Annotated in this window: 55 protein-coding genes and 3 pseudogenes (1 of these 58 only partly in view); 25 read left to right on the top strand and 33 right to left on the bottom strand. The window is 60.9% G+C overall.

Annotated features, from left to right (window positions below; all coding sequences use genetic code 11):
* From E1J61_RS18350 to E1J61_RS18320, 7 genes are all read left to right on the top strand, one after another.
* Positions 1-512: the 3' portion of a nitronate monooxygenase family protein gene (locus E1J61_RS18350; protein ID WP_133095471.1), read on the top strand. 484 nt of this gene lie to the left of the window's left edge; only the last 512 of its 996 coding nucleotides appear in the window; its start codon lies beyond the left edge, outside the window; the stop codon is at positions 510-512.
* Between the two features lie 155 nt (positions 513-667).
* Positions 668-1,633: a tripartite tricarboxylate transporter substrate binding protein gene (locus tag E1J61_RS18345; protein WP_133095470.1), complete on the top strand. Its 966-nt coding sequence runs from the start codon at positions 668-670 to the stop codon at positions 1,631-1,633.
* 126 nt (positions 1,634-1,759) lie between these two features.
* A complete protein-coding gene (locus E1J61_RS18340) occupies positions 1,760-2,941 on the top strand; it encodes an acyl-CoA dehydrogenase family protein (protein WP_133095469.1) in 1,182 nt (393 codons plus the stop codon).
* A gap of 51 nt (positions 2,942-2,992) precedes the next feature.
* Complete coding sequence (locus E1J61_RS18335) at positions 2,993-5,122, top strand: 3-hydroxyacyl-CoA dehydrogenase NAD-binding domain-containing protein (protein ID WP_133095468.1); 2,130 nt, start codon at positions 2,993-2,995, stop codon at positions 5,120-5,122.
* A 73-nt stretch (positions 5,123-5,195) separates the two neighbouring features.
* Positions 5,196-6,377 carry an acetyl-CoA C-acyltransferase gene (locus E1J61_RS18330; RefSeq protein WP_133095467.1) on the top strand — a complete coding sequence of 394 codons (1,182 nt, stop codon included), beginning with the start codon at positions 5,196-5,198 and terminating at the stop codon, positions 6,375-6,377.
* Between the two features lie 130 nt (positions 6,378-6,507).
* Entirely contained in the window at positions 6,508-7,515 is a 1,008-nt protein-coding gene (locus E1J61_RS18325; protein ID WP_133095466.1) for a tripartite tricarboxylate transporter substrate binding protein, read from the top strand.
* 282 nt (positions 7,516-7,797) lie between these two features.
* Positions 7,798-8,763 carry a LysR family transcriptional regulator gene (locus E1J61_RS18320; RefSeq protein WP_133095465.1) on the top strand — a complete coding sequence of 322 codons (966 nt, stop codon included), beginning with the start codon at positions 7,798-7,800 and terminating at the stop codon, positions 8,761-8,763.
* Positions 8,764-8,939: 176 nt separating this feature from the next.
* On the opposite strand, the gene E1J61_RS18315 is transcribed toward E1J61_RS18320, so the two are convergent.
* From E1J61_RS18315 to E1J61_RS18270, 12 genes are all read right to left on the bottom strand, one after another.
* Complete coding sequence (locus tag E1J61_RS18315) at positions 8,940-9,407, bottom strand: tautomerase enzyme (RefSeq protein ID WP_133095464.1); 468 nt, start codon at positions 9,405-9,407, stop codon at positions 8,940-8,942.
* A 227-nt stretch (positions 9,408-9,634) separates the two neighbouring features.
* A complete protein-coding gene (locus tag E1J61_RS38650) occupies positions 9,635-10,273 on the bottom strand; it encodes a CaiB/BaiF CoA-transferase family protein (protein WP_256376137.1) in 639 nt (212 codons plus the stop codon).
* Between the two features lie 29 nt (positions 10,274-10,302).
* Complete coding sequence (locus E1J61_RS38645; protein WP_256376136.1) at positions 10,303-10,749, bottom strand: CoA transferase; 447 nt, start codon at positions 10,747-10,749, stop codon at positions 10,303-10,305.
* A complete protein-coding gene (locus E1J61_RS38860) occupies positions 10,658-10,924 on the bottom strand; it encodes a CoA transferase (RefSeq protein WP_371704375.1) in 267 nt (88 codons plus the stop codon). Before E1J61_RS38860 ends, E1J61_RS38645 begins: the two co-directional genes overlap by 92 nt.
* A 66-nt stretch (positions 10,925-10,990) precedes the next feature.
* Complete coding sequence (locus tag E1J61_RS18305) at positions 10,991-11,497, bottom strand: VOC family protein (RefSeq protein ID WP_133095463.1); 507 nt, start codon at positions 11,495-11,497, stop codon at positions 10,991-10,993.
* 42 nt (positions 11,498-11,539) lie between these two features.
* A complete protein-coding gene (locus tag E1J61_RS18300; RefSeq protein WP_133095462.1) occupies positions 11,540-12,328 on the bottom strand; it encodes a crotonase/enoyl-CoA hydratase family protein in 789 nt (262 codons plus the stop codon).
* 35 nt (positions 12,329-12,363) lie between these two features.
* The gene (locus tag E1J61_RS18295; protein ID WP_133095461.1) at positions 12,364-13,365 is read right to left on the bottom strand and encodes a tripartite tricarboxylate transporter substrate binding protein; all 1,002 of its coding nucleotides are present in this window, start codon (positions 13,363-13,365) and stop codon (positions 12,364-12,366) included.
* A 117-nt stretch (positions 13,366-13,482) separates the two neighbouring features.
* The gene (locus E1J61_RS18290) at positions 13,483-14,280 is read right to left on the bottom strand and encodes an oxepin-CoA hydrolase, alternative type (RefSeq protein ID WP_133095460.1); all 798 of its coding nucleotides are present in this window, start codon (positions 14,278-14,280) and stop codon (positions 13,483-13,485) included.
* A 3-nt stretch (positions 14,281-14,283) separates the two neighbouring features.
* On the bottom strand, positions 14,284-15,420 hold the full coding sequence (locus tag E1J61_RS18285) for an acyl-CoA dehydrogenase family protein (RefSeq protein ID WP_133095459.1): 1,137 nt from the start codon (positions 15,418-15,420) through the stop codon (positions 14,284-14,286).
* Between the two features lie 17 nt (positions 15,421-15,437).
* Positions 15,438-16,634 carry an acyl-CoA dehydrogenase family protein gene (locus E1J61_RS18280; RefSeq protein ID WP_133095458.1) on the bottom strand — a complete coding sequence of 399 codons (1,197 nt, stop codon included), beginning with the start codon at positions 16,632-16,634 and terminating at the stop codon, positions 15,438-15,440.
* 20 nt (positions 16,635-16,654) lie between these two features.
* A complete protein-coding gene (locus E1J61_RS18275) occupies positions 16,655-17,845 on the bottom strand; it encodes an acetyl-CoA C-acyltransferase (protein WP_133095457.1) in 1,191 nt (396 codons plus the stop codon).
* 50 nt (positions 17,846-17,895) lie between these two features.
* The gene (locus tag E1J61_RS18270; protein ID WP_133095456.1) at positions 17,896-20,028 is read right to left on the bottom strand and encodes an FAD-dependent oxidoreductase; all 2,133 of its coding nucleotides are present in this window, start codon (positions 20,026-20,028) and stop codon (positions 17,896-17,898) included.
* Between the two features lie 108 nt (positions 20,029-20,136).
* On the opposite strand from E1J61_RS18270, the gene E1J61_RS18265 reads away from it, so the two are divergent.
* Entirely contained in the window at positions 20,137-21,024 is an 888-nt protein-coding gene (locus E1J61_RS18265) for a LysR family transcriptional regulator (RefSeq protein ID WP_133095455.1), read from the top strand.
* A 75-nt stretch (positions 21,025-21,099) separates the two neighbouring features.
* Here the strand turns inward: E1J61_RS18265 and E1J61_RS37430 are convergent, their stop codons facing one another.
* Both E1J61_RS37430 and E1J61_RS38320 read right to left on the bottom strand, forming a co-directional pair.
* A complete protein-coding gene (locus tag E1J61_RS37430) occupies positions 21,100-21,420 on the bottom strand; it encodes a hypothetical protein (RefSeq protein WP_165971496.1) in 321 nt (106 codons plus the stop codon).
* Positions 21,417-21,782: a hypothetical protein gene (locus E1J61_RS38320; RefSeq protein WP_243736916.1), complete on the bottom strand. Its 366-nt coding sequence runs from the start codon at positions 21,780-21,782 to the stop codon at positions 21,417-21,419. The genes E1J61_RS37430 and E1J61_RS38320 overlap by 4 nt, the downstream gene beginning before the upstream one ends.
* Between E1J61_RS38320 and E1J61_RS18255 the strand changes: the two genes are divergently transcribed.
* Complete coding sequence (locus E1J61_RS18255) at positions 21,769-22,035, top strand: ANTAR domain-containing response regulator (protein WP_243736915.1); 267 nt, start codon at positions 21,769-21,771, stop codon at positions 22,033-22,035. The two genes, E1J61_RS38320 and E1J61_RS18255, sit on opposite strands and share 14 nt — an antisense overlap.
* 138 nt (positions 22,036-22,173) lie before the next feature.
* Here the strand turns inward: E1J61_RS18255 and E1J61_RS18250 are convergent, their stop codons facing one another.
* From E1J61_RS18250 to E1J61_RS18240, 3 genes are all read right to left on the bottom strand, one after another.
* Positions 22,174-22,407, bottom strand: a complete 234-nt coding sequence (locus E1J61_RS18250) for a hypothetical protein (protein WP_371704371.1) — start codon at positions 22,405-22,407, stop codon at positions 22,174-22,176.
* A 64-nt stretch (positions 22,408-22,471) separates the two neighbouring features.
* Complete coding sequence (locus E1J61_RS18245; RefSeq protein WP_133095452.1) at positions 22,472-22,939, bottom strand: hypothetical protein; 468 nt, start codon at positions 22,937-22,939, stop codon at positions 22,472-22,474.
* A gap of 104 nt (positions 22,940-23,043) precedes the next feature.
* A complete protein-coding gene (locus tag E1J61_RS18240; RefSeq protein WP_207951228.1) occupies positions 23,044-23,280 on the bottom strand; it encodes an alpha-hydroxy-acid oxidizing protein in 237 nt (78 codons plus the stop codon).
* Between the two features lie 61 nt (positions 23,281-23,341).
* On the opposite strand from E1J61_RS18240, the pseudogene E1J61_RS38855 reads away from it, so the two are divergent.
* A pseudogene (locus tag E1J61_RS38855) lies at positions 23,342-23,539 on the top strand (IS6 family transposase); the annotation flags it as partial.
* A gap of 2 nt (positions 23,540-23,541) precedes the next feature.
* On the opposite strand, the gene E1J61_RS18230 reads toward E1J61_RS38855, so the two are convergent.
* The 6 genes from E1J61_RS18230 to E1J61_RS18205 form a co-directional block, all read right to left on the bottom strand.
* Positions 23,542-24,177, bottom strand: coding sequence for a 3-oxoacid CoA-transferase subunit B (locus E1J61_RS18230; RefSeq protein WP_133095451.1), 636 nt, complete (start codon positions 24,175-24,177; stop codon positions 23,542-23,544).
* Positions 24,178-24,184: 7 nt separating this feature from the next.
* Positions 24,185-24,865 (bottom strand): 3-oxoacid CoA-transferase subunit A, encoded by a 681-nt coding sequence (locus E1J61_RS18225; protein ID WP_133095450.1) that lies wholly within the window; start codon positions 24,863-24,865, stop codon positions 24,185-24,187.
* A gap of 12 nt (positions 24,866-24,877) precedes the next feature.
* Positions 24,878-25,849 (bottom strand): tripartite tricarboxylate transporter substrate binding protein, encoded by a 972-nt coding sequence (locus tag E1J61_RS18220; RefSeq protein WP_243736914.1) that lies wholly within the window; start codon positions 25,847-25,849, stop codon positions 24,878-24,880.
* Positions 25,850-25,928: 79 nt separating this feature from the next.
* Positions 25,929-26,711, bottom strand: coding sequence for a glutathione S-transferase family protein (locus E1J61_RS18215; protein WP_133095449.1), 783 nt, complete (start codon positions 26,709-26,711; stop codon positions 25,929-25,931).
* A gap of 877 nt (positions 26,712-27,588) precedes the next feature.
* Positions 27,589-28,527: a glutathione S-transferase family protein gene (locus E1J61_RS18210; RefSeq protein ID WP_133095448.1), complete on the bottom strand. Its 939-nt coding sequence runs from the start codon at positions 28,525-28,527 to the stop codon at positions 27,589-27,591.
* Positions 28,528-29,732: 1,205 nt separating this feature from the next.
* Positions 29,733-30,635 (bottom strand): LysR family transcriptional regulator, encoded by a 903-nt coding sequence (locus tag E1J61_RS18205; protein ID WP_243736919.1) that lies wholly within the window; start codon positions 30,633-30,635, stop codon positions 29,733-29,735.
* A 353-nt stretch (positions 30,636-30,988) separates the two neighbouring features.
* Between E1J61_RS18205 and E1J61_RS18200 the strand changes: the two genes are divergently transcribed.
* The 6 genes from E1J61_RS18200 (at position 30,989) to E1J61_RS18175 (ending at position 38,644) form a co-directional block, all read left to right on the top strand.
* A complete protein-coding gene (locus tag E1J61_RS18200; protein ID WP_243736913.1) occupies positions 30,989-31,963 on the top strand; it encodes a tripartite tricarboxylate transporter substrate binding protein in 975 nt (324 codons plus the stop codon).
* A gap of 11 nt (positions 31,964-31,974) precedes the next feature.
* The gene (locus E1J61_RS18195) at positions 31,975-32,796 is read left to right on the top strand and encodes an acetoacetate decarboxylase family protein (protein WP_133095446.1); all 822 of its coding nucleotides are present in this window, start codon (positions 31,975-31,977) and stop codon (positions 32,794-32,796) included.
* Positions 32,797-33,040: 244 nt separating this feature from the next.
* Complete coding sequence (locus tag E1J61_RS18190) at positions 33,041-34,519, top strand: NAD-dependent succinate-semialdehyde dehydrogenase (protein WP_133095445.1); 1,479 nt, start codon at positions 33,041-33,043, stop codon at positions 34,517-34,519.
* A 159-nt stretch (positions 34,520-34,678) separates the two neighbouring features.
* Positions 34,679-35,971 carry a fumarylacetoacetase gene (gene fahA / locus E1J61_RS18185; protein WP_133095444.1) on the top strand — a complete coding sequence of 431 codons (1,293 nt, stop codon included), beginning with the start codon at positions 34,679-34,681 and terminating at the stop codon, positions 35,969-35,971.
* Between the two features lie 86 nt (positions 35,972-36,057).
* On the top strand, positions 36,058-37,077 hold the full coding sequence (locus E1J61_RS18180; protein WP_133095443.1) for an NADP-dependent oxidoreductase: 1,020 nt from the start codon (positions 36,058-36,060) through the stop codon (positions 37,075-37,077).
* A 397-nt stretch (positions 37,078-37,474) separates the two neighbouring features.
* Positions 37,475-38,644 carry an MFS transporter gene (locus E1J61_RS18175; RefSeq protein ID WP_371704384.1) on the top strand — a complete coding sequence of 390 codons (1,170 nt, stop codon included), beginning with the start codon at positions 37,475-37,477 and terminating at the stop codon, positions 38,642-38,644.
* A gap of 510 nt (positions 38,645-39,154) precedes the next feature.
* Here E1J61_RS18175 and E1J61_RS38315 read toward each other — a convergent pair.
* The 9 genes and pseudogenes from E1J61_RS38315 to E1J61_RS18135 all read right to left on the bottom strand — a co-directional run bounded on the left by E1J61_RS38315 (position 39,155) and on the right by E1J61_RS18135 (position 48,435).
* Positions 39,155-39,592: an IclR family transcriptional regulator C-terminal domain-containing protein gene (locus tag E1J61_RS38315; protein WP_243736912.1), complete on the bottom strand. Its 438-nt coding sequence runs from the start codon at positions 39,590-39,592 to the stop codon at positions 39,155-39,157.
* A gap of 171 nt (positions 39,593-39,763) precedes the next feature.
* Positions 39,764-39,913, bottom strand: a pseudogene (locus E1J61_RS38850) (helix-turn-helix domain-containing protein); the annotation flags it as partial.
* A 109-nt stretch (positions 39,914-40,022) separates the two neighbouring features.
* Complete coding sequence (locus E1J61_RS18165) at positions 40,023-41,000, bottom strand: tripartite tricarboxylate transporter substrate binding protein (protein ID WP_133095440.1); 978 nt, start codon at positions 40,998-41,000, stop codon at positions 40,023-40,025.
* A 44-nt stretch (positions 41,001-41,044) separates the two neighbouring features.
* Entirely contained in the window at positions 41,045-42,829 is a 1,785-nt protein-coding gene (locus tag E1J61_RS18160; RefSeq protein WP_133095439.1) for an acyl-CoA dehydrogenase family protein, read from the bottom strand.
* 673 nt (positions 42,830-43,502) lie between these two features.
* Positions 43,503-44,411 carry a LysR family transcriptional regulator gene (locus E1J61_RS18155; protein WP_133095438.1) on the bottom strand — a complete coding sequence of 303 codons (909 nt, stop codon included), beginning with the start codon at positions 44,409-44,411 and terminating at the stop codon, positions 43,503-43,505.
* A gap of 64 nt (positions 44,412-44,475) precedes the next feature.
* The gene (locus E1J61_RS18150) at positions 44,476-45,252 is read right to left on the bottom strand and encodes an enoyl-CoA hydratase (RefSeq protein WP_133095485.1); all 777 of its coding nucleotides are present in this window, start codon (positions 45,250-45,252) and stop codon (positions 44,476-44,478) included.
* Position 45,253: 1 nt separating this feature from the next.
* Complete coding sequence (locus E1J61_RS18145; protein WP_133095437.1) at positions 45,254-46,408, bottom strand: CaiB/BaiF CoA-transferase family protein; 1,155 nt, start codon at positions 46,406-46,408, stop codon at positions 45,254-45,256.
* Between the two features lie 20 nt (positions 46,409-46,428).
* Positions 46,429-47,382 (bottom strand): tripartite tricarboxylate transporter substrate binding protein, encoded by a 954-nt coding sequence (locus E1J61_RS18140; RefSeq protein ID WP_133095436.1) that lies wholly within the window; start codon positions 47,380-47,382, stop codon positions 46,429-46,431.
* Between the two features lie 150 nt (positions 47,383-47,532).
* The gene (locus E1J61_RS18135) at positions 47,533-48,435 is read right to left on the bottom strand and encodes a LysR family transcriptional regulator (protein ID WP_165971494.1); all 903 of its coding nucleotides are present in this window, start codon (positions 48,433-48,435) and stop codon (positions 47,533-47,535) included.
* 338 nt (positions 48,436-48,773) lie between these two features.
* Here E1J61_RS18135 and E1J61_RS18130 point away from each other — a divergent pair, with 338 nt between their 5' ends.
* From E1J61_RS18130 to E1J61_RS18090, 9 genes are read left to right on the top strand one after another with little or no spacing between them, the layout of a single operon-like run.
* A complete protein-coding gene (locus E1J61_RS18130) occupies positions 48,774-49,733 on the top strand; it encodes a tripartite tricarboxylate transporter substrate binding protein (protein WP_133095434.1) in 960 nt (319 codons plus the stop codon).
* Complete coding sequence (locus E1J61_RS18125; protein ID WP_133095433.1) at positions 49,726-50,124, top strand: Zn-ribbon domain-containing OB-fold protein; 399 nt, start codon at positions 49,726-49,728, stop codon at positions 50,122-50,124. The genes E1J61_RS18130 and E1J61_RS18125 overlap by 8 nt, the downstream gene beginning before the upstream one ends.
* Positions 50,121-51,290: a thiolase gene (locus E1J61_RS18120; RefSeq protein ID WP_133095432.1), complete on the top strand. Its 1,170-nt coding sequence runs from the start codon at positions 50,121-50,123 to the stop codon at positions 51,288-51,290. Before E1J61_RS18125 ends, E1J61_RS18120 begins: the two co-directional genes overlap by 4 nt.
* Positions 51,291-51,294: 4 nt before the next feature.
* Positions 51,295-52,200, top strand: coding sequence for an SDR family NAD(P)-dependent oxidoreductase (locus tag E1J61_RS18115; RefSeq protein ID WP_133095431.1), 906 nt, complete (start codon positions 51,295-51,297; stop codon positions 52,198-52,200).
* 9 nt (positions 52,201-52,209) lie between these two features.
* On the top strand, positions 52,210-53,109 hold the full coding sequence (locus E1J61_RS18110; RefSeq protein WP_133095430.1) for a MaoC/PaaZ C-terminal domain-containing protein: 900 nt from the start codon (positions 52,210-52,212) through the stop codon (positions 53,107-53,109).
* Positions 53,099-53,776 carry a 3-oxoacid CoA-transferase subunit A gene (locus E1J61_RS18105; RefSeq protein WP_133095429.1) on the top strand — a complete coding sequence of 226 codons (678 nt, stop codon included), beginning with the start codon at positions 53,099-53,101 and terminating at the stop codon, positions 53,774-53,776. The genes E1J61_RS18110 and E1J61_RS18105 overlap by 11 nt, the downstream gene beginning before the upstream one ends.
* Complete coding sequence (locus E1J61_RS18100) at positions 53,764-54,441, top strand: CoA-transferase (protein WP_133095428.1); 678 nt, start codon at positions 53,764-53,766, stop codon at positions 54,439-54,441. The genes E1J61_RS18105 and E1J61_RS18100 overlap by 13 nt, the downstream gene beginning before the upstream one ends.
* Before the next feature lie 40 nt (positions 54,442-54,481).
* Entirely contained in the window at positions 54,482-55,669 is a 1,188-nt protein-coding gene (locus E1J61_RS18095; RefSeq protein WP_133095427.1) for an acyl-CoA dehydrogenase family protein, read from the top strand.
* Entirely contained in the window at positions 55,659-56,675 is a 1,017-nt protein-coding gene (locus E1J61_RS18090) for an acyl-CoA dehydrogenase family protein (protein WP_133095426.1), read from the top strand. Before E1J61_RS18095 ends, E1J61_RS18090 begins: the two co-directional genes overlap by 11 nt.
* A gap of 56 nt (positions 56,676-56,731) precedes the next feature.
* On the opposite strand, the pseudogene E1J61_RS38845 reads toward E1J61_RS18090, so the two are convergent.
* Positions 56,732-56,844: pseudogene (locus E1J61_RS38845) on the bottom strand (IS5/IS1182 family transposase); the annotation flags it as partial.
* Between the last annotated feature and the right edge of the window lie 117 nt (positions 56,845-56,961).

Below are 56,961 nucleotides of genomic sequence, written 5' to 3'. Positions count from 1 at the left end.
TTGGCTCGTTTGTCAATGCCGCGTGGGCCGAGGGTCAACTGGCGGTGCCCTACCTCATCGGAGGTGGGATCGGGCATGGTTCTCAAATTGCAGCAGCCCTGGCCATGGGCGCGTCAGGCGTCGCAATTGGTACGCGCTTCCTTGTTGCCGACGAGATCTGGGCTCATCCGAACTACAAGCAACGTCTGATCGCCGCGCAACCGGTCGATACCGACCTGTGCATGCAGTCCGTGCGCAATACGGTGCGCGCCCTGCGCAACGACACCACCGCGGCAGTCAAGGCGATGGAGGCGGCGAACCCTCAGGTGTCGATCCAGGAGCTGATGCCCTTGGTGGCCGGTAAGATCGGGCGCAATGCCTATGTCACCGGGGACTGGAACAACGGCATCTTGTCCGCGGGACATTCGCTTGCCTTCGTTGACCGCCAGGAGCCGCTGGGTGCGATCATCCAGCGCCTGTCGGCCGAAATGGAGCAGGCAATCGCTCGCATTACGGACCCGGCTCTGCGCTGAGCGTACCTTCCGAGCGGGGAATCCTTGTCGAGATACCGAATCCTGACTGCGTTCCGGTAGCCACTCAATCGCTGCCCCGATTCCCAGGGCGCTCATCGCCCTTCTCTCCGCGCTTCCTGACATATCAATTCCCGCGTCTACCAAGGAGCAATCGTATGAAAAAGACAGCGTTGACTGCCGTCCTGCTGAGCGCCGTGACAGCCTGGGCCCAGCCCGATGAACTGCCGGCACGCCCCATCAATATCGTCGTTGGCTATGCCGCCGGCGGCTCGTCCGATACCGTAGCTCGCATTGTTGGCAAGGCGTTAGCCGAGCGCATTGGACGCCCCGTGGTCGTGACCAACAAGCCTGGCGCTTCCGGCACGACCGCCGCGGCAGAGGTAGGTCGAGCGAAGCCTGACAGCAACACCTTCCTGCTGTTCACCACTCCCATGCTGCTCGCCAAGCACGTCTACAAGGACATACGCCTTGACGTTATCACTGAGCTGACACCCGTTTCGATGATCTACGACCTGCCCAATGTACTGGCGGTCAGCAGCGTCCATTCACCCGGCATCAAGAATCTGCAGGACCTTATCGACCACGCCCGCAAGCGGCCAGGCGGACTGAACTTCGGCAGCGGCGGCACAGGCAGCATCGGCCAGCTGGCGATAGAAGATCTCAAGAGCAGGAAGAAATTCAACGCCCAGCATATCGGCTACAAGGGCGGGGCGCCGGCAGTCGTCGATCTTCTCGGCGGCCAGATCGACATGGTCAACGCCGATATGGTCGCAGTCTTGCCCCATATCCGCAGCGGGAAGCTGCATGCGGTCGCCATAGGTTCGGCACAGCGAGTCAGCATCCTGCCCAATACCCCCACGCTTGCCGAGCAAGGGGTGCCGGGCTTTACCAGCGTCGCATGGGGTGCGCTGTTGGCCCCCAAGGACACACCACCTCAAATCGTGGCGCGCCTGGACAAGGAACTCCGGGAGGTCCTGAAGAGCGACGCCATCAGGACTCAGCTACTCAATACAGGCGCAATCGTTGCCTATGGCGGACCTGCCGAGACGGCACGACGGCTGCGCGATGACGATCAGCGCTGGGGCAAGGTGGCCCGCACGGCAGGCGTTACAGCTGAATGATCCATTGCTTTGCAGGCAACGACGAATACGGCTGGCGGAGCCTCTTGGCGTGCGCGCTGGCCTCCGTTTACGCGCGTTATGGCGCGCGTAACACGATCAACAAACAAATAGGAAGCGGTGATAGCTATGTCTGACACAGGTGTGGATGCGGAATCGTTTGAACTTATTCTTGGCTCTGTACGCCGGTTCGTGCGTGAGCGGCTGATGCCGCTCGAGCGCCACGTAGAAGAGCACGACAGCGTGCCGCCAGAGCTGCTTCAGGAGATGAAAGACCTTGGACTGTTCGGGCTGTCCATTCCGGAGACATACGGCGGACTTGGTCTCACCATGGCACAGGAATGTCGCGTGGCCTACGAGATCGGCCAGACGTCCCTAGCGTTCCGCTCGGTATTTGGCACCAACATTGGCATCGGTTCGCAAGGCATCCTGATGGACGGCACCGAGGCGCAGAAGCAAAGCATTTTGCCGCGGGTGGCGAGCGGCGAATTGCTGATGGCATTTGCGCTGACCGAACCGGATGCCGGTACCGATGCCGCCGCACTGAAGACCCAGGCAGTGGCGGACGGCGACCACTATGTGCTGACCGGTACCAAACGCTTTATCTCCAACGCGCCGTTCGCAGGAGCCTTCACCCTGATGGCGCGCACGGGCGGTAGCGGCAGCGACGGCGTTACCGCGTTCATTGTGCCGGCTGACGCACCGGGCCTGTCGCTCGGCAAGCCTGACAAGAAGATGGGGCAGCGCGGTACCAAGACCTGCGATGTCATCCTGGAAGGCGTGCGGGTTCCGGCAGCCAATATCATCGGCGGCCAGCCCGGACGCGGCTTCAAGACTGCGATGAAGGTGCTCAACCGCGCGCGATTACATCTGGCTGCCGTTGGCTGTGGTATGGCCAAGCGTGCACTCGACGAGTCGCTGACTTATGCGCGAGAACGGAAGCAATTTGGCCAGCCAATCGGTGAGTTCCAATTGGTACAGGCCATGCTTGCAGACGGCCAGGCCGAGCTACTGGCGGCATGGGCGCTCGTCAAGGAATGTGCCGCACAGTTCGATGCACTGCCGCCTGGCAGTGCGGATCCTACCCTACGCGTGCTTACATCGAGCGCCAAGATGTTCGCGACGGAAATGGCCGGTCGGGTGGCAGACCGTGGCGTGCAAATCCACGGTGGCTCCGGCTACATCAATGAGTTTGCAATTGAGCGCCTCTATCGCGATGTTCGTCTGCTGCGCCTGTACGAAGGGACAACGCAAATCCAGCAGGTCATCATCGGCCGGACGCTGCTTAAGGAAATTGATGCCGTGGGCTAAACCAACGGCCTCGTCTCACTTCGACTACTGATTTCCCTGCCCCGGAACGCAATGACAACAACCTTACCTTGCCCGCCACTTCCCGTGGTTCACACCACGCGGCACGGCGCAATCCTCTGCATCACGGTAGACAACCCGCCAGTCAACGCGCTCTCTACCGCAGTACGGCGCGGCTTGTTCGAAGCCGTGCAAAGGGCCGACGCCGACGACCAGGTTGCCGCAGTTCTGATCGTAGGTGAGGGTGCAAACTTCATCGCTGGCGCGGATATCCGGGAGTTCGGGCAGGCACCGCAACTTCCGTCGCTGCCCGAAGTGTGCAACCGCATCGAAGACTGCGGCAAGCCCGTGGTCACCGTGCTGCGCGGCGCCGCGCTCGGCGGCGGCTTGGAAGTCGCGCTGGCTGCTCACTATCGCGTGGTCCTTAGGGACGCCAAACTGGGACTACCCGAGGTCAACCTCGGCCTGTTGCCCGGCGCCGGTGGCACACAGCGTGCGCCCAGAATCATGGGCGTGAAAGCTGCGGCGGAACTGATGCTAAGCGGCAAGCATCTCTCTTCGAAAGCCGCTCTGGCCGCAGGCCTTGTGGACCATCTGGCAGAAGGCGAGGATGCCGTTCAAGCCGGCCTCGCCTACGTCAATGCGTTGCTGAATACGAAGGCACACGTACGTCGCTCCCGCAAGCGCTCCATCGATGATCCCGCTGCAGCCCTCGCTGAACTCGACTTGCTGGCTGCCGAGACCGCCAGCAAGTCGCGTGGCCTGCTTTCCCCGCTCAAGATTGTTGAGTGCGTGCGCGCTGCTGTGGAATCGTCATTTGACGAGGGTCTGGCGAAAGAGCGGGCACTCTTCCTCGAGTGTCTGGATAGCCCTCAGCGTGCCGGTCTTGTTCATGCCTTCTTCGCTGAACGCGAGGTCACCAAAGTCCCCGAAGCCAATGCCTGCAGTCCGCGCCCTGTTGCCAAGCTCGCGGTCATCGGTGGCGGGACCATGGGTGCAGGGATCACTGTGGCAGCGCTGGAAGCAGGTCTGCCGGTCGTTATGGTCGAACGCGATCCTGAATCCATTGCTCGCGGCCAGGCGAATGTCGAAAAGGTCTTTAACGGCCAAATTGCAAAGGGCCGCCTGACAGAAGAGGGCAAGGCGAGCATCCTGGCACGCTATACGCCGAGCACCAGCTACGAGTCCATTGCGGACGCAGACCTTGTCATTGAGGCGGTATTTGAGGATATCGAGATCAAGAAAGCCGTATTCAAGAAGCTTGATCGCGTTTGCAAGCCAGGCGCGGTGTTGGCTACCAACACTTCGTATCTGGACATCGACGCCATTGCCGGGGCCATTGGTCGGCCACAGGACGTGGTCGGCCTGCACTTCTTTAGCCCTGCCAACATCATGAAGCTACTGGAGATCGTCGTGCCCGCCCAAGTGTCGGCGGATGTGGTCGCGACGGCATTCGCACTGGCCAGGAAGATGAAGAAGACGCCCGTACGCGCTGGTGTATGCGACGGCTTCATTGGAAATCGGATCCTTGCCGTATACCGCCAGGCCGCCGAGTACATGCTTGAAGACGGCGCATCGCCTTATGAGATCGATGAGGCCGTGCGCGGCTTTGGCTATCCCATGGGACCGTTCCAGATGTCGGACCTCGCAGGCGGCGATATCGGCTGGGCGACACGCAAGCGCCGCGCGGCCACCCGCGATCCGCGGGCGCGCTACGTACACGTGGCCGACCGCATCTGCGAGCGCGGCTGGTTCGGGCAGAAGACTGGTCGCGGATGGTATCTGTATCCGCAAGGCGCCCGCTCCGGACAGGCTGACCCCGAGGTGCTGGCCATCGTAGACGAAGAACGCAGGAAAGCAGGCGTCACGCCGCGGCCGTTCAACGCTGACGAAATCATGCGGCGCTACATGGCGGCAATGGTCAATGAGGGTGCCAAGGTTGTCGAGGAAGGCATCGCCTTGCGGCCCCTCGACGTGGATGTGACGTTCCTGTGTGGCTATGGCTTCCCGCGACATCGGGGTGGACCAATGAAGTATGCCGACACGGTGGGACTGCCAATTGTCCTTGCTGACATCCGCAATTTTGCAGAGGAAGACCCACTGTTCTGGAAGCCGGCCCCTCTGTTGGAAAAGCTGGTTGCCGAAGGCAAGGACTTCGCCAGCCTGAATCGTACCGGCGAATGAATATCGTCGATCTCGCGCCCTGCCCTTTCAAGGCGCGGCGCCACCCAATCTGTCTGTATCAAGGAGATACCCAATGCGCCAGGCCGTTATTGTTTCAACTGCTCGTACGCCGCTGACCAAGTCGCATCGCGGCGAATTTAACATCACCCCGGGCCCGACGCTGGCCGGCTACGCCGTGCGGGCCGCGGTCGAGCGCTCGGGCCTTGATCCCGCCCGCATCGAGGACGCCGTGCTCGGCTGCGGTTATCCCGAAGGTACCACCGGCCGGAATATCGCACGACAGTCCGTCATCAGGTCCCAGTTGCCGCTCTCCATTGGCGGCACCACGGTCAACCGCTTTTGCGCTTCCGGCCTACAAGCCGTCGCGATTGCTGCAGGGCGCATCGTTGTCGACGGGGCGCCGGCAATGATCGCAGGCGGTGTCGAGAGCATTTCCGGTATTCGCACACGGGACGACGGCAAGAGCGGTCTGGATCCGTGGATCGTTGAACACAAGCCTCAGCTGTACATGGAGATGATCGACACCGCCGACGTGGTGGCGCAGCGGTACGGGATCAGCCGGGAAGAACAGGACCGCTTTTCGGTCGACAGTCAACGCAAGACCGCCGAGGCGCAGAAGGCTGGCCGGTATGCAGAAGAAATTGTCTCCGTGACCACGACCATGTCTCTGACCGACAAGGAGAGCGGCCATGTCAGCCTGCGTGAGGTGACGGTCGACCATGACACCTGCAATCGTCCTGGCACCACGTACGAGTCGCTGGCCAAGCTGGCACCGGTGAAAGGAATGGAGAAGTTCGTCACCGCCGGCAATGCTTCGCAGCTTTCCGATGGTGCCAGCGCTTGCGTGCTGATGGAGGCGAAGGAAGCCGAACGCCTGGGCCTGCAGCCGCTCGGTGCCTTCCGTGGGCTGGCCGTGGCCGGCTGTGAGCCCGACGAGATGGGCATCGGCCCGGTCTTCGCGGTACCTAAGCTGCTAGAACGCTTTGGCCTCAAAGCCGAGGACATCGACCTGTGGGAACTTAACGAGGCCTTCGCGTCCCAGGCCGTCTACTGCCAGCAGAAGCTTGGCATTCCGACAGAGCGCCTGAACGTGAATGGTGGCGCCATTTCGATCGGACACCCATTTGGCATGACGGGTGCCCGTCTGGCAGGGCACATCCTGCTGGAGGGCCGCCGGCGCAAGGCCAAATGGGGCGTCGTGACCATGTGCATCGCCGGTGGCATGGGTGCGGCAGGCCTCTTTGAAATCTTCTGAAGGCCGCCCAGAAGCCTGACTTCAGCTCAGCCAAGCGCTGCCGCTAGCCAGAAGAGTTGCCGGGGGATCCCCGGCGGCTCCTGCATAAGCCTTGACCTTGGGCCTACCTGACATAACAACGGAGACACTCGTGAGCCCTTCCAAATCTGCGCGACGTGCCTGGCTTGCCCATATCGGCGCCATCAGTACCGCGTTGCTGCTTGCGCCGTGGACTCGCGCCCAGGCCAGCGGATCATGGCCTGACAAACCAATTCGATTCGTCGTACCCATTGCGGCCGGCGGCGCCACAGATAGTGTGGCCCGCCTGATCGGCGAGCAGCTAGGGGGCCGTCTCGGCCAACCTATAGTTGTGGAAAATCGCGCGAGCGCAGGCGGGATTGTCGGTACCGATATGGTGGCGAAAGCTACCCCGGACGGACAGACGATCCTGTTCTCGCTCAGTGCGCCGATACTGACCAACCAGTTCCTGTATCGGAACCTGCCCTACAGTACGCAGCGAGACCTGGTCCTGGTATCGCGCGTTGCAGACGCGCCGCTCGTACTTGTCGTGCATTCGAGCTTGCCTGTCAAGACAGTACCCGAGTTGCTTGCCTACATGAAGCAGAACAAGGGCAAACTGGCCTACGGCTCCTACGGCACTGGATCGGTCGCGCATCTCAGCGGCGCCTACCTCGACAAAAGCCAGAACGCGAACATGGTGCATGCCCCCTACAAAGGCGAGACGGCAATGCTCCAGGACCTCGTTGGTGGCCGCATCCAGCTCGCCTTCGCCAGTGCGCCGGGTGCCAAGCCATATGCCGATGGAGGCAGGCTACGTATCATTGCCGTCACCGGCGAACAACGCATGGACGTCCTGCCGTCTATTCCGACGATGGCCGAGCAAGGTCTTAAAGACGAGGCTTATCGCATTGTCGGCTTCATGGCCGTGGCGGTGCCGGCAAGGACGCCGGTTGCCGTCGTGGAGCGACTGGCCCAGGAGGTCATTAGCATCTGCCGCAAGCCCCAGATCCGTGAACGCATCGTCGCAATGGGATTCCGGCCGGTGGGCAACACGCCGGAAGCATTCGCTGCGTCTTACAAACGCGAACTCGCGACATGGGAGATGTTAGTAAAAGTCTCGGGCGCACAGGCTGAATGAGCCTGCGAGGTCCTTTCGGCAGCCCCTCTGACGTGCTGCATAGCGCACTTATATCGCGCAGCCAGACTCCAGCCCATATGGAGCCGCAATACCCGGTATAAAAAACTTGTCTTCGACAGCCCTCACCGGTTTGCTGGATAGTTCGGTCACCGTGCGCCCTTTTCCGCCAGTTGTCTGACCGTGTAGCGAGCCTCGACCTTTGCTTCGAGCCACTTACACCATAGACAACATAGCCAGCCAAACGCGCTGGAGCGCCCCACCACGCCGGAAGCCATACGTTAAATGAACCTGAACCTTATCGGATTGTTTGTGGAGATCGTCGAGTGCGGCAACCTCAGCGCGGCCGCACGCAAGCTCAATGTCACGCGATCCAATGTGAGCCATCAGCTTAAGGCACTGGAACAGGAAACGGGTGCCCTGCTGCTGCAGCGATCCCCTCGTGGGCTGGCGCTGACTGAAGCCGGACAGATGCTGTATCAATACGGGCAACGCATGCTTGGTGACTTGGGCACGACTCGCGCTTGCATCGACAGCCTGGGCCAGACGCTTAGGGGTCATATGCGCATCAGCGTTCCTACTGGGTTCGGACGATTCTTTGCCGCGCCACTCTTGATGGAGTTCGCGCGTGCACACCCAGGCATCACACTCTCGGTGACATTCGACAACGAGATTCAGGACCTGATCGCCGCCCAGATAGATGTGGCACTCCGCATAGCCAGGAACCCACCTCTGGACAACATCGCTAGGGAGGTCTTCTCCATTGATCTGATGCTGTTCGCCTCTGCCGATTACCTTGAGCGGCACGGCCCTGTCAACGACCCTAGCGAACTTGAAACGAGAACCCTGATTGCCAGGCCATATCCTGGCCGCCGAGTCCCGCTACGCCTGGTCCACCACAGCAAGCCGAAGGAAGACTACACCCTTACCCTGCAGCCCGCACTTGAGTCTGCCGACTTTCCGTTTCTTGCTGATGCGGTCTGCCAGGGATTGGGGATCGGACTGCTTCCCGCCTATGTATCTCACTGCCCCAGCTACCACGCTTTGCGGCCCATACTGCCGGACTATCGCATTCAGACCGATCCCCAATCGCTATACATCATGACGTTGCCTAGCCGCTACCCTTCCCCAGCGACACGAACACTGGTTGAGTTCCTGCGCGAGCGCATTGGCTTGCTGATCCGTGGGCCGCAAGATGCTGTGTCGACACGACACCACAATCGGCGTACCGAAGCAGACCGCCCGTCATAGGCTGAATGAGAACATCCACAAGGGACGCTGCGACACATGAAGATGCACGTCCCATCGCGATGAACTAGATGGCATATCACGGGATCGTTGAAGGGAAGCCCGGATCGGCACACCACCAGAGGGCACCATCTCATGCTCTCCAACGGGACAAGGCGGCGACCGTCTGCATTTGAGGATCACAGCAACGCCGCGCGAATCTCGGCGACGCGCTCCGGGGTGAAGACACTCGACTCGAGAAGGTCTGTGATGCGAAGGACGTTGCCGCGAGATCCCCAGCTACCGTCCTCGATGACCCGAAAGTTGACCCACCATGCCGGGGCAGGCACCGGCATGCCGCCTGCTGTGGCCAAGGCAGCAAGGATTCCTTCGATAACTCTCGTTCGGACAGGCTGGGGCCATGCTGCGTCCATGACGGCGACGTCTACTGTGAGGATGTCTTGCGGAGCTTCCGCCAGCAACCTGCCACCAATCGCCATACATCCGGCTTCCAGTTCAACAAAGTGCACCCGAAAGCCGACACGTGCCGCAGCGGCTGGTTGCCCGACCTCGGGAATGAGAACGGCATCCGTCAGCGTCTTAGCCAAGTGCTGGCGCTGCTCGAGGTCGAACCTGCCCCTCGGCGCAGTTACGCTGATGATTGTCATGCAAAGATCGTCCAGGTTATTCGAATCAGATGGTCAGTACCGCTACGGTAACGGGCATTGAATCGCCATCCGCGCTGACATGCCAGCTTATTGCTGCAGAATCATTGGAGTAGAGTGCTCCATGGCGGACTGGCATTGGAATCGAGTACATCACGGCGCAGAAATCGGAACCCTGGGCTGCAAGACTCAGACGGTCTCGGAAGCCGTGCCAAAAAGCGCAGTACATCCTATTGACCTGCTACCGCAATGGCCCCTTTCCGCAGCAATGCTTCGATCTGGGAGTCAGCCAATCCTGCCCATTCCCGCAGAACTTCGCGTGTATGCTGGGCCAACATCGGTGGCGCCCTGTACGTCACCTCGTAGCTGGACATGTTTAGAGCACTGCGCAGAATCGGTAACGTTCTCTCTTTACCCTGAGGCACTTCGATGACCATTTTTCGATGCCGGACCTGAGGATCCTCGAAGGTGGCCTGCATGTCATTAATCGATGTGCAGGGCACTCCCGCGCCCTGCAGACTTTCACGCCAATGCGCGCTGCTTTGCACGCGGAAAGCGGGCTCGATTAACGCATGCAGTTGGCTACGCTGCTTGACCCGCGCGGCATTGGTAGCGAACTCCGCCCGCTCGCGAAGCGGCCCGACACCCAGAACTGAGCATAGGCTGTCGAATTGGCGATCATTTCCGGCGGCGACGACCAGCCAGCCGTCGGAACTCTGAACGACACCCGAAGGGGCAGCGATGGGATTGTTGTTGCCGTTTCGCGTTGGCACTCCCAGCCCCATCAAGTACCCTTGCGCCAAATGGACATTGAAGGCCACGCTGGCGTCGAGCATGGCAGCGTCAATGAATTGACCTCTCCCGGTGATGCCTCGCTGAATGAGAGCGCCCAGAACCGCTACAGTCGCTTGATATCCGGTTTCAGATCTGTCACGGGAATCGCGGTGCGTATGGGCGTAGCCCCTGGCACTCCATCCGGCAAGCCACAGGTGCTCATCATCCCCGCCATTGCCTGCATGATGAAGTCATAGGCTGGCTGCGAAGCATAAGGGCCATCCTGACCGAAGCCAGTCACCGAACAATGGATCAGGCGAGGATTGCTCTCAGACAAGCGGCTCCATCCCAGTCCGAGACGCTCCATGCCACCCGCCTTGAAGTTCTCCACAAGCACGTCGCAGCTCCGCACTAGGTGAAGCACCAGTTCCTTGCCTTCCTTGTGCGCCAGATCCACTGCGATGGACCGTTTGTTGCGATTACAAGCCAAGTAGAAGTCTGAATTTCGACCCTGCGAGCCCGGTCGTGCCGTCGTCAGGGGCAACTCCCAGCTGACGCGCATCGTCACCATGGCCCAGGGCCTCGATCTTCACCACGTCAGCTCCCAGGTCCCCAATCATCTGCGCTGTCCAAGGACCGGCAAGTACCCGGCTCATGTCTAGCACTTTTACACCCTGCAGTGGCGCGGGTCCCCGCCCGCGTTCATCTGATGAACGCGAGGTGTCTGTCCATGCCGTGGTCTCCATATCGATTCTCCTGTTGGTGCTTCACGGACGTCAGGTGGAAGCGGATCCACCTTCCTCGAAATAAGGTCATTGGTCTGCCCGGTCCGCAAGCGCTTCCAATCCGTAGTAGCGCAACACCGTCGGATCACGTCCGATACCGGGTTCAAAAAGCTCCCACAGCACGCCATCCGGCGCCTCGAGCATGAGGTAACTGCTCCCGTCCGCCTTGCGGATCGGATTTCGAAGCTCGACGCCGTCAGTTTTCATCCGCTCGTACAAATCCTCTAGACCAACGACCTGCATCCCGAGGTGGTGGATGGCATTGCGCCCGTGCTCACGAGGCCCCTGTGAGTAGAAATGCAGGGCGCCAATGCCGATGCGCATGAACACGTTGCGCGAGCCACCATAGGAACCATCCCACATTACCTTGCCATCAAACCACTTCTGATAGAAGGCCACGGTTGCATCGATGTCGGAGGCAAAGAGGTGCGCATGGTGCATGTGAAACCGCGCTTCGGAACCATACGGAAAACGATCGGCGGGGAAGTGAACTTTCGCGGCACCGTGCGGCCGCTGTGCATTGTCTTTGCTCATTCTGTGTGTCTCCTTTGCGCAAATGTTCGCGATCTCGGTCCCTCAGCGACCTTCAAAGACGGCCTCGCGCCGCTCCATGAAAGACTTGATGCCTTCCTTGAAATCTTCCGAACCCAGCACGGTGCGACGAATCTCCGGTATGGCTTCGATCGCAGCCTTCTCCGCTGCTTCCAGGAATTTCATTGACGCGATCTTGGTCGCCCTCAGCCCCAAAGGAGCGCACTTGCAGATCTGCTGCGCCAGTTCCAGCGCCCGCTCGCGGTGCTTGCCGTATGGATGTACTTCTTGCACGAATCCCAGCTCCAACGCGCGCTGCGCGGTAAACTCCTCGCACAGAAACAGGTGGTACATCGCGTTGCCCCAGCCGGTGCGCGTTAGGTACCGGAAGTGCGCGCCGCCAAAAGGCGCGATGCCTCGCTTTGCCTCGACCTGGCCAAAGCGGGCGGTGTCCGCCGCGATCACGATGTCACTGGCGAGCATCATTTCGATACCAGCCGTGTAAGTGATGCCTTGCACCACAAAAATCACCGGCTTCGTGCACCGTCGCTTCAGGCCAAACGGATCGACCTGCCCCTCTGGAATCGGCTTTGCCGTGGCCGTCGGACCGAAGAACTTGGGCATGTCGAGGCCCGCCGTGGTGTGTTCACCTGCCGGATCAATGACCAGGACCCAGAGATCATCGTCCTGCTCGAACTCGGTCAGAAGCGACGAATACTGCTGCATCATTTCCGGCGTCAGCGCATTCTTCTTGGCAGCGTTATCGATCGTAATGACGCCGATATGGCCATCGCGGCTCATGCGCACTTCAGGCGCCCTTGTAGATTCACTCATTTCCATCTCCTTTGCTTGTGTGGCTGAAACAACGATTAATCCTCGACCTTAGCGCCTGATGCTTCGAACATGCGCTTCCAGATTTGAAACTCGCGATCGTAGGCCTCCTTGAACTGCTGCGGCGTGTTGCCGAGCGCTACCAGGCCTATCCCTTTGAGACGCTCCTTGACCGACCCGGAATGCATGACGGCGGCCGCTTCGCGGGCGAGGCGGTCGATGATGTCGGCAGGCGTGTTCGCAGGCGCCGCCATACCCACCCAACCCACAACCCGATACGCGTCATCCATCATGCCCTGCTCGATGAGCGTGGGGACTTCTGGAAGCGCCTCCATACGCTGCGGCCCCGTAATGCCGACCACACGAATCCTTCCAGTCCTGGCCTGGGGAACGGCGACCACGCCGCTGCAAATTCCCAGATCGATTTCGCCGCCTAGCAGCGCCTGGACCACGGCCGTTTCGCCTCGATAGGGCACGTGGGTCATACCAGCACTCAGGGAACGGTTCATGTGCTCGAGCACCAGATGGGAGTAGGAGCCGTTACCGTAGGACCCGTATGCAACCTTGCCTTTCCGGGCGGCGAGGTACTGGCGCAGCTCGGCCATGTTCTTTGCGGGAAGCTTGTCCGCCACGCAGATCGCCATGGGTGCGATGGCTAGCTGAGAGACGAAGATCAAGTCCCTGCGCGGGTCATAGGACAGGCGCCTGTACTGGAATTGATTGATGAGCAGAGAAGATGTCAGGCCGACCGTCAGTGTCAAGCCATCCGGCCTCGATCTGGCTACGGCCGCCGTCCCGATGGAGCCGCCGGCACCGGTCCGGTTATCGACGATGACGCTCTTGCCAAGACGTTCCTGCAATCCATTTGCCAGCGCCCGGGCCACTACGTCCGTAGCGCCACCGGGGCTGAACGGTACGATGAGCTGGATTGGAGCCTGCGGCCATCCAGTCTGTGCGAACACATCCGGAAAAAAGCTGATGCCGGTACCCAGCGCCGCGGCGGCCTGTAGAAAGCCACGACGAGATTTACATTCTGCCATTCTGCTGTCCCCTTATTGTTTGATCATGCATGAGCTCGAAACCGGCGCTACTTAACTAGGCTGAGACGCCAAGCACGGTAAATTGCTGCATATATGTGTGTCGCGGGCTGCAAGTATTTAAGCGTTTCGCAAACGTTCGAAGTCAGCAGCACGCTTCTCCAGAAACGCTGCGATACCTTCTCCTGCCTCTTCGTCCGCCTGGCTCTCCACCATCAGACCGCCCTCCATCGTTAGTTGCTCAGCGAACGGATTAACGTAAGCCGCATGCGAAAGCTGCTTGATCCGGCCGAGGGCCCGCCGCGGACTTCTGGCGAAGCGTGCGCCCAACATCAGGGCAGCGTTCAAGGCCTCGCCTTCGTCGACGATCTGGTTGACCGCCCCCATGGCCTGCATACGTTCAGCGGGGAGCGGAGCACCCAGGGCACATAGCTCGAACAAGACCTGACGTGAAACGACCGCAGCCAAGGACCCTGTTAGGCCGCCATCGGGGGTCAGTCCGGCCTTCACATAAGCAACCGCAAACTTGGCGGTCCGCGATGCCACAACCATGTCGCATGCCAGAGCCAACGACATGCCCGCACCCGCGGCGCCGCCCTCCACCGCTGCAATGACAGGCACCGGAGCGGCCTGCAGACCTGCAATCAAGGCGTTGAGCCTCTCGATCCGCGCCATGCGAACCTCTGGCGCAAGAACCCGGTTGGCTGCGAGTTGATTAAGGTCTCCTCCCGCAGAGAAGAACCCGCCGGACCCGCTGATCACCACGGCGGAAATGGATGCGTCGTCAGCCGTACTAGCCAGCACGATGCCAAGTTCTTCAAGGATCGCCGGGCTGAGTGCGTTCCGCGTTTTCGGATCATTCAGTACGACCGAAATGACGGAGTCTTTTCGCTCAACCAAAATGGATTGCGTTGCCATGGCTTAGTCCTCCTTCAGGCGCGTGTAGCGTTCCAGGTGGAAAGCTGCGTCACCCAGTTCATGGTCAATCATCAAGAGTCGCTTGGCATAGTGCGACAGCGGAAGTTCCGAAGTCATGCCGATACCGCCATGCATCTGGACGCACTCTTCGGCCACCATCGTGCCGACCTTGCCGATGAGATACTTCGCAGCAGACAGCGCTTTCTCGCGTGCAAGACGATCCGTTCCGTCGACGGCCGCGCTGGCGTTGATCAGGGCGGAGCGGGCCTGTTCCACCTCGATGACCATCGTGGCCATGCGATGCTGCAGCGCCTGGAAGCTACCGACAGGCACGCCAAACTGCTTGCGGGTCTTCAGGTATTCCAACGTACTGGCAAGCGCCACATCCATTGCACCGACGGCTTGCGCACACAGCGCTAGTACCCCTTTTCCGAGGGCGCACTCGATGACATCGGAAGCTCTGCCTTCCTCTCCCAACAAGGCAGTGGCAGGTAAACGAACATCATCGAGTTTCAGATCGATGACTCTGCCCCCGTCGACAGCCGCATGCTCATGCAAACTGAGGCCCGCCGCTCCGGCCGGCACCACAAAAAGTGACAATCCATCGACATCCGCGAATTCGCCCGCAGTCCTCGCACTCACCACGAACGTCGATGCCGACTGCCCTTGGGTGATGTTGGCCTTGCTGCCGCTCAACATCCAGCCATCGCCATCGCGGCGAGCCAAAGTCGAGACATGAGTCAGGCTATACCCACTGTCCGGCTCCGCATGAGCCAGGGCAGCGATCCTGCTTCCGCTGATGAGACCTTGAGCCAGCGACTCATGCCCACTACGTCCGGCCGCAAGCACCGCGCTGCCGGCCAGCAGGGCGCTGCCCAACACTGGCTCAACGACCAGCCCGCGGCCCAGGCTTTCGAACACCACCGCGATATCGAAGCCGCTCCCACCGAAACCGCCTTCCGTTTCGGTAAACAGCGCGCCAAGCACACCTAGCTCGGAGAGTTGGTTCCACTTGGCCTCGCTATAGCCCTCGTGCGATGCTTCGATATTTCTTCGGGTCTCAAAGCTATACGCCTGCGTGATGTAACGATTCAGCGCATCGGCAAGCATGCGGCGGTCTTCTGTATGCTGGAAATTCATGTATTCCTCCGTCGCGCTCAGAGTCCAAGCATTGCCTTCGCAATGATGTTGCGCTGGATTTCGTTGGAGCCACCATAGATCGACAGCTTGCGCTGGTTGAGGTAGTTGAGCGTTCCAGACTGCACGTTGGTGGGGCCGCCCGGATACATCGGCGAAGACAGGTCCGCGTTGGCATCGGGCATCACGCGTGCATACGGACCCTGGATTACTCGCAGCAAGGCGGTCAATTCCTGGCGGATCTCGGTTCCCTTGACCTTGAGCATCGAGCTTTCCGCGCCTGGGACGCCGCCCCCATCCACGGCAGCGATCACCCGCAGGTTTGTGGTTTTCATGGCCTCCAGTTCGATTTCGACCTGTGCCAGACGCGCCGCAAAGCTGGGCGAATCGATGAGGCGCACTCCCGCTTGCGTGCGCTCCAGGGCCGCGCGCTTCACGCGTTCCAGCAGCGCGCAAGCGTGTCCAACACCCGCCACGCCGGTGCGCTCATACGTCAGCAGGTATTTGGCGCAGTCCCAACCGCGGTTCTCCTCCCCGACCAGATTCTCGACCGGGACCCGCACATCGGTGAAGAAGACTTCGTTCACTTCATGCTCGCCGTCCAGAGTGACGATGGGACGCATCTCGACGCCTGGCGCCGATAAGTCGACGAGGAGAAAGCTGATGCCCTGCTGCTTCTTCGCCGCCAAATCTGTGCGGACCAGGCAGAAAATCATGTTGGCGAAGTGGCCTTGTGTAGTCCATGTCTTCTGGCCATTGACGATGTAGTGATCGCCCTGACGCACGGCTGTCGTGCGCACGCTAGCCAAATCCGAGCCTGAGCCCGGCTCTGAATAGCCTTGGCACCACCAGTCGGCTCCTTCAAGCAGGCGCGGCAGCCAGTGCTTCTTCTGTGCGGCGGTGCCGTACCTGATGATGACTGGCGCCAGCATGCTCAAGCCGAATGGGATGATCCGCGGCGCATTGGCCAGCGCACACTCGTGCTCAAAGATAAAGCGCTGAATGGCATTCCAGCCGGTCCCGCCGTATTCCACCGGCCAGTGGCTGGCGAGCCACCCTTTACGGTTGACGATGGCATGCCATTCTTCATGCTCGGCCTTACTCAGATGACAACCCGCAGCGACCTTTTTAGACAGGCGGTCGGGCAGGTTCTCGGCAAGAAAATCGCGCACTTCCTGGTGGAATGAGAGTTCCGCCGGCGTGTAATTCAAATCCATGACAAACCTCGCACCGGGACTCAGAAGATTTCGAACAGGCCGGCCGCACCCATACCCCCGCCCATACACATGGTCACGACCGCATACTTCTCCTTCCGGCGCCGGCCCTCGAGAAGCACATGCCCCACCAGGCGCGACCCGGTTACACCGAAGGGGTGCCCCACCGCGATGGCTCCGCCGTTCACGTTGAGCCGCTCCATCGGGATGCCCAGGCGCTGCTGGCAATACAGCGCTTGCGAAGCAAAGGCTTCGTTCAACTCCCACAGGCCGATGTCATCCACCGTCAGACCATGGCGCTTGAGAAGCTTGGGCACCGCGTAGATGGGCCCGATTCCCATCTCGTCGGCCTCGCAACCTGCGACGGCAAAGCCACGAAAGGCACCCAATGGCGAGAGACCCAAGCGCTCCGCTTCGCGCGATTCGACCATCACACAAGCCGATGCACCATCCGAGCGTTGCGAGGCATTGCCGGCCGTGATGAATTGATCAGGACCACGGACCGGCGCCAGCTTGGCCAGCCCTTCGAGCGTGGTATCGGGTCGATTGCAGTTGTCGGCGTCCACGGTCACCTCGACGCGGTCGAGCACACCGCCCTGTTTGTCAAGAACCGCCATGGTTGCGCGGCACGGCACGATCTCTTGCGCGAAACGACCTGCCTCCTGTGCCGCTGCGGTCCGCCGCTGGCTCTCCATGGCAAAGCGGTCTTGGGCTTCCCGCGTGATCCCATAGCGCCGGGCAACGATATCGGCCGTCTCAATCATCGGCATGTACATCGCCGCACGGTGCTCATGCACCCAGGCATCAATGTCCGGGTCGGCCGCTGACGCCGGGCCGCGCTGCCTTGTCAGCGACACACTCTCGACGCCACCAGCCAAGACAGCCGGTGCGCCATCAGTCACGATGCGGCCGGCGGCCATTGCAATGGCCTGCAGGCCGGAAGCACAAAAGCGATTGATAGTGGCGCCGGCGATGCCTATCGGCAACTCCGCACGCACGGCGCCCATATGGCCGACATTGCGGCCGGTGGTACCCTCTGGAAAGGCACAGCCGAGCACGCAGTCTTCCAGCAACCCCGGGTCAACATTCGAACGTTCCACTGCCGCTCGCAATGCATAGGCAGCCAAAGTTGGGCCGGGCGTCAGATTGAATGCACCCCGACCTGCTTTGGTCAATGGCGTGCGAGCGGTGGATACGATAAGGGCTTCACGCATGCGTGTCTCCTGAACAAGATTGGATGTTTGAATGAGGGGCCTTCGCCGCGTCAGACCGACGCGGCGTTGAGAGAGGAGAAATCTCGCCCTTGCGCTACCAGCCGGAGCAGCAGCGGAGACGGATGCCAGAAGTGTGGATCGTCTTTGGCAAATGTCTCGATGTCAGACAGGATCTGTCCCAATCCGACGGTGTCGGCGTAGAACATGGGGCCCCCACGGAAACGAGGAAACCCAAAACCATGGACGAAGACCACGTCGACATCCAGTGGACGCAGTGCAATTCCCTCGTGGACCACGTTGGCCCCTTCGTTGACCATGGCCGCGAGGTACCGACGCTCGATCTCTCCGGCCGTAAAGTCGCGCGCAACGATGCCGGCCCGTGAGCGCTCCTTCTGCACGATGGCCAGGACCTCCGGGTCTGGCTCCCCCGCTCTCGCGCCCTTCGGGTAGAGATACCACCCGCGCCCTGTCTTTTGGCCGAACCATCCGCGCTCTGCGATCCTGTCCGCCACCTGCACATAGCGCTGGCGGGGATCGCGCGTGGCCGCTTGCCGCTTGCGCGTGGCCCAGCCAATATCGCCGCCAGAAAGATCCGAGACCTGCAGCGGCCCCATCGGATAGCCGAAACCACGGATGGCGTCGTCGATTTCATAGGGCGATGCCCCGTCTTCGATCATGTAGTCCGCCGCGCGACGGTAGACCGACAGAATGCGGTTGCCGATGAAGCCGTCGCACACACCCGCCCGCACGGCAACCTTTTTCAGGGCGCGGCCAAATGCAAACGCAGTGGCGACGACATCGGCGCCGGCGCGTCGGGGCACTACCACCTCGAGCAGACGCATGATGTGCGCTGGCGCGAAAAAGTGCAGCCCGATTACGTCCTGGGGACGCGAAGTTGTCGCGGCGATTTCGTCGATGTCGAGATAGGACGTATTGGTGGCCAGCACCGCGCCAGGCTTGCACACACGGTCCAGTTCGGCGAACACCGCCTTCTTGACCGCCATATCCTCGAAAGCCGCCTCGATTACGAGGTCCGCAAAGCCTAGCGCCGCATAGTCGACGAAGCCGGACAAACGCGACATCAAGGCATTCTGGTCTGCTTGCGTCATGCGACCCTTGGACACCAGGCCTGTATAGACCTTTCCGACGTTGGCGAGCCCTCGCTGCAGTGATGGCTCGTCGCGCTCCACAAGAGTGACCCGCAGGCCGGCATTCAAGGCCGCTACAGCAATAGCGGCACCCATGGTGCCACCGCCGACGACGCCCACCTCGTTCACAGCCCGCGCCACTCCTTGGTTCGCCTCTGGCACCTTTGCTGCCTGGCGTTCGGCGAAAAATGCATAAATCAGACCGCGACGCTGCGGACTGTCGATGCATTGCTGGAACAACTGCTGCTCCAGTACCATGCCCGCATCGAAAGGCTGATGCAGCGTGGCTTCGACGGCATCGACGATCAGGTGGGGCGACAGCAGCAGTGGATTGCGCGCGCGTTGGGCGTCGCGTGCGGCGGAAATGGCCGCCTGATCCTGAGCATCGCAGCGTACTGCGGTGGCATAACGGCTCGGCCGTCGCGGAGCATTGGCGTCAAGCAACTCTTCGACGTAGGCCAAGCCGGCTGTGGACGCGTCCATGCCTTCACCAAGGCGGTCCGCCAGTCCAATTTGCACCGCCTCGTGCGCTCCGACATGCCGGCCGCTCAGCATCAGCTCCAGCGCCACCGGCACTCCCACCAGGCGCGGCATACGCTGGGTGCCACCCGAGCCTGGCAGCAAGCCCAGCAATACTTCTGGCAATCCGATGCGAGCGTCCTCCAGCACGAGCCGGTAATGGGCGCTTAGCGCGAGTTCCAGACCTCCGCCCAATGCCGCACCTTGAATAGCTGCAACCACCAGCTTGGGCGACGCCTCGAGCCGGTTGCAGATGTCACGCACGAATGGCGGCTGGCGTGGCTTGCCGAACTCCCGAATATCGGCACCTCCGACGAAATTGCCGCCTGCCCCAACGATGAGCATGGCGGCAAGGCTGGGGTCTGTGGCCAGTTGCTCCGTAGCTCCGGCCAGACCTTGCCGAACTCCAAGTCCAAGCGCATTGACAGGCGGCAGATCGATAGTGACCAGCAACACCCGGCCTCTGACTTCCGTGCGCACCGGGGGGGAAGATGCCACAGGGGCAGCGAGTGTCATGTCGTCTCCTTTGAAAGTCTGTAGAACGTCGATATTGTTTTTCCGTCGAGAAAATTTGACAATTCCGAAAATTCGTTGACAGATTCGCAAACAGGATTTGCATATAATATGGACAGCACCGCACTTCTATACCTGGTCGAAATCGTCGACGCCGGCAACATCAGCGCAGCATCGCGGAGGCTGAAGATGACGCGCGCGAACGTGAGCTACCATCTGAATCAGCTAGAGCGCAGCGTGGGCGCTCAACTCCTGCGCCGCACCACGCGTAGCCTCGAACTCACCGAGATCGGGCAACGCCTGTACCAGCAGGGCTGCGTTATCAAGAACGCGCTCGCCGCGGCAAATGAGGCCGCCTCCCTCGGCCAGACATTGCATGGGCGCATTCGGCTCTCGGTGCCCAATGGTTACGGCCAGTTGGTGATGACACCCTGGCTGCTGGAGTTCAAGCGCCTGCATCCGGGCATCAATCTCGACGTCATCTTCGAGAACCGCATCCAGGATCTGATTCGTGACGAAGTGGACATCGCCGTGAGGGTGTTATCCGAGCCGCCCCAGAACCTGGAAGCACGTGATCTCGGCCCTGTGCATATCGTGGCTTGCGCATCTCGCGGATTTGCCGCTGAACATGGACTGCCGCGTAACTTGGAGGAGTTGAGAAGCTTCCCTGTCATCACGGCGTCGGTGATTGGAAAGCAGCTGCGTGTGGCTGCCACGCTGAAAGGTACGCGCAGCGAGTTGTTGCTGGAGCCTTCCCTGGCATCCGACAACTTCTTGTTCTTGCGCGATGCCATCCTCGACGGATTGGGCGTTGGGCTAGTCGCGGACTACCTTGTACGAAATGAAATTGCCTCAGGAAGCGTCGTGCCAACCCTCGACGAATGGCAGCTTTCGATCTTCGGCAATCGCATGCACCTGCTGTTCATGCCAGACCGATACCACACGCGCGCGGTCAGTACGTTGGTCGAGTTTCTTACGAAAAAAGCCAGGGCGTCTTGAAAACAACGGGCGCATCGGGGTTAGCCGAAAACAAGCACGCTGGCTTATGTTGACCGCCAGCCCGGGATACGGCCGTTAGGCAGCAGTTCGGGATGATCGAATGTGTGTGCGCGCAAGCTCCAGCATGACCTTGGCATGTCCGGCGTTTGCATTTTTGGCAACGAGGTATTGCACGGGCGATCGTACAGGCGAATTGATATGCCGAAAGATGACGCCGCCGATTCCAGTGGTCGCAAGGCATTCGGGGACAATGGCCACACCGATCCCCATTGAAACCGCAGAAACCGCAGAAACCGCAGAAACCGCGGAAACGGCAGAAACGGCAGAAACGGCAGAAACGGCAGAAACGGCAGAAACGGCAGAAACGGCAGAAACGGCAGTCAGCCATTGGCTCACGCGATGCTCAATCCGAGGAGAGAAACCCGCCGCGACGCAGACCGCTCGACAGCGATGCCAGTGAGAAGTGGTTCGAAGTCTGCAGCGAGGTGATTGCCGGCATGTGGACGATCGAGGTGCAGGAGGTGCACGGCCTGCGGGCAGCGTGCGCGGCGTAGATCCGGTTGTCGCAGGCCGACCTGCAGGATTCTGCTGGCCTGTTGCGCCGGCTGCTCGACAATCCGCCCCCGCACACACATGCCGTCGAACGCTTCTTCAATGCGGGGGGCGGCGTATTCGGAGAGCGCGCCGGTACTGTCGGGAATGCCCGATGCCTCGCGATCCCCGGCCAGCGTGGAGGCCGCTACCGTGGCATCGCTCAAAAGCCTGCTGGAGAAGCAGTCGACCCGCCTGGCCCAGACTGAGATGGAGCTTGATGCGGCACGGCGCGCCCTGCAAGAGCGCAAGCTGATCGAGCGCGCCAAAAGAGCGCTGATGGCCCGCATGGGGCTCAGCGAGGACGAGGCATTCCGCGCCTTGCAGAAGGCTTCGATGGACAACAATCGCCGCCTGGTCGACATCGCCGAAGCCACGCTTTCGCTGACCGACCTCGCCCTGCCGGCCCAGACCCCATAATGAACTCCCATGGCTGCCCGCACCAAAATCGGGCGACCAATGCACCGCCAAATGTCGCGGCAACTGGCCCCAACTTCGCACTGCTGCAAGGGGTGTGCCGGGGGCAAAGCCGGAATGACCTTCTCAGGGCAGGACAACTCAGCCACGCATGCCGAAGCGCTCTTCGATTAGCTTCCGGGTATGGAGTATCTCCGCCACGATCTTGTGCTGTGCCTGCTTGTCCTTCACGGCCCTAAGCAGGAACACGATGTTCAGGCAAACCAGCACCCGCCCCTGATGGCAGAGTGGCACCGCAACCGCGCCGAATTTCGGCTCTTCCTGCAATTCCCCCAGGTTCTGCCCGTAGCCGCGCTTGCGGGTCAGCTGGATCATCTCCTGCACCGTACGGGTGTCACGGCTGCGCTCGCCCTCTTCGTCCGTGCGACTCCGGAGAATTTCAAGCAGGTTTTCGCGAACCTCGTCGGTGGAAAAAGCGAGGAAGGCCCTGGCCGGCCGACAGGCCCTTGAGTTGGGCGCTGATGACGACGTTTGGGTCGGCCTGCATATTCCAGAGCGTGAATCCGCCCTGCGTCACATGTACGCCATGACCTTGCGGCCTATCCGACTGGCCGCGGGCATCCGCCGCAATGACGTCCAGCCCGTCGACGGCAACATGTCGCGCGCGGACCTTTTCCCTGGCAAAGAGTTGGACCTGGCCGATAGTGGAGACGTTTGCCAGCCGCAACCGGCCCAGGCTTTCTACGCCAGTATCGTTGAAGATGGCACGCTTCTCCGGCGACGTCTCGACGTGCAGGTCGACGATGGCATTGTCGGCGCTGAGCTGGACTCCATCGCTACCTTGTGCAAACCGGATGACGGCACCCTTGCCGTCGCCGGCCAGCGTTTGTCCCGGTGCGAGCCGCATCGTCGGCAGATCGTTCGGAGTGCCGCCGACGGTGATGACACTGCGCGCCGTGTCACGCAGAGGTGGTCATGCCATGTCTTCCGAATGACAACGGTGCAATGGAATCAGACCGGTGCCGCTGCCGAGGCATGGTCTGGCCGCAGATACGTCGGCGAAAGCTCGCTCATGGACCGTGCCCCGGCCAGAAGCATCGTGCTGCGCATCTCATCGCGCAGATGCTCGAATACGCTCTGTACCCCCAACGATCCGTCGAAGGCCAGACCGTACACGTACAGCACGGGGCGGCCAACGGTTGCGGCCGGCGCCCCGAGTGCCAACGGCCGAAAGACATCGATCCGCAACCAGGTGTCGCAGTCGAGTCAGCTGTCTGGTGACGGGCCAATCCCGTAATGCGTAGAACAAAGGAAAGCTGTCATCGACCAGTTACGCAGCTACCCGGCCGCAACGGCCAACATGAAACATGTGTTCGTCAACGATGCAGCACGCGTGAACAACCGTGCCGAGAACAGACACCAGCCAACCCGCGAACGTGAGCGGCACATGCGGTGCTTTCGCGACCGCGAACGTACGCAGGCTTTCTCTTTCTTGATAGCGCCGTTAGTTTAGAACACCAGTTCCGCACCCGTTGCACGCTGAAGGTGCGCGTCGGGAATATCGACCAGTTTCTCGACCAGCCGAAACCCCCTCGGCGTGACTTCGATCACAGCCAAGTCAGTGTAGATGCGGTCGACCACGCCCAGGCCTGTCAGTGGCAAGGTGCAGCGCTCGAGCAGTTTGGGGCTGCCGTCCTTGGCGTTGTGCTCCATCAGGATGTAGACCTTGTGCGCCCCCACGGCCAAGTCCATGGCGCCGCCCACGGCAGGCGGCTCGCCGGGCTTGCCCAGCGACCAGTTGGCCAGGTCGCCGATGGCAGAGACCTGCATGCCGCCCATGATGCACAACCCCAGGTGGCCGCCGCGCATGATGGCAAACGAATCCACGTGATGGAAATAGGCGCCACCGGTCAGTAATGTGACCGGCCTCTTGCCGGCGTTGATCAGGTCGCCGTCGATTTCATCCTCGCTGGCCTTCGAACCCATGCCCAGGATACCGTTTTCACTATGCAGCAGGATTTCGTCGGCGGGGTCCAGGTGGTTGGCAACCAGTTCTGGCATACCTATACCGATGTTGACGTAGCTGCCGGGCGCAATATCGCGCGCCAACCGGGCTGCCATCTGGTCGCGTGTCAGTCTCTGCATGTCATTCTCAGCTCGATGGTTGCGGGTTAGGCACTTCGACGACGCGTTGGACGAAGATGCCCGGAGTGACGATGGTCTCGGGATCGAGTTCACCCAATGCGACTCGTTGCCGGACCTGAACGATGGTGGTCTTGGCGGCTTGGCACATGACGGGCCCGAAATTGCGCGCCGCCTTGCGATAGACCAGGTTGCCCCAGCGGTCGGCCTTGTCGGCCAACACGAAGGCGAAATCCCCGTGCAGCGGGTATTCGAACACGCAGGGCGTGCCGTTCACTACGCGCGTCTCCTTGTCGCCAGCCAGTTCTGTGCCGTAGCTGGTGGGTGTATAGAAGCCGCACAAGCCCGCACCCGCGGCGTGCAGGCGCTCGGCGATGGTCCCCTGCGGTACGACTTCCAGTTCGATGCGCCCTTCGCGGTACGTTTGCTCGAACACGTGCGAATGACTGGCCTTCGGAAACGAGCAGATTATCTTGCGCACACGGCCAGCCTTGATCAGGGCGGCCAGCCCGGTTTCATGGTTTCCCGCGTTGTTGTTGACGACCGTCAGTTCACGCGCCCCCTGATCGATAAGGGCATGCAATAGTTCGGTGGGATGCCCGGCGCCACCGAAGCCCCCTACCAGTATCGTCGCGCCATCGAACACGTCGGCCACTGCCGCGTGAACGCTCTCAGCGAATTTGTTGATCATCCGATGTCCCGCTCAGTCCGTTTCCATGCCAAGGTTCTTGACGACTTTCTCCTCGTCGGCGAAGGCCTTTCTCGCGAAATTTGAGTAGGCCTCGTTGTCCATGTAGACGGTGCGCAGACCGTTCGCATCCAACACTTTCTTGAAGGCGGGGTCGTCCAGCACCAGCTTGATTGCCCGGTCCAGCTTTTCGACGATGGGCTTTGGCAAGCCCTTGGGGCCCGCGATGCCCAGCGGGGATGGGACGAGCACGTCGTAGCCCAGTTCTTTCAGCGTGGGCACCTTGAAGATCGGGTTCGCGACGTTGCCGGCCGACGCCAACACGCGCACCTTGCCGGACTGCATGTATGGCAGCACGCTGTTGGTGATCACCGCCATCCTGAGATGGCCGCCCAGCAGCGAATTGATCGAATCGGAGTCGCCCTTGAACGGAACGTGCGTGAACTTGACGCCGTACTTGTTGCTCAGCATGGCCATCACGACGTGATTACCTGAGAAACGGCCGGGCGTGCCGTAGTTGACGACTCCCGGATTCTGCTTGGCGTAGTCGACGATGTCCCTCACTGTCTTGAACGGAGAGTCGGCCGGTACTGTGACGAAGAAGTCGTACTCCAGGAAGGCCGCGATATAGGCCAAGTCGCGCACCGGGTCATAACGCCCGGGTTGTAGATGCGGCTGGCGAAAAATCCCTACTGGCGTCAGGGTCAGGCGGTAGCCATCGGGCTGAGCCTTCATCATTTCCGTCACACCCATTGAGGCGCCCGCCCCCGGCTTGTTCTCGATGATGACGGGCTGCTTGAGCTGACGCGACAAATTTTCGGCCAGCGCCCGCGCAGCTAGGTCGGTGGTACCGCCCGGGCTGTAGGGCACGATGAGCGTGATGGGCTTGCTGGGGTAGTCGGATTGGGGTGCGGCAGAGGCGGGCAGGACCACCCCCATGCCGGCCGCGAACCCGGCAACGGCGAGACTGAGCAATTTCTTGTGCATAGCTTGTTTCCTGATGCTTGAAACCTAGCGTGTTATGAGTTTGCGATAAGCAGCGTGGAAGGAATGGAGCGCAGAGGCCTCACCCCAGTGGCCAGGTGAAGCGGATGTTGCCCTTGGCCAGCCCGTCGAGCACAATCTGAACGCCACCGGACTTCATCATCCATTCCAGGCGATGATCGCGGTATTCGCGCTTAACCGCACCCGAGGCCATTCGCTCGGCGGCGCTCGCCATGCCGGCAGCAGCGGCCTCAGCCTCGGCAAACGTCGCCGCCACCGAAGGCCGCTCGCGCGCCCGTTCGAGCCAGCGCGTCAGCGGCGAGTCGGGCGGCGTGCCCAACCCGTTATAGAACGAGCGGTTGAGGTAAGGTGCAACGCTGACGTCAGCCCAACCGAAAGCCTCGCCACTAAACCACGGCCGCTCGCCGAGGCTGGCCGTCAGCCAGGCCTGCAACTCCGCGGTCTGCCGCGCGGCGGTAGCCATCATCGCCGCGGCTAGATCCCCCTCGGCGCGCCGGTACCAGCGGACCTCGCTCACGCCCCAGTTCACCGCTTCGTACAAGGTATCGCAGACATCCTCGATCATGCGGGCCTCAGCGCGCGCGATCGGGTTGCGCGGCAGCAGCGGCGGCGAGGGGTAACGGTCCTCAAGGTATTCGAGAATGATAGTCGAGTCGAAAACGCGCGCCTCGCCGTCCATCAGGACAGGTACCTCTTTGCGCGGGCTGGCTGCCGCGAAGGCCCCAGTGGCCGTGCCAAGGCCCTGACCGGCCGGTGTCTCGACCTGAAAGTCGAGGCCCTTTTCACGCAGCGCGATCTTGACTTTCTGAGCGTAGGATGACAATGGATGTTCGTAGAGCAGCATGGAGCGAGGTTCCTCGGGGTGATTGTGGCGTGACGGCCAAGATGGGTTGGGGAAACCCAGGATCACTTCCGTGATCACGGCTTCTCCATGCGCCGGTCACAGCGGGCAGTGTGCTATGAATGAAAGCTTCTTACGTTGAAGGATGGGCCACCAGCCGCCCCCCTGAGGCAGGCGTTGGCACTCGCGAGGATGGCGGCAAAGCGTCGAGAAAGGTGCCCGGGTGATTCCGCCGCGAAGTTCGCGCCCCGTGCCCGCAAGGGACAGGTCTCCGAAGCTGACGTTGTGGCCTTCGGGTTTATCTGAGGCAGCGCACATCGAAAAGCCTATGGGGTATCCAGCGATTAGCCTGCCGCGTTTCCTGATTGGGCCCGCTTGTACGTTGCGTTGTCTCGCAATCGGCAAACTGACAGCGCCCTCATCGGTGCTAGACACGGGCACTGCTTGATCCAGCGGCACTGATCCGAGGAAGGCACGGCATCGATGCGATCGGAAACTACGGCGCAAACAATGACAGGTCGGGTTCATGCGATTGTCTCCAGAGATGGGAAGCATCGTTCCCCCGAGAGGCCCTTGTCGCGGATTACTTTGCCCCACTCGGCGTAGTCATGCTGGATCCGGTTGCCCATTTGCGCGGAGTCCTGGAAAGCCACCGCCACGGCACAGGCTAGCATCGCGCAACGCGTGTTGCGGAAGAGATTGGGGCGAAGGGTCATTGCGAAAAATCATTCGGGAAGGCTCAAAGCACGACGCGGGCCTTCAATTCAGATTGGCGCGACTCCTCAAGCCAGCACGACTCGCCGAGCACTTCGAGCGTGCCGTGGTTGCGCAGCGGCGGCGCCCCGGCAGGCGCTCTCCCGGGAACCGGCCTTGAACCTCTTCAGGTCGCTTGCTCCTGCTTCCTGATCTGAAAGCCCAGGCGCGGAAAGTGCACGTGCAGCGTGCCGGCGCGCTCGTCGCGGTGTTCGATGACCACCTCAATATTCGTCAGCCCGACCAGCGTGCCGGCCACAGGGTCGCGTCCATAGTCGGTAGGCATCACCGTAATGGCATCCCCCCGGGAAAAACCAAGGCCTGCCTGCACTTCGGTCGGTGCATGCTGCTTCGCCTTTGCGGCGACGTCGATCGCATCGGCGCTCGTCATCGGCGTCGACTCGCCGCGGCCGAAGGCACGCACCCGCTCGAACCAAGCCCTGAGCTTCGGGTAGCCGCCGAAGATTCTTGCCAGTTCCGGCGCGCGATGCACGTACCATAGGCAGTGGGCAGTCGAGAAATCTGCGATGCTGGCTTGGCCGCCCGCGAGAAAGTCGCGTTCATCGGCCATGTGCATTTCCAACCAGCCCAGATAGGTGTGCAGTGCCATTGTGGCATCGGCTGGGGTCTGGCGCACCATGCTTGACGTGAACGGCGCGCGATCGGCCGCGAAAGCCTTCAGCGCCTCCGGCCGGGCGTTCGCGAACAGCGCGGCCAAGCCGGCCGGCTGAGCGGTGTATGGAATCGCAGTCCAGAACAGCGTCGAGTCAGCCCACTGCGCGAGCATCTGAGCCATGCCGGAGATCTCAGCCGGATATAGTGACGGCTCGGGATAATGAGCTTCGATCACGCGCGCCATCAGCGCGGTGTCACAGTAGATGTCAGCGCCAATCTGCAGGAACGGCGTCTTACGGTAGCCGCCCGTCAGCGCGATCACATCGGGCTTGGGCATGATTGGCGGCACTGTAACCGATCGCCAGGCGACGCCCTTGAAGCCCAGGATCAGGCGAATCTTCTCGGAGAAAGGCGAAGTCGCATAGTGATGCAGGATCAGTTCATTGCTCATGGTTTCTCGGTGCGCCAGTTGAAGCCAGCAAATTAATACGAATCAAAGTGTCCTACGTCGAAGGCTTAACCAGCTACGGCCGGCCACGAGTCATGCGTCGGCACTCCAGGGCAGCGGCGAACGTATGTGTTTTCAACTTTTTCGGTGACTATGCTTGATCGCTTGCTTATTGCCTTGTCATACCGACATCATTAATCCTCCAGCCCTATCCCGCTGACCGCTCCACCATCTCCTGCTGTGGGAACTGGCTTGCTCCGACTGACTGCCTATGCGTTCGACCACGTCGGGGCCTCGTCTCGGACCGCTTTCACGCTATTGCGAGCAGGCACCCTCAGTCTGATGCGACCGATGGGCCCAGTCTCGAACCCGCTCCATTCAACAGGCACAGCGTATTGCTCTAGCATCTAGATGTCTAATATTATCTTTCATACCGATTTATATAGCACATCGAATATATGTGATGGATCGCATACTGGACGGGGCGAGTAATCCACCGTAGCAAAGGCGGGTGCGCCTTGAATTCGGCATCTGTGGCCAGCGACCATCGCTCCTCTACATCATGAGGTTGGCCTGGGTGAGCCGGCGTGGGTAGTACGATTTATCTTGGGCGGCCTTCTCGAGAGAATTCCCGGCCACGCCCGCGATCTCAGTCGATCACGCGACCGTGCGCGGTTAATCGCTCAAATTGCTGCCGACGCTGGCCAATAAATGCATTTCGCCGTTGCAAGCGCTGCTGCGAACAAGCTTCATGGACCATCACCTGCATCCTGGCGCGCGCTCGAAAGAATAGTCGGTGATTAGGGCCGGGAAGACCATCGTCTATCTTATGCATGCCCAGCACAACAGGGCTGGTCACAGTGGCTATTTCGGTAGGACCGTCGACCGAAACGGCGACCGCGGTTCGGCGCATCGACGACAGCCCAGCCAGTTCGAGGTGTCGTCGACCACGAGACACCCAATGTCATTCGTCCTTTCCAGCATCTGAACGACATCGCCGAGGGGGATCACCGGGCGAGCAAGCGTATCCTCAGACTAATGATTGGCATCAAGCCTTTTTCTGCACGTGCATCTTGCGAGGTGCAAGCGAACTCAATGAAATGAACGCCGGCCAGTCGGGTGCGCTTGAATGAACGTGGTCTTCACGGCCGGATGCAAGCAAAACTTCGTTGCTCTACAGAGCAAATTAATGAAGCTTGGCCCACACGTCATTTTTTCCTGCTCGCCAGTTCATGCAGCATGGAAAGCGCTAACGGCAATGACGGGTTATTGTTATTCTTTAGCCAGATCACACCATGACGGGCAATCACACGCGATGTCTTTATCCTTCGAAAGATCACTCCCTCGACCTGCAAATCTTTCACTTCTAGCGGCAGAATGGAAACATAGCGGCCAGTGGCGACGAAATATAAAAGTGCGTGCGTATCCGCTGATTCCTGTATCACCGATGGCCTGAAGCCGGCGTCTAGGCAAATATTATCCATCACGGACCGAAGATAATAGCCGCCCAGCGCGGGATACCCCACGAACTGCTCTCCTGCGAGATGCTTCAGATCGACTACCTTACTGCTTGACAGCGGGTGCACACTGGGCAGAACGAGAACCAGCTCGCTTTCAGTCAGCTGCTCATGTTGTAGCAGTTGGTCGCGCTCCTCACGCAGATAAGTGAGAGCAAGATCCAGAGCACGGTTTCTCACGAGCGTGTAGAGTTCGCCGGTCGTAAGTGGATCGCGGATCTCCAACCGGAGACTTGGTAGATCGGCGCTTAACCTGCGAAGCATCGCCGGGAGTAAAAAGAAGGATGCTCGCTTTGTATAGCCGATTCGCAAAATTCCTGATTCACCTCGACTCGCACTTTGCGTCGCCAAAACGGCCTGCGAGAGATTGAGCAAGATGCTCTTTACTTCCGAGTAAAAAACCTGCCCCGCGTTGGTCAGCCTTACGCTTCTCGTGGTCCGGTCAAATAATCTCGTCCCCAGCTTCTGTTCAAGTTCCTTGATCCTCAAGCTAAGTGCCGGTTGTGCCACATTCAGCCTGATGGCGGCCTTTGAGAAGCTTTCTTCCTCTGCAACCACCACGAAGCAGTGTAAGTCTCTTATTTCAATATTCATCACTTATACGATATTCCATATAAATCGTTATCTTAAATTGTATTGGACACATAAGTTCAAGCGCAATAGCCTGTTGGTTCTGGCAGAGGTTCTTCCTGACGTTCTTGGGCTAGGAGCCAGGTCGGGAGATGCCCCGACTGCCCGGCCCTCCAGTCGATCGTGGGACGAACGCGGCGATCCAGCGACATCCTGACCAAGTAGCACTGCGGTCTGATCAGCGCCTTTCCCCTGGAGGACCGGAACGACATGCTCGTGAGACCTGTTTGCCAGACCTATGGCAGTACAACGACGCAATAGAGATGCGCCCGTGCAGAGCCACGGATAAAGCGACAACGTATTTAGGAGAAAACATTGTGAAATTTAAACAACTTTTTAAACTCACCGCCGTCGGGGTTATGGCAAGCGGCGTCGCACCCGCCGGCTTGGCTGCCGATTACCCTGCACGCCCGATCACGATTATCGTGCCATACGGCGCGGGTGGAACGACCGATTTGTTTGGACGCGCATTAGCAGTCGCTCTGGGAAGGGAGTTGAAACAGTCGGTTGTGGTAGAGAATAAGCCGGGTGTGAACGGTACGATGGGCGCGGCTGCCATGAAGCTGGCTCGGCCAGACGGCCATACCCTGACGATGGTTCCTCTTGGTGTATTTCGCCAGCCTTATATTCAAAAGACGCCCTATGATCCTGTGAAGGATCTGAAGTACATCTCAATGGTCGCCAACTATAACTATGCGATAGCCGTCAATAGCAAATCGCCTTGGAAGACCATTAAGGAATTGATTGAACATACCAAGAAGAATCCCGACACTGTATTTTATGGCGCATCCGTTCGATACAGTGTCCCGGAGTTCATCATGATGGATTTGGCCAAGAAGGTCGGTCTGAAGTGGACTAGTGTTCCCTACAAAGGCGACGCTGAAGCCATTAACAGTTTGCTCGGAGATCAGGTACAAGCGATTTCCGTAACAAACACCATTCTGCCCTTTGCACAGTCTGGCCGCGTCCGGATCCTAGCGACCACAGGCGAACAACGCTCCAAGGATTTCTTCCCAGACGTGCCCACGCTAAAGGAGGCTGGTTACCCCGTCACGATGACTTCGCCTTTCGGAATCGCAGGCCCAGCGGGAATGCCAGACAATGTCGTGAAGATTCTTGACACTGCGATTTCTCGCGCACTGAAAGATCCGATCCTCGTTGAGACCGCCGCACGTTACGGAATTGGAATCAACTATATGGATCACAACAGATACACAGCGTACGCCAAAGATGCCGCAGTAAGTGAGAAAGATGCGGTAAAAACAATGCTCGAAGGCGCCGTGAAAAACTAAAGGAACATGTGATGTCTGAACAAAAACCGGCCACCGGGCCCATCTATAGGATGCCAACGGTGTTTGGGCCCGCGATTGGCCCGCGTCAAGCTCCGGAAGGCGTCATATTCGACCCGACAACAAGCCCGAAGAAGTTCTGTGCCTACGTCTCCTTCAGAACCGACGCGCTTCTTCTGGAACAGATGCTTCCAGAAGACTTCACCCTGCGGGGCGACCCGATTGTGATCGTCGAGTTTGGGTACATGACAGAGATAGACTGGCTCGCGGGACGGGGCTACAACATGTTGAGTGTCCGGATACCGGTTCGCTTCAAGCATGGCAATGACAGCACGGTAATCGACGGCTTTTTTCAGCCAGTCGTCTGGGAAAACATGACAGAGCCGATCTTAAGCGGCCGCGAGGAGCTCGGATGGAGCAAGATTTTTGCTGAGCTACCGGCCCCAGAGAAGAGGGACGGGAAGATTGTATGCCGCGCCGAATGGATGGGATTCAGATTTCTGGAACTGACCCTTACAGAAATCAGAAAATCTGACGCGGCCCCATTCGCGACCAGTCCGGTGCTACATCGGAAATACATCCCCACTACCGGGCAATGGGGTGAGGCCGATGCCGACTATATCACTATGACCCCGGCTGGGGGGAGTCACGCCAGGTTGCAAGAGCACTTCACTGGTGACGCCTCCTTATCCGTATTCGCCCCGAGCTGGCAGGATATGCCGACTCAGCATCAATGCGTAACGTATTTGGCTCGACTTCCGAAGCACGAGTACATTCAAGCTGGGGTTTATTCCACCGTAGGCGGCAAGGATCTTTCGGATCAGATCCGGTTTTAATGACCAACCCCAGAATTCTTGATGTCATTTGTTCGAGTGAAGGATCTAAGCCAAGCACTTTTTGCTCGATGGATCCTTCCCGACCACCCGTCACGTAATAAGCCTGCCGCAATCTACGCCTGCTGGGCTGCACGATCATCCTAATTCGGAATGAGGCATTGGAAATGCGTCCGTTCAGCCGCGCACGGTCCAAGGCAGAGTTTCTGCGCAAACCAGTACGAATATTATGAATACACGAGAGCCGATGAACACTGAGGTTCTAGGAAAGCTTCTTTCCGAGCCACACCTCTTTAAACAACAGGCGTTCATAGCGGGCAAGTGGATATCTGCCAATAACGACCAGTCATTTGCGGTGCACAACCCGGCAACCGGCCAGCTCATTGCCAACGTCGCCAATCTCGGCGCGAAAGAGGCGGAAGCAGCGATTCAGGCTGCGCATTCGGCCCTGCCGGCATGGCGCAGAAAAACCGCCAAGGAACGGGCGCACCTCTTACGAAAATGGTTTGAGCTGATCATGGCTCACGGCGATGATCTTGCGAGGATCATGACTGTCGAGCAAGGCAAGCCGTTCGCTGAAGCGAAAGGGGAAGTAGCCTATGGCGCATCCTTTGTGGAGTGGTTCGCGGAGGAAGCAAAGCGGGTGACAGGCGCAATTCCATCGTCCACCTGGACAGATAAGAGAATGATGGTGCTTAAGCAAGCAATCGGTGTTTGCGTTGCCATCACGCCATGGAATTTCCCGATTGCAATGATTACACGCAAGGCGTCGCCAGCACTTGCCGCCGGCTGCACGCTTGTAATAAAGCCAGCTGAGCAAACTCCGCTTTCTGCCCTCGCCTTGGTGGAATTGGCGAGACGCGCTGGAATCCCGGATGGTGTGATTAACATCATCACAGCCGATCGCGACCGTTCGATTGCGGTGGGGAAGGCATTGTGCTCGTCGCCTCAGGTCAGTCATTTGTCTTTTACCGGTTCGACTCCCGTTGGCCGTACCCTGATGCAACAGTGCGCTCCGACGGTGAAAAAAGTCGCACTGGAACTCGGGGGACATGCTCCGTTCATCGTCTTCGAGGACGCCGATCTAGATGCAGCTGTGCAGGGCGCGGTAGATTCGAAGTACCGAAACGCCGGCCAGACCTGCGTCAGCTCGAATCGCTTCTACGTGCATGAATCCCTGCACGACGCATTCGTCGAAAGGATGGCAAGGGCGAGTGCCGCAATATCGGTCGGCAATGGCTTGGATGAAGGCATTGTCCAAGGGCCGCTTATTGAAGCGAGGGCTCTCCAAAAGGTGGAAGAGCAGGTGGCCGACGCTGTCAAGCATGGCGCCAGGATTATTACTGGCGGCAAACGGCACCCGCTCGGCGGACTGTTCTATGAGCCAACAGTGCTCGCAAATGTAAAGCCTGCCATGCTTGTGATGCGCGAGGAGACGTTTGGACCCGTTGCCGCGATTGTTCCCTTCAAGAATGACGACGCCGTCATTGCAGCGGCTAACGAGACTGAAATCGGTCTCGCCGCATATTTCTATAGCCGGGACATTGGCCGAATCTGGCGTGTAGCGGAGCAGTTAGAGTACGGCATGGTTGGTATCAATACCGGGCTGATTTCGAACGAAGTGGCCCCCTTTGGCGGCATCAAGCAATCCGGCCTCGGGCGCGAAGGCGGATCGTGGGGATTAGAGGAATACCTTGAGATGAAATATCTTTGCGTAGGCTTATGAGGCGGAGCCCTTCAACGAGAACTGGCGACCAAAAGGCGTCGCATCAAGAAATCTGAAGCGCGGCGTTCTGCATCCGACCGCGCAGGCGCTGCAATCCGACGATTTTGAGTGCCGGCAGGGGCTGTGCAATAGCTTCGACCCAACCAAACGGTAATCTCTATGACCACGATTCATCCGAACGATCCGACTTTGCAATCGTTCATTCCGGTGCGCCCGGGTTCTCACTTCCCAATCCAGAATCTACCGTACGGCGTGTTCAGCACCGGCGCTGATCCGTTGCCGCGCGTCGGCGTTGCAATCGGTGACGACATTCTCGATCTCGCCGCCGTGGCCGGCCTAGGGCTGCTGCCCTGCGTCCCGCCGGGCGTGTTCCATGCGTCGAGTCTGAACCAGTTCATCGCGCTCGGCCGCGACACGTGGCAAGCCACCCGCCAATGGATCAGCGAACTGCTTCGCAAAGACAATCCGGCGCTGCAGTCGGATCCCTGCGTGCGGGATAGTGTGCTAGTGCCAATGGCCGATGCGACGCTGCACCTGCCAGTGGACATCCCAGGCTACACGGATTTCTATTCATCCAGGGAGCATGCGACCAATTGTGGCACCATGTTCCGTGACCCGGCCAACGCCCTGCTTCCTAATTGGCTGGAGATGCCGATCGCCTACAACGGCCGCGCTAGTTCGGTTGTCGTCAGCGGCACGCCGGTGCAGCGACCGAACGGGCAATTGAAACTGCCAGATGTACCGCGTCCGGTATTCGGCCCCTGCCGCAAGCTCGACTTCGAGCTAGAAACCGCCTTCATCGTCGGCCAGCCCAGCGCGCTTGGCAACTCGATCGCGGTGGACGACGCTGAACGGCATATTTTCGGCATGGTGCTGCTGAACGACTGGAGCGCGCGCGACATCCAGCAATGGGAATACATGCCGCTCGGCCCCTTCAACAGCAAGACCTTCGCGTCATCGATTTCGCCATGGATCGTCACCATGGAAGCGCTGGAGCCGTTTCGCGTGCAGAGCCCGACGCAGGAGCCGATGCCCTTGCCGTATCTCGGAAAAGCAGGAAAGGACAGTTATGACATTATGCTGGAAGTGAACCTTCGGCCAGCAGCGGCGACACATGCCACTACGATCTGCCGAACCAGTTCCCGCTTCATGTACTGGAGCATGCGGCAGCAGCTCGCACATCATACGGTCTCCGGTTGCAACGTGCGGGTCGGTGACCTGATGGGCTCCGGAACGATCAGCGGCCGATCGGCAGACTCCTTGGGATGTTTGCTTGAACTGACACGGAACGGCAACAATCCCCTCACGTTGTCCACTGGCGAACAGCGTAGGTTTCTCGAGGACGGAGACACTGTTTCGATGACCGGCTGGTGCCAGGCCGATGGCTATCGGATCGGCTTCGGCGACGTCAGCGCAACAGTGTTGCCGGCGCAGCCGTCAAGAGCAAGCTAGTAAACGCGAAGGGCCCCTTCAAGTTCAGAAGAAGCCTTGCCGTCCGGCGGACGCAAGGATCTATTGACTCCACGCATCTATTTACCATGGACATCACCAACCACCAGATCCATCTCGTCTCGCGCCCGAACGGCGAGCCGACTGTCGACAACTTCAAGCTCGTCGAGGCACCGGTCCCCCAACTGAAAGACGGACAAGTGCTCGTTCGCAACCACTATCTGAGCCTCGACCCCTATATGCGGGGTCGCATGGATGATGCGAAGAGCTATGCTCTGCCGCAGCCGCTCAACGAGGTGATGGGCGGCGGCACCGTTGGCGAGGTCGTGGTGTCGCAGAATGACGCGTTCCAGGTGGGCGACAAAGTCGTCGGCATGGGTGGCTGGCAAGAGTACGCGGTGATCTCAGCCAATCAGTGCGGCATGCTGCGCAAGGTCAATACCACGCACATTCCGCCGTCGGCCTACCTTGGCGCCGTGGGCATGCCGGGCGTCACCGCCTGGTATGGCCTGGTGAAGCTCATCGAGCCGAAGGCAGGGCAGACCGTCGTGGTCAGTGCGGCCAGCGGTGCGGTGGGCGGCACGGTCGGCCAGCTTGCGAAGGTGCGTGGTTGCCGCGCGGTAGGCATCGCCGGCGGGCCGGACAAGTGCAAGTACGTGGTCGACGAACTCGGCTTCGACGCGTGCATTGACTACAAGCAGCATAACGACCTGAAGTCGCTGACCAGCGCGCTGAAGGCGGCCTGCCCGAACGGCATCGACGGCTACTTCGAGAATGTCGGCGGTATGATCCTCGATGCGGTGATGCTGCACCTGAATGCATTCGCGCGCATTGCGCTGTGCGGCATGATCTCTCGCTACATCGGCGAGCCGATCCCCCTGGCCGCGCCGCAGCTGCTCCTGACGAACCGCGTCAAGCTCGAAGGTTTCATCGTCAGCGAGCACATGGAAGTGTGGCCTGGGGCGCTGAAGGAGCTCGGCACGCTCGTGGCCACGGGCAATCTGAAGTACCGTGAGAGCGTGGCGCAAGGCCTTGCCAACGCACCGGAGGCCTTCCTCGGGTTGCTCAAAGGCAGAAACTTTGGCAAGCAGATGGTGAAGCTGGTTTGACCTGAACCTCCGCTCGATTTAAAGAGCTCGGCGTCAAGACGTTTTACGGCGCGTTTCCACTACGCCGTGCCATTATCAGGTAAATGTACGCCTCAATTGTTGGTTATTTTTATACTTCGACCCCCAAAAGCACGGATGTTGCGCCTCGCTTCCTCGTCAACTCGCGTTTTCGGGTTTATTTAGACCGTACCTGAGGCCAACATCTCGAACCATGCGCATACCCTCGTCTACCCTGCGGTATCTTAATGAAACCGTGTGACAAAGGTATCAATGGGCGCACAAGAAAAACAACACAAGAACGACAACACGCGAGACAAGCACCTTGCCAGCTTCCTCCACTCCTTCCCGCCTTGACTGCCTGCGCCCGACGCTGCCGATCCTGATCGGCGCCTCGGTGATGCTCAGCCTCGCCATGGGCCTGCGCCAGAGCCTGGGCATCTTCATGCCGCCGCTGACGCGCGACATTGGCATTTCAGTATCGGATTTCACCGTAGCCATCGCCGTGCAGAACCTGGTCTGGGGCCTGTTGCAGCCGCTGGCCGGGGCGTGGGCCACGCGAATCGGCTTCCGGCCGCTGATGGTGGCCGGTTCGCTGCTCTACATGATCGGCCTGGTGCTGCTGGCGACCGCGCACGGCATGATCGGCGTGACGCTAGGCGCCGGCGTGGCGATCGGCGCGTCGATGGCCTGCACCGGTAGCGCGCTGGCGATGGCGGTGGCGGCACGGCCGGTGCCGGCGGCGCTGCGCAGCACGGTGCTAGGCCTAGTGTCCGGGGCCGGCTCGTTGGGCGCGCTACTGGCCGCGCCGATCGGGCAGATGGTGACGCAGGCATATGGCTGGCGTGCCGGTCTGGCCGCGTTCGTGCTGCTGGCGCTGGTGATGCTGCCCGCGGCCTGGATGGCCGGGCGCGTGGACAAGCTGCCGCTGCCCGCGCTGACCAGTGCGGGCCAGGACAACGCGCGCCAGGCGCTGGGGACCGCGCTGCGGCACGCGCCATTCATAGTGATGGCGCTGGCGTATTCAGTCTGCGGCATGCAACTGGTGTTCCTGACCACGCACCTGCCCTCATACCTGGATATCTGCGGCATGGACCCGATGCTCAGCGCCAAGGCGCTGGCCGTGATCGGCGGTTTCAACGTGCTGGGCAGCATCTTCTTCGGCTGGGCCGGCGGCCACTTCAACAAGCTGATGCTGCTGGGCGGCATCTATACCATCCGCTCGCTGGTGCTGACGTGGTACTTCTCGTCGGCGCCCACGCCGCAGAGCACGCTGATGTTCGCCGCGATGATGGGCTTCCTGTGGCTGGGCGTGGCGCCGCTGGTATCGGGTTGGATCGCCGAGACCTTCGGCCTGCGCTGGCAGGCGATGCTGGGCGGCGCGGCGTTCTTCAGCCACCAGATCGGCAGCTTTGTCGGCGCCTTTGGCGGCGGCCTGGTCTATGACGCGTTGGGCTCGTATAAGGTGGCATGGCAGGCCGGCGTGGCGATGGGACTGGCGGCCGGGCTGGCGCAGATCGCTTTTGCCGTGGCCACGCAGCGGCGGCCGCCGCTGGTGGCGACGTCCTGAGCGCGCGTTGCTGAGTCAGAATCGAGGGTTTCCACGTGGTAGCCCTTTTCTTATTCCGCCAGCACATTGCCTTGGACCCGCTCCTAGACTAGTGCCCACGATCCGACGCATTCAGGGAAGCCGTTAAAAATCCTGGGAAGCCGGCGTAGAACGGCCGATCGTCTTCGTGACAATGAGACGGGAGCCGCCATGTAATGCACGATCGTTCTTGAATTCGGCGAAACGTCCTGATTGAGCAATTCGGCCGGGTTCAGCTCAGGACAATATCCGGGAGTCGAATCAGATGCCGACGCTGAGCGTTTTCGGCGACACAAACTGCTTTGCCGCAGCCGATCGATGAGCCGGATGCCCATGCTAGCACGCCACACGCGAACTGGTCGGCCGATCAGCGCCGCTAAGCCCACGCTCAGCCCCCCAAGCGCGAGATCGCCATGCTTAGCGGCATCAAGTCAGCGACGAAACGCCGCGCATCGCGGTATACATCATGGACAACTGTCTTGACGCGCGCCGCTAGATCCGCGTCAGGCTCGTACTTTGCCTCTCAAGGTCGCCGGCAACCTTCACGAGCAGAGGTCCAATCCGATCATGAATGGCGCTCTCAGGCATTTGTGCCGCGCTGCCACCGCAAGTCAGTAAGATCCGTCGCCCAAAATTCCTTAAAAATAATGGGACGGCCACCCCGTTAACGCCTTCCCGCCACGCGTTGACAGATGTGCAATAGCCGCGCGCACCATATTCGGCTTGCGCTTGCCGAACAATCTCTTCTAACTCTGTGCTGGACCGATTCCGATGCTTGACGAGGTGATCGATGATACGGCGGCGCTCTCCCACGCTACATGCTGCAAGGTAGGCTCGACCCATCGCCGTGGTGTCCAGCGTCATATGAGAGCCGATCAGCATTGGCTGAGAAAGTGTCTCGCTATGACCGACCACGTCCAGGATCAGCATGCTGTATTCTTCGCACGCAGCCACAGCCGCCTGGCTGCGCGACTCCTCCGCGAGCATGTGCAAGTACGGGGCTAGCATATTTCTCAGAACCATGCCGCCCGACAGCGCATAACTTAATGACAGTACCTTTGCACCCAAACGGTACGCGGAGTGTTGTGTGTCATACTCCAGATAGCCTAATTTCACTAATGTGTGGGTCAGTCTGGAGACCGTAGAGCGCGGCACTCCCGACGCCTTGGATAGCTCTGCATTCGAGAGGAGAGGCCGCTCAGCACGAAAGCTGGAGAGAAGCTCGAGCCCTCTTGACAAAGCGGTTACCATCTGACGATCCCGCTCTACGGGCTCCCGTGCGTCTGGCATTGTTAGCGTCTTCAGTTGATCAGTAAGCTGCCGACCAGGTCCCTCGCCTAACACTGACAGTCAGCCGACCTCATTCTAATCTGAGGCTGACTGATTTTATGAGATTACCCCAAACGCGAGATTCACGCTCAATCCTCTCGGAAAGTTGCGCCGGCGTTTCCGCCTTGAACTCATAGCCATCGTGCTTAAGCCTCGTACGCACTTCGGGATCATTCATCGTGTCGTTGACTGCCCGATTGAGCCGATCGACAATTGGCGCTGGAGTGCCCGCTGATGCAAATAGGCCGAACCAGGAAGTAACGTCGTAGCCGGTCACACCGCCTTCATGCATGGTGGGGATATCCGCAGTGAGAGGATTGCGCACGGGACTGGTGGACCCGAGGATTTTGATTCGCCCGCTCTGCACATTGGGGAGCGTGGTGGCGGGCATATCGAACATGACCGTCACATTCCCAGCGATCACATCCGTCATGGCCGCTGCATTGCCTCGATACGGCGCATGCAGCAGTTTCACACCCGCCTCATGTGCAAGCAGCTCGCCAGCAAGGTGGTTTGATGTCCCATTGCCGGCAGACCCAAACGAGACCTTGCCGGGGTGACTCCGCGCGAAGGCCAGCAGATCGCGAAGACTGTTGAACGGCTGATTTTTTGCGGTTGATAGGAGCATCGAATAACTTGCCACCGTCGCCACCGGTGCGAAGTCAGATGTCTTGTACGGCAACTTCTGATTCACGAACGGACTGATTACGAACGGCGCCCCGGTGGCAAAGAGCAGGGTATAGCCATCCGACGACGCTTTTGCGACGTATTCGACGCCGATGATGCTGCCAGCGCCTGGTCGGTTCTCTACCACTACCGGCTGCTTGAGGCGCTTCTGCAAGCCCTGGCCCAATAGTCTCGCCACTGCGTCAGTAGGACCGCCCGCAGCGTACGGCACGATCAATCGAACAGGCTTGTCGGGATAAGCAGGCGAAGCGGGGGCCGGATGTATCCAGAGGGCGGTGAGTCCTGCGACCAACGTAGCACAGCGGCGGACGGTGGGTGTCATTGTTGCTGTCTCCTAGTGTCTGATGGTAAGTTCTGATCTAATTCTTAGGCCAACCACCCCAATGCTTCGCTTAGAGATACCGGATCCTGGGAAAGCAGGCGTTGCTCCAGGAGATCGTCGTTGCCCGAGCTCAAGGTGGCTTCGTGCAGACGATGTCGCAATACCTGCCGACTGATCAGAAGGCGCCGAGCATCACCCGCGCTATCGCCCAGGCGTACGCCCTCGATCGCCATGATCGAAGCGCTAGCAGCGTGATACATCCGCGAGGACGCAGTCCGTACGTCAGCCTCCCCCTCGCGTGACTGGACACATTCGTCCATAAACTCGCTCGCCTGGCGCAGTTCCTTCAGCAAGAGCTGGGCGAAGCGGTCTGGCAATGCGGACAGCTCTGACATTGAGTTAGACAAGGCCTGGAGCAGAACTCGATGGGAGCCTTCCTTTCCTGCGGCGCGTTGCACTGCGTCCAAAGCGTTGATGTTACTGGTACCCTCCCAAAGAACGCCGAGATGAGCGTCTCTGACGAGGCGTTCGTTAACGAAGTCCTCGATGTAGCCATTGCCGCCGCGCACCTCCATTGACCCGGTGGCGACTTTGACATTGTCCCGACAGGCCCGGAACTTAAGCAGCGGGGTAAGGATACGTACCTGCAACTCGGCGTGTTGGTCTCCTCGCTCCGCCTGCTCAAGCAATCTAGCCGTGTAAGCGAACACGGACAGCGCCTGCTCTGTCGGAAGTACCAACTTCATTAGCTGTCGACGTTGCAACGGCATGTCGATCAGGCGGCGCCCGAATGCAACGCGATAGTGAGACACTGCTAATGCCTCGTTCAGACAACGCCGCATCATTGCTGCTGCCCTGACGCCGTGCGAGAGGCGCGAAAGATTGACCTGATCAAGCATTTGTTTCAGGCCTTGCCCGATGTCGCCGACGAGATATGCAAGGGCGCCGTCGAAGATCACTTCGCCACTTGGCATGGATCGCGTGCCCATCTTTTCCTTCAGGCGAGCAACCCGGTACCGATTTCTGGATCCATCGTCGAGATGCTTCGGCATGGCGAAAAGCGCCAGACCGCGAGAGCCGTCCGGAGCGCCTTCGGGTCGGGCCAAGAGGAGAACCACGTCTGCGTCGACCGCCGAACAAAACCATTTGTCCCCGTATAGGCGCCAGCTAGTGCCGTCCCATTGGGCCCGCAAACGATTGGTGCCAACATCCGATCCGCCAGTGCGTTCGGTCATGAACTGGGCACCACGGAGGTACTCCCCGTCCTTGGTGCTCGACATCCCCGGCAAAAAACGCTGCTTGAGTTCTTCGTCGCCGTAACGCTCGACCAGATATGCCGACGAATCGGTGACGCATATTGGGCACATCAGTCCGAATTCCGACTGGACAAATAGATACTGAAAGGCGTACTTGGAAAGTGCCGTGTGCTTGTCGGGCCAACCCAACACGCCAGGTGTCCGCGTCATGGTATGAATGCCAAAATCGCAGAACGCAATTCTTTCCATTTCGCTATAGGAAGGGTGATATTCAATCCAATCCTCATCCACCCCAAATCGGCTTCTCGTGCGCAGCAGCGGCCGGTTTCGCTCCTTGTCCGCCGCCATCGCAAGCTCGTTCAAACGCCCTCCTGCGACAGCGCCGAGACGGGTCAGATGGGGTTCGAGATGCTCACGGGCAGTGGCGGGAAGGTAGAGGCTCAACAGCCCCGAGAGGCTCGGGTCTATTTCATAGAAGTTCTGTCCCGCACAATCTGGCGCCACCAACTTCTCGGGAGAGCAGGACGCCAGATTCTCGAGGCCTGGGGTTTCGGTAAAAGCGACGCTCTTCATGTATTCCTCCTCGCGGAAAATAATGTGTGGGACCACTTTAGGTGTCTCACGACGTGAGGAGAATGACCGTTCCGCTCTGCGGACAGCCTCTTGCAATTCCTAAGCGTTGCTTTTTGGCATGTTGCATGGGGCGCGCAGGGACCGTGCTGCAGTATGTTTGCAGCCTCCACTAGCTTTGCGCATCAAGAGATCGTGCGCGACGCGGGAGGTCCAGGAAAGGGCGGGCCTTGTGTCGGAAGACTCAATCGACTGACAGGACGCTGGCGGTGCTGGACGGCTTATGCGGCGCACCAGCTTGGTCTCAGCCAGAGTCGAATCCCATCTGACTGGGTGCTGGCCCGTGTGCAGTACCGGTAGTGGCTTGAGCCCCAGCGGTAGGCGCTCGAGCGATCGACTGTTGTACCGAGCTTGTCCGGCCTTTCTTCGAGATACTGCGGCCAGCCCAGCAGTTGGGCGACGTATCAGCACACGTAGGTCAGCATTATTCCAACGGGTAGTGTAGACGCTTCAATACGGTCGCAATTTACGAGTTCATATCCGCCGCCCACACGCGCGGAGTTCAACACCAGTCCATTCCATCGGCGACCCTGTCGGTGGCGCCCGCCGAATCCACTGAAGAGGTGCGTTGACGGGTGGCAGCCCATCGGGCTACGCCTGGCGTTCCCGGGGGTAGCTACGCCCGGCCGGCCTCTGATGCCGCCAGAAAAGCTTTCACGTCATGGATCAAGGCCTGAGCCGGGTTCGAAAGCCGCGCATTCCAACGCCGGATCAGCGAGATGGGATGCGTCCGCCTTGCCGCCGGAAGCGGCTTCGACACCAGCCCCAGGTCTGAAACGAAGTCCTTGACATATCCGGGCAGGATGGTCACACCGAGTCCGGACTTCACCAGGCCAATGACGGACAGCACCGTGCCGGCTTCGATAACGGAGCGGTAAGACAACCCTTTCTCGGCATAGATCTGGTCCATGGTCCAGCGCGTGCTGAAGGAAGGATGCATCGAGACGTGCGGGAAGCCGGCCACCAACTCCCACGTCAACGCGCGTTTGCGCGCCAGCGCATGGCCTGCGGCACAGACCAGGTGCATCGTCTCGTCGTAGAGGTGTTCGATCTCAAGCCTGGGATGGCCGGCATCGATCGACACCAAGCCGAAGTCGGCCTTGCCATTGACGACATAGTCGATGGTCTCGTCGGTCGACAGTTCATGCAGGCCGATCCGGATACCCGGATGCGCCTTGTGGAAGTTGGTTACTGGCTGCCTGAGCAGGCCATAGCTCATCATCGGCGATGCTGCAACACGGACTTCGCCCTCCTCCAGATTGAGCAGGCTGCGCAAGCTGCGCTCCGCAGCGTCCATGGTACCGAGTACTTCGCACACGTAGCCATAGAGCTGGTCTGCCAGCTGCGTGGGCACGACCTTTCTGGTGGAACGCTCGAACAGCCGCTGCCCGACCTTGGCCTCCATTTCCTGGCAGACTTTGCTGACGGCAGACTGCGTCATGTGGACCGCCTGTGATGCCGCGCTAAAGCTGCGCAGCTCATAGACGACGCGGAAGACGCGAAACTCGCGAAGAGTCAGGTTCATGGCAAGGCGGCGGACAGTCGTCGAGAAATCTTACCTCACGTCCGCGCCGCCGCATTGCTGAGCATCACGCCTTCTTTTTCTTGCGCTCCAGAAACCTGGACATGTATTCGTCCGGCTCAGGACTGCCGTAGACGTCCCCAAACAAGGCAATGCTGTGCTTGAGTCCACGCTCGATTGCCGGATCTTCCCAGGCGCACAGGAGTGCCTTCTGTGCGCGCACCGCGGCCGGGCCGCACTCGAGGATCTCACCCACAGCATGCTCGACCGTCGCATCCAAGGACGCATTCGGCACGACCTCGTGCAGGAACCCCCATGCGTGGGCACGCTCGGCATTGATCGCGGCGCCGGTCAGGAGCAACCAGCGCGTATTGCCTTCGCCGATCAGGCGCGGCAACAGGTTTGCGTGAATGACCGAAGGAATGCCGATGCGCACCTCCGGCATGGCGAAATGCGCGTCCGTGTCGGCAATGCGGATGTCGCACGCCGCCGCGAACTCCATGCCCCCGCCCATGCACCAGCCCGACAGCCGGGCGATCGTCGGCACCGGGAAGTCGCGCACGGCCTCGCACAGGTCGTGCAGCCGGGTGATAAACGTCACGGCGGTATCAGGCACCAGCTTTGCCAGTTCCTTGATATTTGCGCCACCGATGAACGCCTTGTCGCCGGTGCCGCGCAGCACCAGGACACGCACGTCGGGATTGCGGGCGAGCGAGCGCAGCGCCCGCGTGAATTCGACAATCGTTTCGGAGTCGAGGATATTCAGCGTGGTGCCGTTCGCGATCTGCATTGTCGCCACGCCCTGCGCGCTGATGTCGAGCTTGAGGTGTTGAAGGTCTTGCATTTCAGGTTTCGGTAGAGAAATCGTGTTTGCCCAGCGCAGGTGCGGGGGGTGCGGCGTTGCCACTTGCCGCTGGCGAGCGGAAGCGCGGGGCGATCCGGCGCTGGCCGGCATCGCCGCCATCGCGCTCATCGAAGAAGCCGACCGCCCGCAGCTGGCTGTCGTCGAGCAAGTCTTCGACGCGGTTGACGCGGGCGCAGGGAATGTCCGCGGCCTCCAGCAATGCGACCCATTCCTCAGTAGAGCGCGTGGCCATGACGTCGTCCAGATAACCGTAGATAGCGTCATAGTTGTCGGCCCGATCCGCAGCAGTCTGGAACCGCGCATCGGCTTCGAACGTGGCAAGGTCGCCCACGGCCTCGAAGAATGAACGCCAGTGCTTGTCGTTATAGACCACCGCGGCGATATAGCCGTCGCGGGTCCGGTACGGCCTTCGGTACGGGGTAAGCAGGCGGCTATAGCCCATGGCGCCGGCCGCCGGCTCGAAGGATGCGCCGCCAAGATGGTCGGCCAGCACGAAGGCAGCCATGGTCTCGAACATCGACACGCGGATCGTTTCGCCCTGACCGGTTTGCCGCTGACCATAGAGCGCGGCAATGATGCCGTGTGCGGCGGTCAGGCCGGTGACGCGATCCGCGATCAATGTCGGGACATACATCGGTGCGCCGCCAGTCTGGCGCGCGAACAGCTCCGCCAGGCCGGTCTGCGCCTGGATGACGTCGTCATAGGCAGCGCGCCCGTGCAGCGGACCGCCCTCGGCATAGCCGGTCAGCTCGGCATAGATGATGGACGGGTTGACGCGGCGCACTTCCGCTTCGTCCAGCCCCAGACGCCGCATGGCTTGCGGGCGCACGTTGTGGACCAGCACATCGGCCGTGGGCAGCATTTCCCGCAGCACGGCGAGATCCGCCTCGCTCTTGAGGTCCAGCACCACCGACTGCTTACCCTGGTTGGCATGGAGAAACATCGACCCCATGCCCGGCGCGCGTTTATTGCCGGCGTGGCGCATGACATCGCCTTCGGGGGGTTCGACCTTGATCACCGTTGCGCCGTAGTCAGCCAGGATCTGCGTGCAGACCGGCCCCATGATGACCGACGTCAGGTCCAGGACGTGCACGCCGGCCAGCGGGCCCGCTTGCGTGATGGCAGTCTTGTTCATACCAGTTTCATTCATGCGGTTCATTGCTGCTCCACCCCGGCCTTGGCGGCGCGCGCCGTCCAGATACCGCGCTGGGCCAGCGCAAAGGCGGCGTGGTCACGCGCGCTGGAAGCACCAGCCACCATGCCGAGACTGGCAAGCTTGGCCACCACGGCCGGGCGGGCGACCGCCGCACTCACAGCCTTGTTCCATTGGTCGACGATCGCGGCAGGCGTGCCCGCAGGCGCGGCAAGGCCGACCCACACCACGAGGTCAAAATGCTTGTAGCCGGCCTCCGCCATCGTCGGCACGTCGGGTAGTTCCGGCAGGCGCCTTGGGCTGGTGATGGCCAGCGCGGCCAGCTTGCCACCGCGCACGAAACTCATGACGACCGAGGTATCGGCCAGCATGTAGTCAATCTGGCTGCTCAGCAGGTCAGTCACTGCAGGCGGCTGGCTCTTGTACGGAATGGCGTCAGACGGCGTGTTGGCCATTTGCGAGAAGGTTGCTGCGGCAATCTGTGCCGAGCCGCTTCCGTAGCCGTACCGCAAGCGATGGTTGCGTGCAAATGAGGCCATCTCCCCGGCGGTCTTGTACGACGCATCCGAACGCGTCACCAGCACCATCGGAATGGTGGCAACGCGCGAAATATGGACGAAGTCCTTGATCGGATCGTAGCCAGGGCGCTTGTACAGGGCCTCGATGCCAGAGTGCGTCGAGCTGCTGGTCAGCAGCAGCGTATAGCCGTCGGCCGGCGCCTTGGCCACGTAGCTCGAGCCGATGATGCCGTTGGCGCCCGGGCGGTTATCGATCACGACCGTGCCGATGCTCGTGCGCACTTCCTCGGCGATAATGCGCGCGGCAGTATCCGAAGCACTGCCCGCGGTGAACGGGACCACCAGCTTGATGGGGCGGCTGGGGTAGCTGTCGCCTTGCGACCATGCTGGTTGCACGAACGCGGCGGATGTAATGAGTGCCGCAAGCAGGGCCTTCATGAGGGGTCTCCAATAACGTGTCCTGGTGCGAACATGTTGAGACCGCCAACTCATTCCGACAAACGAATTTTTTTCATAGATTCAGCATCAAACGGAATATATAGCGTAGACGCCCTTGTCCTCCAGGTTTGCGAGCGCCGCGCGACACCGTCATTTGACGCTTTGGTCCAGGCACGCAACCAACTCGAGCAGAAACTGCCGCGCAGCAAGCGTTGGCCGCGCCAGCCGGCGCTGGATCAGGGAAATCTGGTGGACATCGTCCGGCAGGTCGGCAATCCGTATCGTGCGCATTCCCCACTCCTCCGCAATGTTCGCTACATAGCCCGGAGCGATGAGCACGCCTGCGCCGCGGCGCACCAGGCCAAGCGCGGAGGTGAGCGTGCCCACTTCGATACCGCTGGGCAAGCTGACACCCTTGTCGGCAACCAACTGGTCAAGCGTGCGCCGCACACTGTAGAAACGTCGCAGGCTGATGTGGTCGCACTCGGACAGGTCTGCCAGCGACAGCGACTGCCGTCCGGCCAGCGGGTCACGGGGATTCACCACGACCCGCATGCCGTCCCGGTAGATCGGTGTCGCCGACACCCCGTGCGACTCCGCATCGATCGCCCCCAGTCCGAAGTCCACGGTCCCGGCGCGCACGCTTTCCACGGTTTCGTCGGTCGAGAGCTCGTGCAGCTCAAACCGGATGCCGGGAAACCTGGCGCGGTAGTCGGAGATCGGGCCTGAAAGCAAGCCATAGACCATCAGCGGCGAGGCGGCGATGCTGACCTTGCCACGCTTCATGGCGATGAGTTCCTCGACGCTGCGCGTAGCGGCCTGCATGGTGGCGATGACGTCGACGGCAAAGGCATGGAATTCCTTGGCGGCGTCGTTGGGCTCGACGCGCCGCGTGGTCCGGTCGAACAGGTCGAACCCGAGTTGTGCCTCCAGTTCCGCGATTACCTTGCTCGCCGCCGATTGCGTGATGTGCTGGCGGGCGGCGGCAGCGGTAATGCTGCGGGTCTCGAACACCTCCAGGAATAGGCGCAACTGGCGTAGGGTGATATTCATTCCAATTTGGACTTGAATCATGCGAAGAAGTCGATTGTGTCATGAATAGGTCGAAAACTACTATTAGGCACCGACTGAGAAGGACGCCATGAAACGGGACCCCGACGCGCCGCATCCTCGATCCCTCAATAGGTGTTGTTGTCATCACTTTTGAGGCGGTCGTACCGAACCTGCTAACCGCGGCGGGCCTTGCCGAGACAGTGCAGGAGCCGTGTTCTGGAGCTGGCAAGGTCGACATAAGTCCTTATGCATGGAGATGTTTGCCAAGCACGGGGATGACATCGTGCCTGAATGCGCTCAGCCCAGACACCAGAAACAAAATTCATTGAGGAGACAGCATGAACCCCAAGGCGTTTGCCATGCCCTTCGCGTTGTTGCTTTGCTCCGCCGCGCATGCGGCGGACAACTATCCGTCTAGGCCAGTCACGCTTGTCGTGGCCTACGCCGCGGGAGGCATGACGGATATCCTGACGCGCCGCGTCGCCGCGGACCTGCAAGCGGCAACTGGACAGCCGTTCGTGGTGGATAACAAGCCCGGCGCCACCGGCCAGATTGCCACCGAGTACGTGGCGCGGCGACCGGCCGATGGCTACACGATCCTGGTGGGCGCGACCAGCCATGTCATTAACCCGGCGCTGAAGAAATCGCTTCCCTACGACGCACGCAAGGCGTTCGATCCAGTCGCGCTGCTGGCCATCAGCCCCAACTTCCTCTTGGTCAACGCCGGCCTGCCTGTCAAGACGTTCGCCGACCTGAAGGCGTATGCAAAGACCCATCAGAGCATTCCCTTCGGGACTGCCGGCATCGGTGGCGCGCCGCACATCATTGGTGAGCTCCTGCGCGAACAGAGCGGGCTGCAGCTGGTGCACGTGGCATACAAGGGCGCCGGCCCCGCCATGGGCGACCTGGTGTCCGGGCAGGTCCCGTTCGGCGTCGCCGAGTCCGTTACCGCGAACGCCTATCTCAAATCCGGCAAGATCGTGCCACTCACCATCGCTTCTGCGCAGCGCAGCAAGCAATACCCCTCGGTGCCGACGCTCAATGAGCTGGGCTACAAAGGCTTCGACCTGACCACGTGGGTGGGCGCCTACGCACCCGCTGGTACGCCGCCGCAGGTGCTGGAGGTCCTCAACAAAGGCATCCGCAAGGCCATCGCCAAGAAGGACACCGCCGACTACATCCGATCCACCGGCTCCGAGCCGGGCGACATGGACCTGAAGACCTACCGTGCCTTTGTCTCGGCCGAAATGGACAAGTGGAAGGGTGTCGTGCAGCAGGCAGGGGTGAAAGATGAATAACGCAGCCGCACGGCACGGGGCGCAGCCGGAATCGCCGGAGAAGGCCTTCCTCGATGCGCTGCGCGGCGGGACAGCCAAGGTACAGCAGTGCGATGGCTGCGGCCATCGGTTCTTCTTCCCGCGCACGCATTGCCCGCACTGCCGCAGCGACCGCTACACCTGGGTAGCGATGGGCAGTGCCGGCACCATCTATTCGTACTCGGAGATCCCGGCCCAGGGCGAACGGCCCGGGCGCAATGTGATCCTGGTCGACATGGAAGACGGCTTCCGCATGATGTCGACCTGCCCGGCCTGCGGCCCCGGAGCGCTGCGGATCGGCATGCCGGTGCGCGCTGCCGTGGACAGCACGACCGAGCCACCGCGAATCGTCTTTGAGGAGGTCGGCCAATGATCGAATGGGACAAATCCATGCGGGGCAGCATCGCCATCGTCGGCAGCGCAACTGCCGGCATCGGCGATGCCGGCGGCCAGTCCGACCTTGAGATCACCTCCAGGGCAGTCCACGCGGCGGTGGCCGATGCGGGCCTTGCAATGTCAGACATTGACGGCCTGATGACAGCCGGCCTTTCCTCGTCGATGTGGGTGGTCAAGCTGGCTGAGTACCTTGGCATCCGGCCGGCGTTCTCCGACAGCACACAGATTGGCGGGGCATCGTTCGTCGCGCACTTGCTGGTGGCTGCCGCGGCTATCCGTGCGGGCCTATGCCGCAACGTCGTGATTGCGTATGGCGCCACACCGCGGGGCGGCAGCAGTGTCTCGGCCACCTCGCCGGCAAGGGCCAAGCTCGACCCCTTCCCTTACGAGGATCCGTTCGAGCCCTTCAATCCGCCGACAAGCTATGCGCTGGCCGCCATGCGGCACATGCATGAGTACGGCACCACGCGCGAGCAGCTCGCCGAAGTTGCGGTGTCGGCCCGCAAGTGGGCGCAGCTAAATCCCGAAGCATTTCGCCGCGAGCCGCTCTCGATCGACGATGTGTTGCAGGCCAAAATGGTGTCGTCGCCGTTCACCGTGCGCGATTGCTGCCTCGTCACCGACGGCGCGGGCGCCATTGTCGTCACCGGTTCGGACCGTACGGCCGATCTTCGGCAACCGGCCGTCTATGTACTGGGAACCGCGGTAGCCCACCATCACCGTCAGATCTCCTGCATGCAGGACCTCACCGTGACGGCGGCGCGTGAGTCGGGCGCACTGGCGCTGCGTCGTGCAGGTTCGAAGGTCGGACAAATCGACCTGCTTCAGCTCTATGACGCCTTCACCATCAACCCGATCTTGTTCCTGGAGGACCTGGGTTTTTGCGCCAAGGGCGAGGGCGGCAGCTTTGTGCAGGGCGGCCGGATCGCCCCGGGCGGCGCACTTCCGGTCAACACCAATGGGGGCGGCCTGTCGTGCGTGCATCCTGGCATGTACAGCATTTTTGCCTTGGTCGAGGCCGTACGGCAGTTGCGCGGCGAATGCGGGGAACGTCAGCTGTCCGGTGCCATGACGGCGCTCGTGCATGGAAACGGCGGCGTGCTGAGCGCGCAGGCCACAACAGTACTCTCAAGGGAAAGGTAAAGCGATGTTGAACGGAAAGGTTGTAGTCGTAACGGGTGCGGGCAACGGTATCGGGCGCGCAGCGGCCATTGAACTTGCACGGCAAGGCGCCAGCGTGGTGGTCAATGACCTGAGCGTTTCGCTGGATGGCCGCGACTCGGGCGAGAACGCCGCGAACCAGGTGGTGGAAGAAATCCGCAGTGCCGGCGGCAAGGCCGTGGCGAGCGGCGACTCGGTCGCCGAAGCGAGCGGTGCCGCCCGCATCATCGAGGCCGCGCTGGACAGCTTCGGCAGGATTGACGCCGTGGTCAACAACGCCGGCATTGTGCGCGACAAGATGTTCTACAAGCTGACGCCGGAGGACTTCGATTCCGTCGTCAAGGTGCATCTCTATGGCACCTTCAATGTCAGCCGCGCTGCCGCGGACCACTTCCGCGCACAAGGTAGCGGCAGCCTGATCCACATGACATCGAACTCCGCTGTCATCGGCAACCGCGGCCAGGCGAACTATTGTGCCGCCAAGCTCGGCATCGTGGGCCTGTCAAAGGCGATCGCGCTGGACATGCAGCGCTTCAACGTGCGCTCCAACTGCATTGCACCGCTGGCCTGGAGCCGCATGACCGAGACCATTCCCGCCAAGACGCCGGAGCAGGCACTCCATATCGAGAAGATCCGGCGTATGGGTCCGGAGACGATCGCCCCGCTGATCTCCTACCTGGTGTCCGATGACTCCGCCGCCGTATCCGGCCAGGTGTTCGCGATCCGGCTCAATGAGATCTTCCTGATGAGCCAGTCCCGGCCGGCCAAGTCCGTGCACCGTTCCGAGGGCTGGACGCCGCAGACGATCGCCACGCACGGTATGCCGGCGCTGCGGCAATCGTTCATGCCGCTGGACACCTCCGCGGAAGTCTTCGCGTGGGATCCGGTGTAAGGAGCGCGCATGGCCCTCAACTATCGCCAGCTCAAGGCGATCACCTTCGACGCCCTGCGGCACCGGTACGACGCCGACGATTGCATCCTCTATGCGCTCGGCGTGGGCGCCGGCCTGTGCGATCCGGCCGGCAGTTTGGGTGACGAAGTCGAGTACCTGTACGAAGAGAAGCTTCAGGCATTACCGTCCATGGTGTCGGTCATTGCCTATCCGGGATTCTGGATGCGTGAGCCCGAACACGGCATCGACTGGCGCAAGGTCGTGCATGGCGAGCAGCGTATTACCCTGCATCGCCCCCTCGCCACCACGGCAAGCGTTTACAGCCGCAGCCGCGTGACACGCGTGACTGACAAAGGCACGCGCAGCGGTGCCGTGGTCGTGACCGAGCGGACGATCTTCGACGAGGCAACGCACCAGCAGATCGCCCGGATCGAGCAGGTCAATGTCTGTCGCGGCGACGGTGGCTATTCGGGCGGCAACAGTGCGCTTTCCGATCCGCCGCTGCCGCCCATTCCGAGACCGCCGGAACGCATTGCCGACGATACGGTGATCGTCCCCACCAGCAGGAGTCAGGCCGCCATCTACCGCCTGACCGGCGACCGTAATCCGCTGCATATCGACCCGGAAAGCGCCCGCCGTGCCGGCCTTCCTGCACCAATCCTGCACGGTGCAGCACTGGCAGGACTGGTGTCGCGCGCATCGATGCAACGCCCGCAACCGGATGATGCGTTTCTCGCCCGACTCGATATCCGCTTCTCGGGCGTAGCCTATCCGGGAGAGTCTGTCACCGTGGAACGATGGCATGAAGCCGGGGCAGTCGCGTTCCGGTGCTGCGAATCTGCAACCGGCCGCGAGCTTGCGTTTGGTCTCGCCCGCTGGAAGCCTCTAGGGACTGAGTATGCAGAATAAGGTCATGACATCCACTGCGGAAGCGGTGGCCGATATTCCCTCGGGCGCCACCATTCTCGTCGGCGGTTTCGGTGGCTCCGGGGTGCCTACGGAGCTGCTAGCCGCACTGCTTGAGACCACGACAGCCCGGGATCTCACACTCGTCAATAACAATGCTGGCAGCGGCGACGCCAACTTCCTCGGGCTGGTGGCCGCAGGCCGCGTCAGCAAGATCGTTTGCTCGTACCCGCGCACGCCTGGCTCGGAGGTCATCCGGGAGCAGATCGCAAAGGGGGGCCTGGTAGTGGAAGTCATGCCTCAGGGCACGCTCGTCGAACGCATGCGTGCGGCGGGCGCCGGACTCGGTCCGTTCTTCACCCCGGCCGGCTACGGCATGCCCTTTGCCCGCGGCAAGGAAGTGCGCGAGATCGATGGGCGGGGCTACGTGCTGGAGCAACCGTTGCCGGCCGACTACGCCTTGGTCCGGGCATCGCATGCCGATCAACTCGGCAATCTCGTGTACCGCCATGCGCAGCGCAACTTCGGCCCGGTGATGTGCACCGCCGCCGCCATCACCATTGCCGAAGCCGATGAAGTCGTCGAGACCGGCTCGCTCGATCCGAGCCATGTCGTGACGCCGAGCATCTTCGTCGCTCGCGTCGTCCGGAGGACATCATGCAACGCCTGACTCGACAGCAGATCGCCCGCCTGGTGGCACAAGACTTGCCCCGGTACGCCGTCGTCAATCTCGGCATTGGTATGCCGACGCTTGTCACCGACCACATCCCGCCCGCGCTGGACATCCAGTTGCATAGCGAGAACGGCATCCTTGGCATGAGCAGGCTTGACCCTGCACAGCCCCCCGATCCGGACCTGATCAATGCCAGCAAGGAACCGATCTCCCTGACGTCCGGCGCCTCCATTTCTGACCACGCGTTGTCCTTCGCGATGATGCGCGGCGGACACCTGGACATTACCGTGCTGGGTGCGTTCGAGGTGGCAGCCAACGGCGACCTGGCCAACTGGTCGCTCGGAGAGGACGACCCGCTGCCCTCCGTGGGTGGCGCGATGGACCTTGCGGTGGGAACGCGCACAGTGTGGGTGATGATGGAAGCGCTGACCCGCGACCACGCATCGCGGCTCGTGCCGCAATGCCGGCTCCCCCTCACGGCTCAACACGTGGTCAGCCGCGTCTACACGGACATCGGCATATTCGACATTGCAGACGGGCACTTCGTGCCCAAGGCGCTGATCGCCGGGCTGTCGCCCGGTTCGCTGACGGAATGGATTGCAGGGCCGATCGCGTGGGATGCGCCGCCTGCCACGCTGGCGCCCCAGGTTCTTGGCGCCTGATCAGGCACTGCGGCCAATCCTCCAATCGGATACCCTTCTCATGACCCATTGCATCTCCGAGCCAGACCTTCTCAAGGAGGCAGCCGAATGGTTGCTTCCGACGCTCTCTTCCTTTCGCCAGGAATTTCCGGCGCATACCAATCCCAGCCAGGCATGCCGCGTACGCTGGAATGCTCTGCTGTGCCAGGCCGACCTGGTGGCATTGACCTGGCCACGCGAGTACGGCGGACGCGCCCGCCCTACCGCGGACCTGATCGCCTTCCATGAACTCTGCGCGAGCCACGGCGCGCCGCAGCCGATCAACAGCATTGCCCATTCGATCCTGGCGCCGACCCTGCTTCAGTTCGGCACCGACGCGCAGAAAGCGCGCTTTCTGCCGGGGATCCGCGATGGCAGCGAGATCTGGTGCCAAGGCTATTCCGAGCCTGGCTCGGGCTCCGACCTGGCTTCGGTCAGGACGCGCGGCACTCAGACCCCGGCAGGCTGGGTGGTGAAAGGCCACAAAATCTGGACGACCCAGGCCCATCTTGCTCGTTGGTGCTTCGCGCTGGTCAGGACCGACCCCGACAGTACCGGGCATCGGGGCCTGAGTTTCATGCTGATCGACATGCAGGCACCAGGCGTTCGTGTCTCACCCATTCGACAGCTGACCGGCGAAGCCGATTACAACGAGGTCTTCTTCGAGAATGTTCCGGTGACAGCGGAAAACATCGTCGGCGAGGTAGGCCAAGGCTGGCGGATCGCCATGGCGGCAGCTGAGTATGAGCGTGGCATCTACTTTTTGCCACGAGTCGTGCAGCTTGAGCATGAATTTGAACGCGCCGAAGCGCTGTTTGACCGCGCCGTCCTCGAGACGAACGAGGCCCACAGCTATGCGCACCGCCTGCAAGAAGCACGGGACCGCTGCCAGGTCATCCGCTGGCGCGTGGAACAGGTGGTAAGCCGTGTCGCAGCCGGCAGCACACCGGGCATCGACGGGGCCATCCTCAAACTGCTATGGAGTGAGACTCGGCAGATGGTGGTGGAGTTGCAGCTTGAACTGCTGGGTGAGCGTGCAGTACTGGGACCCGAAGCTGAGGGCGAATACGCGGCAGACGCATCGACCGTTCGCGAATTCCTCTGGTCGCGCGCGGAAACGATCGTCGCCGGCACCTCCGAAATCCAGAGAAACATCATCGCAGAGCGCCTGTTGGGCCTGCCAAAGGACAAGAGCACCGATGGAAATTGAAACCGACGACATGCTGGTGTCGATGTTCGAACGCCTGATCCGCGAGCAGCACCCCGTGAGCTATGCGCGCGCCCGGCATACCTTTGATGAGCAAGAACACGCGGCAATTTGGGCCCAACTGACCGAAGGCGGATGGCTGGAAATTGGCCACGCCGACATCGGCGCAGGCCATGGCGCCGAAACCCTCGGATTCGGCGAGGCCATCGGCAGATCACTGCTGACGCTGCCGCTTGGCTTTTGCGCCTATGTGCTGCGACAGCTCGGTGAAGCCATGCCGGAACTGATCGCATCGGGTACCGTGCTGGACCTGGACGCGCCTGCGTCCGGACGCATCGATGCCGGCGGGAACGCTGATCGATTCATCGACTACCATGGGCCAGGCGTCCAGTACTATCGGCTTGCTCCCAGCAATCCGAAATGGGACACCTGGGTGATGCAGCGCTACGCCGGCGATGATGTCTCCGTGGTCGATGGGCTCGATGGATGCGTTGCGCTTGGCACACTTCCGGACCAGCCAGCGGTCGCCGAATGTGTTTTCACTCTGCCACGCCAGCAGGTCGTCGCCATCCTGCGCCGCTATCTGGCGCTCGAGCTGGCCGACATGCTGGGTGCAGCCTCGGCGTCCCTGGACATGGCCATTGCATATGCGAAAGAACGCAGGCAATTTGGACGACTGATTGGCCAGTACCAGGCCGTCAAGCACCCGCTTGCGAATGCCTGGGTCGCTCTCGACAACGGGCGCTATGCCATTCGCCAGCTTCTAGGTACTGCGACGGCACACGACGGTGGGTCAGGTAGCGGCATCGAGCAGACCGCGAACCGCTTGGTCACGGCTGCCGCCACGCAAGCCACCAAGCTGGCGATCCAGGTGCATGGTGGTGTCGGCTTTGCGTGGGAGCACGACGCGCATTTGTTCCTGAAACGGGTTTACCCACTCGCGGTACGGACACGACAGCTGTCGGGGATGATCGGCGGCGCGAACAAGGCGATAGCGGCAGAGCGCTAGCTAGTCCGTCGCATGGCGCAGGTTCCTGCGCCATGCGAGCCCGCACCGATCCGGACTCAGGCGGCCATGCTCAGGACAAAATCTGGTCGACTCGCTTCAGTCCACGCACCATCACCTGACGCATGCGTCCGACCGTCTTGACCCAGCCAAAACCTTGTTCGATCAGCTTGCTGTCGGGCATCGTTAAGCATGATCTTGACAGCCTCGGCTCGACGTGTCCGTCAGCAGTACTCACCAGGGCGGATAGCGGAACTGGCACGCTACCGCCGCGCCAACGAATTGCCGC

This window comes from Cupriavidus sp. L7L (assembly GCF_004353535.1).
GTDB lineage: Bacteria > Pseudomonadota > Gammaproteobacteria > Burkholderiales > Burkholderiaceae > Cupriavidus > Cupriavidus oxalaticus_A.
Note: the sequence above shows the minus strand (reverse complement) of the source record. Positions and strands in the feature narration are given on the sequence as shown.

Coding starts and splice junctions, on each gene's coding strand:
- E1J61_RS18345 (WP_133095470.1), top strand. CDS start 668: ATGAAAAAGACAGCGTTGACTGCCGTCCTGCTGAGCGCCGTGACAGCC.
- E1J61_RS18340 (WP_133095469.1), top strand. CDS start 1,760: ATGTCTGACACAGGTGTGGATGCGGAATCGTTTGAACTTATTCTTGGC.
- E1J61_RS18335 (WP_133095468.1), top strand. CDS start 2,993: ATGACAACAACCTTACCTTGCCCGCCACTTCCCGTGGTTCACACCACG.
- E1J61_RS18330 (WP_133095467.1), top strand. CDS start 5,196: ATGCGCCAGGCCGTTATTGTTTCAACTGCTCGTACGCCGCTGACCAAG.
- E1J61_RS18320 (WP_133095465.1), top strand. CDS start 7,798: ATGAACCTGAACCTTATCGGATTGTTTGTGGAGATCGTCGAGTGCGGC.
- E1J61_RS18315 (WP_133095464.1), bottom strand. CDS start 9,407: ATGACAATCATCAGCGTAACTGCGCCGAGGGGCAGGTTCGACCTCGAG.
- E1J61_RS38645 (WP_256376136.1), bottom strand. CDS start 10,749: ATGGTGACGATGCGCGTCAGCTGGGAGTTGCCCCTGACGACGGCACGA.
- E1J61_RS38860 (WP_371704375.1), bottom strand. CDS start 10,924: ATGGAGACCACGGCATGGACAGACACCTCGCGTTCATCAGATGAACGC.
- E1J61_RS18305 (WP_133095463.1), bottom strand. CDS start 11,497: ATGAGCAAAGACAATGCACAGCGGCCGCACGGTGCCGCGAAAGTTCAC.
- E1J61_RS18300 (WP_133095462.1), bottom strand. CDS start 12,328: ATGAGTGAATCTACAAGGGCGCCTGAAGTGCGCATGAGCCGCGATGGC.
- E1J61_RS18295 (WP_133095461.1), bottom strand. CDS start 13,365: ATGGCAGAATGTAAATCTCGTCGTGGCTTTCTACAGGCCGCCGCGGCG.
- E1J61_RS18290 (WP_133095460.1), bottom strand. CDS start 14,280: ATGGCAACGCAATCCATTTTGGTTGAGCGAAAAGACTCCGTCATTTCG.
- E1J61_RS18285 (WP_133095459.1), bottom strand. CDS start 15,420: ATGAATTTCCAGCATACAGAAGACCGCCGCATGCTTGCCGATGCGCTG.
- E1J61_RS18280 (WP_133095458.1), bottom strand. CDS start 16,634: ATGGATTTGAATTACACGCCGGCGGAACTCTCATTCCACCAGGAAGTG.
- E1J61_RS18275 (WP_133095457.1), bottom strand. CDS start 17,845: ATGCGTGAAGCCCTTATCGTATCCACCGCTCGCACGCCATTGACCAAA.
- E1J61_RS18270 (WP_133095456.1), bottom strand. CDS start 20,028: ATGACACTCGCTGCCCCTGTGGCATCTTCCCCCCCGGTGCGCACGGAA.
- E1J61_RS18265 (WP_133095455.1), top strand. CDS start 20,137: ATGGACAGCACCGCACTTCTATACCTGGTCGAAATCGTCGACGCCGGC.
- E1J61_RS18250 (WP_371704371.1), bottom strand. CDS start 22,407: ATGATCCAGCTGACCCGCAAGCGCGGCTACGGGCAGAACCTGGGGGAA.
- E1J61_RS18245 (WP_133095452.1), bottom strand. CDS start 22,939: ATGCGGCTCGCACCGGGACAAACGCTGGCCGGCGACGGCAAGGGTGCC.
- E1J61_RS18230 (WP_133095451.1), bottom strand. CDS start 24,177: ATGCAGAGACTGACACGCGACCAGATGGCAGCCCGGTTGGCGCGCGAT.
- E1J61_RS18225 (WP_133095450.1), bottom strand. CDS start 24,865: ATGATCAACAAATTCGCTGAGAGCGTTCACGCGGCAGTGGCCGACGTG.
- E1J61_RS18220 (WP_243736914.1), bottom strand. CDS start 25,849: ATGCACAAGAAATTGCTCAGTCTCGCCGTTGCCGGGTTCGCGGCCGGC.
- E1J61_RS18215 (WP_133095449.1), bottom strand. CDS start 26,711: ATGCTGCTCTACGAACATCCATTGTCATCCTACGCTCAGAAAGTCAAG.
- E1J61_RS18210 (WP_133095448.1), bottom strand. CDS start 28,527: ATGAGCAATGAACTGATCCTGCATCACTATGCGACTTCGCCTTTCTCC.
- E1J61_RS18205 (WP_243736919.1), bottom strand. CDS start 30,635: ATGAATATTGAAATAAGAGACTTACACTGCTTCGTGGTGGTTGCAGAG.
- E1J61_RS18195 (WP_133095446.1), top strand. CDS start 31,975: ATGTCTGAACAAAAACCGGCCACCGGGCCCATCTATAGGATGCCAACG.
- E1J61_RS18190 (WP_133095445.1), top strand. CDS start 33,041: ATGAACACTGAGGTTCTAGGAAAGCTTCTTTCCGAGCCACACCTCTTT.
- fahA (WP_133095444.1), top strand. CDS start 34,679: ATGACCACGATTCATCCGAACGATCCGACTTTGCAATCGTTCATTCCG.
- E1J61_RS18180 (WP_133095443.1), top strand. CDS start 36,058: ATGGACATCACCAACCACCAGATCCATCTCGTCTCGCGCCCGAACGGC.
- E1J61_RS18175 (WP_371704384.1), top strand. CDS start 37,475: ATGCTCAGCCTCGCCATGGGCCTGCGCCAGAGCCTGGGCATCTTCATG.
- E1J61_RS38315 (WP_243736912.1), bottom strand. CDS start 39,592: ATGCTGATCCTGGACGTGGTCGGTCATAGCGAGACACTTTCTCAGCCA.
- E1J61_RS18165 (WP_133095440.1), bottom strand. CDS start 41,000: ATGACACCCACCGTCCGCCGCTGTGCTACGTTGGTCGCAGGACTCACC.
- E1J61_RS18160 (WP_133095439.1), bottom strand. CDS start 42,829: ATGAAGAGCGTCGCTTTTACCGAAACCCCAGGCCTCGAGAATCTGGCG.
- E1J61_RS18155 (WP_133095438.1), bottom strand. CDS start 44,411: ATGAACCTGACTCTTCGCGAGTTTCGCGTCTTCCGCGTCGTCTATGAG.
- E1J61_RS18150 (WP_133095485.1), bottom strand. CDS start 45,252: ATGCAAGACCTTCAACACCTCAAGCTCGACATCAGCGCGCAGGGCGTG.
- E1J61_RS18145 (WP_133095437.1), bottom strand. CDS start 46,408: ATGAACAAGACTGCCATCACGCAAGCGGGCCCGCTGGCCGGCGTGCAC.
- E1J61_RS18140 (WP_133095436.1), bottom strand. CDS start 47,382: ATGAAGGCCCTGCTTGCGGCACTCATTACATCCGCCGCGTTCGTGCAA.
- E1J61_RS18135 (WP_165971494.1), bottom strand. CDS start 48,435: ATGAATATCACCCTACGCCAGTTGCGCCTATTCCTGGAGGTGTTCGAG.
- E1J61_RS18130 (WP_133095434.1), top strand. CDS start 48,774: ATGAACCCCAAGGCGTTTGCCATGCCCTTCGCGTTGTTGCTTTGCTCC.
- E1J61_RS18125 (WP_133095433.1), top strand. CDS start 49,726: ATGAATAACGCAGCCGCACGGCACGGGGCGCAGCCGGAATCGCCGGAG.
- E1J61_RS18120 (WP_133095432.1), top strand. CDS start 50,121: ATGATCGAATGGGACAAATCCATGCGGGGCAGCATCGCCATCGTCGGC.
- E1J61_RS18115 (WP_133095431.1), top strand. CDS start 51,295: ATGTTGAACGGAAAGGTTGTAGTCGTAACGGGTGCGGGCAACGGTATC.
- E1J61_RS18110 (WP_133095430.1), top strand. CDS start 52,210: ATGGCCCTCAACTATCGCCAGCTCAAGGCGATCACCTTCGACGCCCTG.
- E1J61_RS18105 (WP_133095429.1), top strand. CDS start 53,099: ATGCAGAATAAGGTCATGACATCCACTGCGGAAGCGGTGGCCGATATT.
- E1J61_RS18100 (WP_133095428.1), top strand. CDS start 53,764: ATGCAACGCCTGACTCGACAGCAGATCGCCCGCCTGGTGGCACAAGAC.
- E1J61_RS18095 (WP_133095427.1), top strand. CDS start 54,482: ATGACCCATTGCATCTCCGAGCCAGACCTTCTCAAGGAGGCAGCCGAA.
- E1J61_RS18090 (WP_133095426.1), top strand. CDS start 55,659: ATGGAAATTGAAACCGACGACATGCTGGTGTCGATGTTCGAACGCCTG.